Source organism: Hominisplanchenecus faecis, assembly GCF_020687205.1.
In the GTDB taxonomy this organism is placed as follows: domain Bacteria; phylum Bacillota; class Clostridia; order Lachnospirales; family Lachnospiraceae; genus Hominisplanchenecus; species Hominisplanchenecus faecis.
Map to the genome: position 1 here is coordinate 1 of NZ_JAJEQE010000024.1, position 44,587 is coordinate 44,587.

The 44,587-nt window shown below is 45.8% G+C and carries 37 protein-coding genes; 34 read left to right on the plus strand and 3 right to left on the minus strand.

Going from position 1 to position 44,587, the window contains the following annotated elements; translation table 11 throughout:
- Positions 1-154: 154 nt before the first annotated feature.
- Complete coding sequence (locus tag LKD42_RS08210) at positions 155-3,604, minus strand: GDSL-type esterase/lipase family protein (protein WP_248835390.1); 3,450 nt, start codon at positions 3,602-3,604, stop codon at positions 155-157.
- A 387-nt stretch (positions 3,605-3,991) separates the two neighbouring features.
- Here LKD42_RS08210 and rpmJ point away from each other — a divergent pair, with 387 nt between their 5' ends.
- From rpmJ to LKD42_RS08245, 7 genes are all read left to right on the plus strand, one after another.
- A complete protein-coding gene (rpmJ, locus tag LKD42_RS08215; protein WP_003497809.1) occupies positions 3,992-4,105 on the plus strand; it encodes a 50S ribosomal protein L36 in 114 nt (37 codons plus the stop codon).
- Positions 4,106-4,469: 364 nt separating this feature from the next.
- On the plus strand, positions 4,470-4,838 hold the full coding sequence (gene rpsM, locus LKD42_RS08220; protein WP_022119843.1) for a 30S ribosomal protein S13: 369 nt from the start codon (positions 4,470-4,472) through the stop codon (positions 4,836-4,838).
- 71 nt (positions 4,839-4,909) lie between these two features.
- Positions 4,910-5,305, plus strand: a complete 396-nt coding sequence (rpsK, locus tag LKD42_RS08225; RefSeq protein WP_022119844.1) for a 30S ribosomal protein S11 — start codon at positions 4,910-4,912, stop codon at positions 5,303-5,305.
- Positions 5,306-5,321: 16 nt separating this feature from the next.
- Entirely contained in the window at positions 5,322-5,915 is a 594-nt protein-coding gene (gene rpsD / locus LKD42_RS08230) for a 30S ribosomal protein S4 (protein WP_022119845.1), read from the plus strand.
- Between the two features lie 67 nt (positions 5,916-5,982).
- Positions 5,983-6,942, plus strand: a complete 960-nt coding sequence (locus tag LKD42_RS08235) for a DNA-directed RNA polymerase subunit alpha (RefSeq protein WP_022119846.1) — start codon at positions 5,983-5,985, stop codon at positions 6,940-6,942.
- 137 nt (positions 6,943-7,079) lie between these two features.
- A complete protein-coding gene (locus LKD42_RS08240) occupies positions 7,080-7,616 on the plus strand; it encodes a bL17 family ribosomal protein (protein WP_173867100.1) in 537 nt (178 codons plus the stop codon).
- Positions 7,617-7,782: 166 nt separating this feature from the next.
- Positions 7,783-8,619: a deoxyribonuclease IV gene (locus LKD42_RS08245; RefSeq protein WP_248835391.1), complete on the plus strand. Its 837-nt coding sequence runs from the start codon at positions 7,783-7,785 to the stop codon at positions 8,617-8,619.
- An 18-nt stretch (positions 8,620-8,637) separates the two neighbouring features.
- On the opposite strand, the gene LKD42_RS08250 is transcribed toward LKD42_RS08245, so the two are convergent.
- Positions 8,638-9,159 carry a peptidylprolyl isomerase gene (locus LKD42_RS08250; RefSeq protein ID WP_147632285.1) on the minus strand — a complete coding sequence of 174 codons (522 nt, stop codon included), beginning with the start codon at positions 9,157-9,159 and terminating at the stop codon, positions 8,638-8,640.
- A gap of 298 nt (positions 9,160-9,457) precedes the next feature.
- Here LKD42_RS08250 and LKD42_RS08255 point away from each other — a divergent pair, with 298 nt between their 5' ends.
- The 5 genes from LKD42_RS08255 to LKD42_RS08275 all read left to right on the plus strand — a co-directional run bounded on the left by LKD42_RS08255 (position 9,458) and on the right by LKD42_RS08275 (position 18,105).
- Positions 9,458-10,294, plus strand: coding sequence for a GNAT family N-acetyltransferase (locus LKD42_RS08255; protein ID WP_248835392.1), 837 nt, complete (start codon positions 9,458-9,460; stop codon positions 10,292-10,294).
- Positions 10,295-10,393: 99 nt separating this feature from the next.
- Positions 10,394-10,972: a phosphatase PAP2 family protein gene (locus LKD42_RS08260; RefSeq protein ID WP_248835393.1), complete on the plus strand. Its 579-nt coding sequence runs from the start codon at positions 10,394-10,396 to the stop codon at positions 10,970-10,972.
- Between the two features lie 76 nt (positions 10,973-11,048).
- Positions 11,049-13,802 (plus strand): translation factor GTPase family protein, encoded by a 2,754-nt coding sequence (locus tag LKD42_RS08265; protein WP_248835394.1) that lies wholly within the window; start codon positions 11,049-11,051, stop codon positions 13,800-13,802.
- An 80-nt stretch (positions 13,803-13,882) separates the two neighbouring features.
- On the plus strand, positions 13,883-15,595 hold the full coding sequence (locus LKD42_RS08270; protein WP_248835395.1) for an ABC-ATPase domain-containing protein: 1,713 nt from the start codon (positions 13,883-13,885) through the stop codon (positions 15,593-15,595).
- A 491-nt stretch (positions 15,596-16,086) separates the two neighbouring features.
- Positions 16,087-18,105 (plus strand): leucine-rich repeat protein, encoded by a 2,019-nt coding sequence (locus LKD42_RS08275; protein ID WP_248835396.1) that lies wholly within the window; start codon positions 16,087-16,089, stop codon positions 18,103-18,105.
- 111 nt (positions 18,106-18,216) lie between these two features.
- On the opposite strand, the gene LKD42_RS08280 is transcribed toward LKD42_RS08275, so the two are convergent.
- On the minus strand, positions 18,217-18,717 hold the full coding sequence (locus LKD42_RS08280; protein WP_248835397.1) for a QueT transporter family protein: 501 nt from the start codon (positions 18,715-18,717) through the stop codon (positions 18,217-18,219).
- A gap of 391 nt (positions 18,718-19,108) precedes the next feature.
- Here LKD42_RS08280 and LKD42_RS08285 point away from each other — a divergent pair, with 391 nt between their 5' ends.
- The 22 genes from LKD42_RS08285 to LKD42_RS08390 all read left to right on the plus strand — a co-directional run bounded on the left by LKD42_RS08285 (position 19,109) and on the right by LKD42_RS08390 (position 44,432).
- On the plus strand, positions 19,109-19,342 hold the full coding sequence (locus tag LKD42_RS08285) for an AtpZ/AtpI family protein (RefSeq protein WP_248835398.1): 234 nt from the start codon (positions 19,109-19,111) through the stop codon (positions 19,340-19,342).
- Positions 19,332-19,709, plus strand: a complete 378-nt coding sequence (locus LKD42_RS08290; protein ID WP_248835399.1) for an ATP synthase subunit I — start codon at positions 19,332-19,334, stop codon at positions 19,707-19,709. Before LKD42_RS08285 ends, LKD42_RS08290 begins: the two co-directional genes overlap by 11 nt.
- Before the next feature lie 49 nt (positions 19,710-19,758).
- Positions 19,759-20,433, plus strand: a complete 675-nt coding sequence (atpB, locus tag LKD42_RS08295) for a F0F1 ATP synthase subunit A (RefSeq protein ID WP_248835410.1) — start codon at positions 19,759-19,761, stop codon at positions 20,431-20,433.
- A gap of 130 nt (positions 20,434-20,563) precedes the next feature.
- Positions 20,564-20,830: an ATP synthase F0 subunit C gene (gene atpE / locus LKD42_RS08300; RefSeq protein ID WP_022119859.1), complete on the plus strand. Its 267-nt coding sequence runs from the start codon at positions 20,564-20,566 to the stop codon at positions 20,828-20,830.
- A 15-nt stretch (positions 20,831-20,845) separates the two neighbouring features.
- The gene (atpF, locus tag LKD42_RS08305) at positions 20,846-21,361 is read left to right on the plus strand and encodes a F0F1 ATP synthase subunit B (RefSeq protein ID WP_147632292.1); all 516 of its coding nucleotides are present in this window, start codon (positions 20,846-20,848) and stop codon (positions 21,359-21,361) included.
- Positions 21,349-21,900, plus strand: coding sequence for an ATP synthase F1 subunit delta (gene atpH / locus LKD42_RS08310; RefSeq protein WP_022119861.1), 552 nt, complete (start codon positions 21,349-21,351; stop codon positions 21,898-21,900). The genes atpF and atpH overlap by 13 nt, the downstream gene beginning before the upstream one ends.
- Positions 21,901-21,937: 37 nt before the next feature.
- Positions 21,938-23,452: a F0F1 ATP synthase subunit alpha gene (gene atpA, locus LKD42_RS08315; protein WP_147632293.1), complete on the plus strand. Its 1,515-nt coding sequence runs from the start codon at positions 21,938-21,940 to the stop codon at positions 23,450-23,452.
- A 40-nt stretch (positions 23,453-23,492) separates the two neighbouring features.
- On the plus strand, positions 23,493-24,350 hold the full coding sequence (atpG, locus tag LKD42_RS08320; protein WP_147632294.1) for an ATP synthase F1 subunit gamma: 858 nt from the start codon (positions 23,493-23,495) through the stop codon (positions 24,348-24,350).
- Positions 24,351-24,391: 41 nt separating this feature from the next.
- Positions 24,392-25,783, plus strand: coding sequence for a F0F1 ATP synthase subunit beta (gene atpD / locus LKD42_RS08325; RefSeq protein ID WP_022119864.1), 1,392 nt, complete (start codon positions 24,392-24,394; stop codon positions 25,781-25,783).
- Positions 25,784-25,794: 11 nt separating this feature from the next.
- Positions 25,795-26,214, plus strand: coding sequence for an ATP synthase F1 subunit epsilon (gene atpC / locus LKD42_RS08330; RefSeq protein WP_248835400.1), 420 nt, complete (start codon positions 25,795-25,797; stop codon positions 26,212-26,214).
- Between the two features lie 181 nt (positions 26,215-26,395).
- On the plus strand, positions 26,396-27,181 hold the full coding sequence (locus LKD42_RS08335; protein ID WP_248835401.1) for a YwmB family TATA-box binding protein: 786 nt from the start codon (positions 26,396-26,398) through the stop codon (positions 27,179-27,181).
- 141 nt (positions 27,182-27,322) lie between these two features.
- Positions 27,323-27,958, plus strand: coding sequence for an HAD family hydrolase (locus LKD42_RS08340; RefSeq protein WP_173896050.1), 636 nt, complete (start codon positions 27,323-27,325; stop codon positions 27,956-27,958).
- A 204-nt stretch (positions 27,959-28,162) separates the two neighbouring features.
- Positions 28,163-28,537 (plus strand): GntR family transcriptional regulator, encoded by a 375-nt coding sequence (locus LKD42_RS08345; protein ID WP_022119868.1) that lies wholly within the window; start codon positions 28,163-28,165, stop codon positions 28,535-28,537.
- A gap of 109 nt (positions 28,538-28,646) precedes the next feature.
- Positions 28,647-31,109 carry an ATP-dependent Clp protease ATP-binding subunit gene (locus tag LKD42_RS08350; RefSeq protein WP_248835402.1) on the plus strand — a complete coding sequence of 821 codons (2,463 nt, stop codon included), beginning with the start codon at positions 28,647-28,649 and terminating at the stop codon, positions 31,107-31,109.
- Between the two features lie 193 nt (positions 31,110-31,302).
- A complete protein-coding gene (locus tag LKD42_RS08355) occupies positions 31,303-31,716 on the plus strand; it encodes a hypothetical protein (protein ID WP_022119870.1) in 414 nt (137 codons plus the stop codon).
- A gap of 182 nt (positions 31,717-31,898) precedes the next feature.
- A complete protein-coding gene (gene radA / locus LKD42_RS08360; protein ID WP_248835403.1) occupies positions 31,899-33,275 on the plus strand; it encodes a DNA repair protein RadA in 1,377 nt (458 codons plus the stop codon).
- 25 nt (positions 33,276-33,300) lie between these two features.
- Positions 33,301-34,887, plus strand: coding sequence for a response regulator (locus LKD42_RS08365; RefSeq protein WP_248835404.1), 1,587 nt, complete (start codon positions 33,301-33,303; stop codon positions 34,885-34,887).
- Positions 34,877-36,607 carry a cache domain-containing sensor histidine kinase gene (locus LKD42_RS08370; RefSeq protein WP_248835405.1) on the plus strand — a complete coding sequence of 577 codons (1,731 nt, stop codon included), beginning with the start codon at positions 34,877-34,879 and terminating at the stop codon, positions 36,605-36,607. Before LKD42_RS08365 ends, LKD42_RS08370 begins: the two co-directional genes overlap by 11 nt.
- Positions 36,608-36,621: 14 nt before the next feature.
- Entirely contained in the window at positions 36,622-37,557 is a 936-nt protein-coding gene (locus LKD42_RS08375; protein ID WP_248835406.1) for a substrate-binding domain-containing protein, read from the plus strand.
- Between the two features lie 15 nt (positions 37,558-37,572).
- Positions 37,573-38,616: a galactose ABC transporter substrate-binding protein gene (locus LKD42_RS08380; RefSeq protein ID WP_248835407.1), complete on the plus strand. Its 1,044-nt coding sequence runs from the start codon at positions 37,573-37,575 to the stop codon at positions 38,614-38,616.
- A 161-nt stretch (positions 38,617-38,777) separates the two neighbouring features.
- Positions 38,778-43,454, plus strand: a complete 4,677-nt coding sequence (locus LKD42_RS08385; protein WP_248835408.1) for a glycoside hydrolase family 3 C-terminal domain-containing protein — start codon at positions 38,778-38,780, stop codon at positions 43,452-43,454.
- Between the two features lie 261 nt (positions 43,455-43,715).
- The gene (locus tag LKD42_RS08390; RefSeq protein WP_248835409.1) at positions 43,716-44,432 is read left to right on the plus strand and encodes a hypothetical protein; all 717 of its coding nucleotides are present in this window, start codon (positions 43,716-43,718) and stop codon (positions 44,430-44,432) included.
- Positions 44,433-44,587: the final 155 nt, after the last annotated feature.

Here is a 44,587-nt window from a genome sequence, read left to right on the forward strand (position 1 = left end):
ATGTGCAAAATGAACAATTCCCAAGAAGGCACTTTTACGTGCCCTTCGGGGAATTCGTTCATTTGCACATGCAATACGATTTATTTGCAAACAGTATTTTAAAATGTGCGGCATTTCCATTCCTTACACCTGCCAGGAAACCACCGACAACTTTTTAATTGGCACTTGAAAAGATTCCACGGAATTTTTTCTTGTAAGCTGTCTTTTTATTTCTTGGCACTTTTACTGCCGCTTTCTTATGGATTCCCTTAAATGCCTGTTTTCCGACTTTCTTTAAAGTGGTTGTTTTCACAGTGATCTTTTTCAGATTTTTGCATCCGGAGAATGCTTTTACACCGATTGTGGCAACATTTTTGCCAATCGTTACGCTGGTGATTTTCTTTTTGCCTTTCAGGGCATTTGCCTTGACGGAAGTGATGCGGTATGCAGCATTGTTGATCTTCACGGAAGCGGCGATCGATACTTTTTTCACATTCTTATCGGCAAGACCTGCAAAGGCAGCGGTTTTCTTTGCGGTATTCGTGATCTGATAAGAGTACTTGCCAACAGCAACGATGTCTCCCTTTTTCAAACCCTTTGTTGTATCGGAAGTGCCAGGGTTGGACGGTTGATTGTCTGTCGGCTTATCCGGAGTAGGAGTTGGTGTTGGATCCGGAGTAGGATCTGGTTTTGGTTCCGGATCTGGTTTTGGTTCCGGATCTGGAATCGGGTCTGGATCTGGAATCGGGTCCGGTGTGATCTCTTTTGTAAGTTCAGAAGCGAACGTTACTTGTTTGCTGTTTGTTTTATCAGTTCCGGTGACACGAAGGGTGTAATCTTTTGTTTTATCCAATGTATCCAGGGAAACGCTGCCGTTTGCATCATAAGCTGTTGTTTTGGAAATGGATGTTCCGTTCTGGGCGGTCAGTGTCAGAGTCACATCACGCAGCCCATTTGTATAAGAAGCAAACTGATTCATGGCAAGGGAAGCCTGATCATCTTTCTGCTCTGCAACGACTTTGATATTGGAGGCATCTGTCCAGTCACTCAGTGCATAAGAGAAATTTGCCAGTTCGGAATTTGCCTGATACAGGTTCAGCTCTTTGATGATCTGCTGGAACATGGCGATGTTGCCGCGTCCGTTTGGATGCAGGCCGTCCGGTGAGAACCAGCCACAGTTGAGGCTATCTGCATCTGCGTAGTTTGGATTGCTCAGGTTGTCATTGCGAACTGTATCGTGATAATTGTTCCAGTTTTCAAGATGATTGACAACAGCGATCTCCAGTCCCGGTATTTCTGTTTTCATTTCTTTTGCTACTTCCGGGATCGAAGCAAAGAACGCCTCGAAAGTCTCCTGACGCTGACCATAATTGATCATTGCACATGGAACACGCAGAACAATGCGGGTATTGGCATTGTTTTTGTGGATTTCACGAATCAGAGTTTTATAACGATTCTTGAATTCGGTAACGCTGATCGCACCGTTGCTGGTGGAGCCGGTAGCTGCGACGTTGTTTTCACCATTTTTTGCACAGTCGTTTGTGCCGAGCATAATGACAGCGACATCCGGCTGGTAGCGTTTCAGCCGCGTTTCAATCTGATCCAGAGTTGTTGCGATGGTGGCGTTGGAAACGCCGGTATTGATTACAACGTCATCTTTTCTTCCGAGTTCATCCAGATATTTGGCAAAAAGCTGCGGTACGTTGTCGTAGCCGTTTGTTACAACGCCATGAGTGATACTGTCGCCCATAAACAAGTAAGTTAACGATTTTTTGGATTTCAGCAAATCGGAGAAATCGTACTCAGAATCGGAAGTTTCAGAAATAAGTGTACCGGTAGAGCCATCCGTAATCTTGATGCTGATCGGTTTATAGGTTTCCGTTACACCATCGGAGCGGCTGTTGTCGCTGACCGTCAAAGTGTAAGTTTCTCCTGCCTTCAGACCGGATACCGTGAAATCAGAAGCAGAAGCACTGCCGGAGAAAATCTGTCCGTTACTGTCCGTCAGTGTGTAGGTAAGTTTTGCACCGGAGTCAGAAACGCCGCCTGCATGAACTTCCAGAGTGGTGTCGTTTGCTTTTGCGATAATCTGATCAGCATTTTCCTTCTTTTCTGTGCGGTAAGAGCCTGGTGCGAGGTTTTTCAGGTGAAAATTGTAGGAAGTTGTACTGCTTCCGAAGCCAAGTGCGTTTTTCAGAAGGTTTGCAGCCGCCTGATGACCTTCCAGTGTCAGAGTGCCGTCATCGTTGATATTGGAAACTGCGATAGAAGAGAAATCTACGATTTTTGCATCTTCAGAGACAACAGCATCAATGGCAGCTTTGTAAAGAGCAATGTTTGTATTCTGCACAGGGTCTTTGGATGGATAAGGGGTGATCACAACGGCAAGTTTTCTGGAAGCATTGATTTTATCCACCAGTTTTTTCAGATTTTCTTTGAAGGTATCCAGTCCTGCCTGGCCTTTGCTGTAGTCTTCGGCACCAACTGAGATGGCTACTGCCTCCGTGTGGTAAGCATCGATCTGTTTGTCGTAATCTGCAAGAATAGAAGCAACATCGGAACCGCGACGGGCTGTATTGAATACGAAACGTCCTCTTTCAATATAGCTGCCGCCGCTGCGCATGGTATCCTCAAAAAGCCCAATCCAGTTACGGATGGTAGAGGAGTTTTTAAAATCGGCAACCGCCTCTGTACCGCCGGTGAAGAGCCATGTCTTGCCGGTTCCGCTCTGACGCATGGCATTGAGTTTGGCAGTGACCGAGCTGACCTGTTCGTAGGAGATGGATTTCAGGTCATCCATTCTGTAGGCTTTGTCGATCACGGTGATAAAATCAATCTTACCGTTAAAATTGGCAGAAGCGTAGTCGTTGTTGTTGACACCGACATAAGAACCGCCGCCGATCTGAAGCAGGTTGTAGTCTGCCCCGGCTCCCTGGTTAAAGCCTGCTTTCCAGGAACTGCCCCAGGTGTTGGAAGCATAGTTCAGGTTCGTGCCGTCCACGGCGATGCGTACGTTGTCATTGACATAATTAAGAGACGGCAGGAAACTGATAGCAACGGTATGCCAGTTTCCATCGGCAAGGTTGACATTGAAAGAACCCTTCAGGCCGCCGGCAGGTGCACCATTTGCTTTTTTTGTATTACGCATCACAAGACGCAGTTTGCCGTCACGGATCGAGACCGTCATATTTTTACCGGTGGTGGTCATTGCATCGGTGCCGGCACCAAAGAGCAGACCATCGGATGAAGTCTTAAAACGAAGGATGATCGTCTGATCGTTCTGAGTCGTTTTCAGATTTTTCAATACATCCATGTACTCTGTATTTTTGGAGTAATCGATTCCGCCGGAACCGTCAAATGACTGGCCGGACAGATCAAGATCAAATGCTCTTTTGCTGCTCTGAAGCTGCCGTGCCTCGCTTCGGACAGCGGCAGAGGTTATGCTCTCTTCTGATACCGATGCCGGGATCTGTGACCGGATATAAGCATCAGAGAGCACATTTCTGGCAGAATAGTCGCTGGCAAAAACAGAAACAGATGCAGGCGAAACGACGGATGAGGTCAGTATGCCAAAAGCAAGCCCCATAGACAAGAATCCATGTTTTGTTTTTTTACTTAAAATCATATTTTTCTCCCTTATTTTTGTGATGTCATGAGCACTTCATATCAGATATGCACTTCACAGACATTGTTTTGGTGAATTATAACAAGAAACATAAGAAGAATGCCTTGGAATTGAAAAAAATAAACAATGTTCCGATTGTAGTATCGTAAAATGATGCCAGGGTCAAAAGCCTGAAACACTTACAATACCGATAATTATGCACATATAATAGCATATATTCTGTACAGATTCCACAAAAATATGTTTTACATTATATAGAAAGAAAAATAGGCTTGCAATTTAAAAAGACAGGTGCTATACTGATATTCGGACTTTGCGGAATTACGCAATTTTTATGTCCATTTGCACCTGATTTTAGGGGTAACATTGGTGAAAGGAGGCAGAACCATGAAGGTTAGATCATCTGTAAAACCGATTTGCGAAAAATGCAAAATCATCAAGAGAAAGGGAAGCATCAGAGTCATCTGTGAGAACCCGAAACATAAACAGCGTCAGGGTTAATTTATAACAAACTGAGAACTGTTTATTTGAATTAAGTGCGGCTGCAGTATGAACCGCCAGGCGGCGTTGTTTATGCTGATAACAATATATATGGGTGAGAAAGGGACGACAGTCCCGTGTGTCAGAAGATATCGGCTGACTGTCGCAGACCATGATATATTGCTTGTAATACCGGATTTGTGAGTACCGTCGCAAATACGGAAAGGCTGTACGGTTTTTGTGCGGCTGGGCGGACGGTTTTGCCGTAAGCCTCAATTAGGGACAATATAAGGAAGAATGAAAATGTACACATCATTTCAGACGTTATCATACCCGGATGGCGGGCTGTACATAACATTCTCAAAGAAAATGGAGGAATAATTACATGGCACGTATTGCTGGTGTAGACTTACCAAGAGAAAAACGTATCGAAATTGGTCTGACTTACATCTACGGTATCGGTAGAGTAAGCGCTAACAAAATCCTTGCAGATGCAAAGGTTAATCCGGATACTCGCGTAAGAGATCTGACTGACGAAGAAGTAAGCAGAATCCGTGACGTAATGGACGAGCATTATACAGTAGAAGGTGATCTGAGAAGAGAGATCGCTCTGAACATCAAGAGACTTCAGGAGATCGGATGCTACAGAGGAATCCGTCACAGAAAAGGTCTTCCGGTTCGTGGTCAGAAGACTAAGACAAACGCAAGAACAAGAAAAGGTCCTAAGAGAACTGTTGCAAACAAGAAGAAATAAGACCTGAGCAGGAAATTGCAAAGCAGATCAAGTTAACTATAGAAAGCGAAAAGAAAGTAGGTTAGTTTAAAATGGCTAAAAAAGTTACCAAAAAAGTGACAAAAAAGCGCGTTAAGAAAAACGTTGAACGCGGACAGGCACATATTCAGTCATCTTTCAATAATACAATCGTAACTCTGACAGATGCAGAAGGAAATGCTTTATCATGGGCAAGTGCCGGTGGTCTGGGATTTAGAGGTTCAAGGAAATCTACTCCGTATGCAGCACAGATGGCTGCAGAGACTGCAACAAAAGCAGCTCTGATTCATGGACTCAAGACGGTAGATGTATTTGTAAAAGGACCGGGTTCAGGTCGTGAAGCAGCAATCCGTGCTCTTCAGGCATGTGGTCTGGAAGTAACAAGCATCCGCGACGTAACACCTGTTCCACACAATGGTTGTCGTCCACCGAAACGTAGAAGAGTCTAATTAGGAGGTTAGCGAAATGGCAGTAAATAGAGTTCCTGTTCTTAAAAGATGCAGATCCCTGGGTATGGATCCGATTTACTTAGGATATGATAAAAAATCCAATAGAGAGCTGAAGAGAGCAAACCGTAAAATGAGTGAGTACGGTCTGCAGCTTCGCGAAAAACAGAAAGCAAAATTCATCTATGGTGTTCTGGAAAAACCTTTCCGTAACTACTACAAAAAAGCTGAAAAAATGCCGGGTATGACAGGTGAAAACCTGATGGTTATGCTGGAATCCAGACTGGACAGCGTAGTATTCCGTCTTGGTTTTGCAAGAACAAGAAGAGAAGCAAGACAGATCGTAGATCATAAACACGTAACAGTAAACGGTAAGCAGGTAAACATTCCATCTTATCTGGTAAAAGCTGGCGACGTTATCGAAATCAAAGAAAAATGCAAATCTATGCAGAGATATAAAGATATCGTAGAAGTAACAGGCGGCAGACTGGTACCGGAATGGCTGGATTGCGATATGGAAGCACTCAAAGGTACGGTAAAAGAGCTTCCAGCAAGAGAAGTGATTGATGTTCCTGTAAACGAGATGCTTATCGTCGAGCTGTATTCTAAGTAATAAATAGCACCGTACTACGGTGCGTAGAACCCCTCATACACCAAATAACCCAACAAGGAGGGACTATATGTTCGATTTTAATAAACCTAAAATTGAAATAGCTGAGATTTCAGAAGATAAGAAATACGGAAGATTTGTTGTTGAGCCTCTGGAGAGAGGTTATGGTACAACACTCGGCAATTCACTTAGAAGAATCATGCTCTCATCTTTACCTGGAGCAGCAGTAAGCCAGGTAAAGATCGAAGGTGTACTCCATGAATTCAGCTCAATTCCGGGAGTAAAAGAAGACGTTACAGAGATCATCATGAATATCAAGTCCCTTGCTATTCAGAACAACAGCGAAACAGATGAGCCGAAAGTTGCATACATCGAGTATGAAGGCGAAGGCGTTGTCACCGCTGCTGATATCAAGGCAGACTCCGATATCGTAATCATGAATCCGGATCAGGTTATCGCAACCCTGAACGGCGGTACAAACTGCAAACTGTATATGGAACTGACCATCACCAAGGGCAGAGGCTATATCAGTGCGGATAAAGGTAAAACAGATGATATGCCGATCGGTGTGATCGCAGTAGATTCTATCTACACACCGGTTGACCGTGTAAACTATAAAGTCGAGAATACCCGTGTAGGTCAGGTAACCGATTACGATAAACTGACCATGGATATCTGGACAAACGGAACACTGGCTCCGGATGAGGTAGTCAGCCTTGCAGCAAAGGTTCTGAGTGCTCATCTGAATCTGTTCATCGATCTGTCTGAGAATGCGAAATCAGCAGAGATCATGATTGAAAAAGAAAGCAATGAGAAAGAAAAGGTTCTGGAGATGAACATCGACGAACTGGAACTTTCCGTACGTTCTTACAACTGCCTGAAGAGAGCAGGTATCAATACAGTAGAAGAGCTTTGCAGCAAGACTCCGGAAGATATGATGAAAGTTCGTAACCTCGGACGTAAATCACTTGAAGAAGTACTTGGCAAGCTGAAAGAGCTGGGATTACAGCTCAACCCGAGCGAAGAATAAAATTCAACCCGAGTTATATACAGTGCAGGCGGATAGTAGCCTTGGCAATCCCGGCACTGGACATTATGGACAAGACAGCATCTGTCAAGTAAGCCCGAAGAGCATTGGCAGATGTTCCACAAATGGAGGAAAATAAAATGGCAGGTTATAGAAAACTTAGCAGAACAGCAGACCAGAGAAAAGCCCTGATCAGAGGACAGGTTACATCTCTGCTGTATCATGGAAAAATTGTTACTACAGAACAGAAAGCTAAAGAAATCCGCAAAGTTGCAGAAGGTCTGATCGCTCTGGCTGTTAAAGAAAAAGACAACTTCGAAACGGTTACCGTTACTGCTAAAGTAGCACGTAAAGACAAAGACGGTAAGAGAGTAAAAGAAGTCGTAGACGGCAAGAAAGTAACTGTATACGATGAAGTACAGAAAGAAATCAAAAAAGACAATCCTTCCAGACTGCACGCTCGTCGTCAGATGCTGAAAGTTCTGTACCCGGTAACAGAAGTTCCTACAGAAGCAGCAGGAAAGAAGAAAAACACAAAACAGGTAGACATGGTAGACAAACTGTTTACAGAGATCGCTCCGAAATACGAAGGACGTAACGGTGGTTACACAAGAATCGTTAAGATTGGTCTTCGTAAAGGCGATAACGCTATGAAAGTTCTGCTTGAGCTGGTATAATCCGGACATCAATTTATAAAACGATAACAGAGCCGTTTCGAATTCACAGGATTCGAGGCGGCTTTTGTGCTATCAGGATGTAAAGCTGCCAGGCATTTTGCCCTTAACATCATTTAGAACATAAAATGGAAACGAATCGTATTTAGCGGAAAGGAGACAGAAAATCATGATTTATATAGGAAGCCATATTTCATCATCCAAAGGCTATGCGGCCATGGGAAGACAGGCATTAAAGCTTGGAGCGGATACGTTTGCCTTTTTCACACGCAATCCAAGAGGCGGAAGTGCGAAGGAGATCAGGCGGGAAGATGTGGATAAATTTTTGAAAATTGCAGAAGAGAGTGGATTTGGGAAACTGGTAGCACATGCTCCTTATACTTTAAATGCCTGTGCAGCCAAAGAGGAGGTGCGGACCTTTGCCAGAGAGGCATTTGCAGATGACCTGAGGCGTATGGAATACATTCCGGGAAATTATTATAATTTTCATCCGGGAAGCCATGTCGGTCAGGGAACCGAGGAAGGAATCCGCCTGATTTCGGAAATGCTCAACGAAAATCTGAAAAAAGAACAGACAACAACCGTACTTCTGGAGACAATGGCGGGAAAAGGAACAGAAGTCGGAAGGACGTTTGAAGAGCTGCAAAGTATCATGGAAAAGGTTCAACTTTCCGACAAACTGGGCGTGTGTCTGGATACCTGCCATGTATGGGATGCCGGTTATGATATCGTAAATGATCTCGATGGAGTATTAGAAGAATTTGACCGGGTGATCGGTCTGAAGAGATTGAAAGCGATCCATATCAATGACAGCTTAAATGAGAGAGGCAGCCACAAAGACCGCCATGCAAGGATCGGAGAAGGTAAGATCGGACTTCCGGCATTTGAGAGGATCGTGCGACATCCACACCTTCAGGGGCTGCCGTTTATCCTGGAAACACCGAACGATGAGGAAGGCTGGGCAAAAGAAATTGAGATGCTCCGAAGAGCATCCCAGGATCAGTAAATATCCGGCAGTGTCAGATTAACATTTTTCTGGTTCCGGATAATCAACGCCGAATGTATCAACGGTGATTGTGCGGATTACCTGAGGATCGAGCGGAGCATCGTTCCAGTCGGTATCTGTCTCAGCAATTTTATTTACAACATCAAGACCATCGGTCACTTTACCAAAGGCAGCATATGCACCGTCGAGGTGTGGTGCTGCTTTGTGCATGATGAAGAACTGAGAGCCGGCAGAATCCGGATGCATGGCACGGGCCATGGACAGAACACCTGCTTCATGTTTCAGCGGATTATGGAAGCCATTCTGAGAAAATTCGCCGCGGATGGTGTAGCCAGGACCGCCGGTACCATTTCCCAGAGGGCAGCCGCCCTGGATCATGAAACCTTCGATGACTCTGTGGAAAGTCAGACCGTCATAAAAGCCTTTTTTCACCAGGCTGATGAAGTTGTTTACAGAAACTGGTGCGATTTCCGGATAAAGCTCAGCTTTGATCACATCGCCGTTGTCCATGGTAATTGTAATAACTGGATTTTGAGCCATAATTGTATACTTCCTTTCTAAAATGCGGTATAATGATAAAATGCTAGGGTAAAAGATCAAAATGTCGTTCTTGCTTGCAAGATAAGACATTTGAGCTTGTAACCCGCTAAAACATGAGGAAGCAGCGATTTACAACGTAAATCTGCGAATTCCGAATGTTTTATAGAATTGTGGGAGTTACATTGTAACGGAGCAATTCGTGGGCATTTTGTAGGATATACCTTCAACAGATATATCCTAGAAAGTATATCATGCAAATTTGCAGGAGACAAGGAGATTTTCAGAGGGGACGCTATCTATGAAAACAGTCGTATTTCATTTACAGGCGAAAACATGTGAAAAAGACATTTCAAAGTTAAAAGAAGAAATTTTGTCTTATAATATAAGAATCGAAGAAAAAGAACTTTCCGAGGTAAAAGAAGAAAAAGACAGTATTCTGGCGATTACGGATCAGTTTTCGGATGTTGATTATGCGAAGGAACACAACATCGCAGTTATTTTCTATGAGACACCGGGAACGAACCGTAGTGTGTCCGGTGTGGACATGGTCGTGCAGGGATTTGAAGAGCTGGATGTAGAGTATCTGCAGCTTATTTATATGCGACATCACGGATTGCCGTGGATCATTGCAAAGACGGATCGGATCTGCATCCGCGAGAGCGTGGAGGAGGATCTTACGGCTTTCCGGAAGCTCTACCAGGAAGAAGGGATGCTGGATTATCTGCCGAATCCGGAGTTTGAAGGTGAGGAAGGAAGAGAAAATTTTCGTCATTATATCCGCAGCATGTACCGTTTTTATAATTACGGGATCTGGACAGTGCTCGAGCGAAAAAGCGGTGCAATTATCGGAAGAGTTGGCATTGAAAACGGAGAATATCAGGGACAGAGCGTACTGGAACTTGGCTATCTGATCGGGAAAGACTGGCGGCGACAGGGATTTGCAAGAGAAGCCGTTTCGATGACGGAACGGTTTGCAGCGGAAGTTTTGCAGGCGGATTCACTCCATGCTTTTATTCACCCGCAAAATGAATCATCTATTGCATTTATTAAAGCAATTGGATACGAAAAACTGGAACTGCCAGGAGAGGACGGAGTTCTGGTCTGGCAAAAAAATCTGCAAAAGGGCAGAATTTAGAAAACGTTTAGAAAAATTTCTCCGGATTGTTTAGAAAGAGCGATTAATATGAAATAGCTCTCGCAGATGAATGAGCTTAAAAACAAAAGAGGTGGAAAAATGCAAATCGAATTTCAGATTTTAGATGCACTGCAAAAGATACATACGCCAGTTCTGGATGGCGTGATGTGTCTGATCACATCACTTGGAAATGCCGGGATCATCTGGATTTTACTGACCATTGCCCTGCTGATTAATCCAAAGATCAGAAGAACAAAAGACGGAATAGCGTGCAGACTTTTCGGGGAATCCGGCAGACGAAGCGGATATATTTTGCTTGCAGCACTGATTCTTGACCTGATTCTGTGCAACGGTATTTTAAAAAATCTGTTTCACAGAGTACGGCCGTATGACATCAGAACATCCATCGAACTTCTGGTAAAAAGACCGGTGGATTATTCGTTTCCGTCCGGACATACGGCAGCTTCTTTTACTGCGGTGGTGGCACTTTCTTTTGCCGGTGAGAAAAGGGCATGGAAAGCGGCATTGGTTCTTGCATGTCTGATTGCATTTTCCAGAATGTATCTGTATGTACACTATCCGACCGATGTACTCGGCGGTGTGCTGGTTGGGATTGCAGCAGGATATGGCGGATACCGGGTGGTGAAAGCACTGGAACAGTATAAAAAGGAAAAATAATACAGCATTTTACGAAAGCCCCGTTCTGTGGTATGATAACAGTCAGATTATTACACTACAGAAAGGGGCATTTTCAATGGGAGATACCTCAAAATATAAAGAAGAAAAACAGATCGCACTCGGGATCCTGGCTCATGTGGATGCCGGAAAGACGACGCTCTCCGAATCCATGCTGCACAAGGGCGGTATTGTGGACAATATAGGCAGAGTCGATAAAAAGAATGCCTTTCTCGATAATTACGAACTGGAAAAGGAGCGGGGCATCACAATCTTTTCCAAGCAGGCGGTGTTTCGGATCGGAAATATGAGAGTAACGCTTCTGGATACACCGGGACATATTGATTTTTCGGCGGAGATGGAACGGACGCTTCAGGTGCTTGACTATGCGGTGCTTGTCATCAACGGGGCGGACGGTGTGCAGGGACATACCAGGACGCTCTGGAGACTCCTGGAGCGTTATCAGATCCCGGTGTTTTTGTTTATCAACAAAATGGATCAGTTCAAAGGAAATGATGAGGAAAAGCAGGAAGAGCAGGAGCGTCTCCTTGCCAGTCTTCAGAAAGAGCTGAGTACTTCCTGCCTTGATTTTGGCGGAGAATGGGATGCGGCATTTTTGGAGAACCTGGCTTTGTGTGAGGAAGAGGTGCTGGAGCATTATCTGGAATCGGGAGAAGTAGAAGAGGCAGATATTGTAAAAATGGTCGCACAGCGGAAAGTATTTCCGTGCTATTTTGGTTCTGCATTGAAAGAGGAAGGTGTGGACAAATTTCTGAAAGGTGTGGAAACTTATACGGCAGAAAGAAAATACGGGGATAAGTTTGCAGCCAGAGTTTTCAAGATTGCAAGAGATGCACAGGGAAACCGGCTGACCTACCTCAAAGTGACCGGCGGCGTGCTGAAGGTCAAGATGCTGCTCAAAGGTGAAAATCGCAATGCAGAGGAGACGGAGATCTGGGAAGAAAAGGTCGACCAGATCCGCATTTATTCCGGGGCACGTTATGAGATGGTAAAGGAGGCAAAGGCAGGGATGGTCTGTGCGGTCACCGGACTGGATCATACGTTTGCAGGGGAAGGTCTGGGCCTAGAAGAAGAAAGCACGATTCCGCTGCTGGAGCCGGTGCTTTCCTATAAGATCAAACTGCCGCCGGAATGTGATGCCCATCAGATGCTTCGCAAACTGCGTCAGCTGGAGGAGGAAGAGCCGCAGCTGCACATCGTATGGGAAGAACAGAGTTCGGAGATTCATGCAAAGCTGATGGGAGATGTGCAGATCGAGATTCTGCAGAGCCTGATCAGAGAGCGGTTTGGCGTGGATGTCTCATTTGGAGAGGGCAGCATTGTCTATAAAGAGACGATCGCAGGACCTGTGGAAGGCATCGGACATTTTGAGCCGCTGCGTCATTATGCGGAGGTGCATTTGCTTCTGGAGCCTCTGGAGCGTGGAAGCGGCGTTCAATTTGATACGGATTGTAGCGAAGATCTGCTGGACCGGAACTGGCAGCGGCTGATCCTTACGCATCTGGAGGAAAAAGAGCATATCGGTGTGCTGACCGGTTCGGCGATCACAGATATCAAGATTACATTGATCGCAGGAAGAGCACATCAGAAACACACCGAGGGCGGTGATTTCCGTCAGGCGACGTATCGGGCTGTGCGTCAGGGACTGAAGCGTGCCAGAAGTATTCTGCTGGAGCCGTGTTATGAATTCTGTCTGGAGATTCCGATGGAGAATGTCGGAAGAGCGATGACGGATCTTCAGAATATGGGGGCAGACTTTGAGCAGCCGATGATCGAGGACAAGATGGCAGGCATCAAAGGCAGGGCTCCGGTTTCCACAATGCGTGGTTATCAGAAAGAAGTTATTTCCTACACAAGAGGATTTGGAAATCTGGTCTGCAGTTTTGGCGGTTATATCGAATGTCACAATGCAGAAGAAGTGATCGCGGCATATGATTATGATTCGGAGCATGATCTGATGAATCCGACCGGATCGGTATTCTGTGCACACGGAGCCGGATTTGTCGTTCCGTGGGATCAGGTTCCAGACTATATGCATCTGGAAGAACGCAGGATCGCAGATATGCAGTCAGTAGACGGGGAACAGGCATCTGATGATAAAAAAAGAAGCGAAAGTGGACAGGCAGACGGCAGCTGGATCAGTTCCGCAGAATACAAAAAGCGACAGGCAGATTACTGGAGGGGCGAAAAAGAGCTGGAAGAGATTTTTGCCCGCACGTACGGAGAAGTTAAAAGAAGGCTTCCGTCCGAGCAGGAATATCGCAGAGTACATGTCACAGCTTCCGAGCCGGTCTATCGTCCTGCAAAACCGAAAAAAGCGGAAAAAGAATACCTTCTGGTGGACGGTTACAACATTATTTTCGCCTGGGAAGAGTTAAAAGAGCTGTCAAAGATCAACATTGACAGTGCGAGAGACCGCCTGAAAGATATTTTGTGCAATTATCAGGGGTATCGCAAGTGTACGCTGATTCTGGTATTTGATGCTTACCGTGTGAAAGGACACCGGGAGGAGATCACAAAATACCACAATATCCATGTGGTCTATACAAAAGAGGCAGAAACAGCCGATATGTTTATCGAAAAGACCGTCCATGCGATCGGCAGGAAATATCAGGTTACAGTAGCAACTTCCGACGGACTGGAACAGGTGATCATCATGGGACAGGGCGGAAAGAGGCTGTCCGCTGCCGGCCTCAAAGAAGAAGTTGATATGGCGGCAGCTCAGATGAAAGAACATCTGGAGGCGGCGAAGCCAAAAACAAAAACCTATCTTGGGGAATATTTTCCGGAAGATTCTGGAAAAGCAGAGTAAAATTTTTTGCCGGACAGAAGCCCGGAAAAATGAATATCATATAAAACATAGTATAAATGTCATATAGTGAGGTATCGAAAATGAAAATGGCAGAAGAGCTTCAAAGAGAGCTCCGCAGTATCAACCGTAAAAGTTATCCGGCGTACAAGGGGCTGAAAGGGGCATATCAGTTCCCGGATTACCAGCTTTTTATCGAGCATGTGCAGGGTGATCCATTCGCAGCACCGTCCGCGCTGCGGATTTTTGTGCCGCACAGCAAGGCAAAATTTCCGGAAAGATATTATTGGGATAAGTGCAGCAAGGTTGCATTGCAGGATGCTTTGCTCCGACGTTTTGCGGAAATATCCGCAAAATTCTGTTACCAGGCAAAAGGCTCCGGTAAGAGCGGTGTGATCCAGGTCAGTCACTGCGGACAGGAAGTTCTGGAGCGAACTGCCTGTGAGATCACAAAGGAAGGCATCCACATCCGCTTTTTTGTCGGTTTTCCGGCAAATGGACGCACGATCAATTCCGGCGAACTGGAAAAGATTCTGTTTGTGTATCTTCCGAAGTGCGTGGAAATGTCTCTGTATCACAGAAAAGTTCTGGAAAGAGAGACCGAGCAGGTGATCTGTTTAAAAGAGGATCAGAGGGTAATAAGGGAAGAATTAAAGAAAAGAGGTCTGATCGCATTTGTGGCAAATGGTTCGATTCTGCCAAGACAGAGCGGAAATTCTGATCTGCCGATGAAGGATGCCGTCCCGTTTCAGTCCCCAAAGAGCATGGAAATCACCATACAGCTTCGACATCGTGGTTCGATCACAGGTATGGGGATCAGAAAAGGGATCACGCTGATCGCCGGCGGCGGTTATCATGGAAAATCGACGCTGCTTGAGGCACTCGAAAAAGGCGTTTACGATCACATCGCCGGAGATGGAAGAGAATTTGTGATCACGGATGATACTGCCTGGAAACTTCGGGCGGAGGATGGCAGAAAGATCAAGGATGTCGATATTTCGCTGTTTATCAATCATCTTCCAAATGGAAGAAATACCAGAAGATTTTCTACCCTGGATGCCAGCGGCAGTACCTCACAGGCGGCAAATATTATAGAAGCGATTGAGGCGAAAAGCCAGGTTCTGCTGATTGATGAAGACACTTCCGCAACGAATTTTATGGTGCGTGATGAGCTGATGCAGCGTGTGATCCAGAAGGACAAGGAGCCGATCACGCCGTTTCTGGAGCGGGCGAGAGATCTCTATGAAAAGGCAGGCATCTCTACGATCCTGGTAGTCGGAAGCTGTGGTTCGTATTTTTATATCGCAGATCAGATCATTCAGATGGACAATTACTGTCCGGTGGATATTACAGAGAAAACCAGAAAACTGCTGAAAGAATATAAAAAACCGGACTGTAAGGCAGAAGGCTTTGCACTGCCGTCTGAAAAAAGAAGTATATCCTTTGGAAGCTCTGTGGTACGAAGGAAAAATTACCGCGGAACCGGTATGGTAGAAGAACACGAAAAATTAAAAGTGATGGGAAGAGAAAGCCTGATGCTTGGCAAAGAACAGCTGGATCTTCGCTATCTGGAGCAGCTTGCGGACCGGGAGCAGACCCAGACACTGGGGTATCTTCTCAAATATGCAAAAGAGCAGTACAGCGGCAAAACAACAGATCTTACGGCACTGATGGAATCCCTGATCCGGAAACTGGAAAAAGAAGGGATCGGAAGTGTGAGCGGGCAGAAAGAAATTCCGGCCGGGATGGCAATGCCACGAAGACAGGAGATTTATGCGTGCTTTAATCGCTTCTGACCCTGGCCTTTGAAATTCAAAGATGCCATAAAACCACTCCTGTGCAAGCACATCGTGATTTTAGGCTTCTGACCCTGGTCTTTGAAATTCAAAGATGCCATACGAATTGTTCCGTACTTCGTACTCTCACAATTCTTTCCGACATTCGCATATCGTGAAGCTTACGCTCCACTTTTATGCTCATATCGGGCGGGTCATTAAGCCATAAAACCACTCCTGTGCAAGCACATCGTGATTTCAGGCTTCTGACCCTGGCATCTTTGAATCGTTACAAAAATATTACAAATATTTACAATTTTACATATTTGTATCAAAATTGTTATGTACCATGTATGTGTCGGGGGGATCGGGAAGTGCAGTACATGAAAAGATTGCCCACGACATTCTTGAAAGTATCTGTCAGGAGATGACAGGCGGAGAAAATGTGAAATGCTGAAGAGAAAGCGTGGGTGTTTTCTGTTCGGTTCGATGATAAAGGAGGTACAAAACGTATGAAACGCAGAAAATATTTACTTGCTTGCCTGCTTGCAGGTGTTACCATTGCCATGCCGACAGGGCAGCTCAGTTTTGCAGCAGGGGCACAGAACGATATCAGCCTGATGGCAGAGTCCGAAAGCCAGAGCGAGACACAGTCTGAAAGCCAGAGTGAATCGGAAACACAGAGCGAGTCACAGTCCGAAAGTCAGAGTGAGTCGGAAAGTCAGTCTGAGTCCGAGAGTGAAAAGGAATCTGAGACGGAGACACAGGACCCGAATGTTCCGGAAGGATACAAAGGCATTTACAAGGTCAGTGACCTGAGTCTGTTATCTTCCAAGCCGGACGGAAAGTATATGCTGATGGCGGATCTGGATCTGAACAGTGCAGAACAGGCAAGTATTTCTGTATTTCGCGGTACACTGGATGGAAACAACCATACGATCAAAGGGCTGAAACATGCACTGTTCCAGGTGCTTGAAGAGGGAACGGTGAGCAACCTGAATTTATCGAGTGTGCAGATCAGCGGCAGCGGCGATGCCGGTGCACTTGCAAATGTCATCGGAACCGGCAAAAAAAGTGCAGTTACGATCCAGAATATCACGATCACCGGAAGTGTTACAGGTACCGGGAATACCGGATCACTGGCGGGTGTTTTGAAGGGGACAGATATCGTGATCTCGAGGATCGCTAACAGTGCGACTGTAGCCGGAACGGCAAATGCCGGTGGCCTGATCGGACTTGTACAGGCAACAGATGACCAGGAAGGGGCGGCATCTGTGAAGCTGACAGAGAGCTATAACATCGGAGAGGTCAGTGCGGTAACAGCAGGAGGACTGATCGGTGCAGCAGAGATCCCAAATCTGGCAGCGGCAAGAAACATTGAGATCGCAAACTGCTACAACGCAGGCGTATTGGAAAAAGGGGCCAATATCGTAGCGAAGATCACAGCAGGGAACGGTCAGGTCGTGATCAACAAATGTGTCGGTATTCAGTTTTATTATTCTGTGGCATCCGGCATGGTCGGCACGTCCACAATGGCAGCAGGCAGCACACAGACATCCGGCTGCAGCATTTCAAACAGCTACTATTACAGCATGAATCCGGTCTATGCATTTGAAACAGGAAACTGCATTACCGGAACAGCAACGGCACTCAATGATGTGCAGATCAAGACACAGAGCTATTTCAAAGATTTTGATTTCGATGGCATCTGGGCTTTGAATGCAGCAGAAAACGGCGGTTATCCGTATCTGAAACAGACCACCATGCTGCCGGTCAGCTATGTGGCACCGACTGCCGGAACGGTTCTGATGGACAGCAAAACGGGCGGCAAGTATCTTGTAAGCACCAGAAGCAAAGCAGTTTCCTACGCGGGCGTGCTGGATGAGGAGATCACTTCCGTGAGCATCCCATCTCAGGTGGAGATCAACGGCATAACGTATAATGTAACGGCGATCGCAGAAGGGGCACTGAGAGGAAACACAAAGATCACCTATGTATCCGTTCCGTACAGTGTGACGGAAGTTGGAAAATATGCATTTAAGGGATGTGCATCTCTTACAAAAGTAAGCACCCTCAAATATGTAAAGAATATTTATCAGGAAGCATTTGAAGGCTGCACAAGCCTGACAACGATCGGTGCGACCAATTATCGGATCACACTTCCGTCTGTTGAAATGATCGGTGTGCGGGCATTCCGCAGAGTATCACAGGTGCACAGAGTCTATATTTCTTCGAAAAATCTGACTACGATCAAAAGGGGGGCGTTCAGCGAATGCAGCGGTATAACGAAGTTTAATGTGGTTTCGACAAAACTGAACAGTATGGGAAAATATGCACTGTACAGAACCGGCAAGCTGAAGACGGTCATTTTCAAGACCGGGTATCTGACGAAGAGCAACGTGGGAAGCAAGGCATTTAGCGGAATCAAATCAACGGCAACCTTTACGGTTCCGGCAGGTTCCGTTCAGAATTATAAAGATTTATTTAAGAGCAAGGGAGCGGGGAGCAAATTTAAGGTTAAAAGTTTGTAAAAAAGATTGAGAAGCGTTAAGGGTATTTACAAAAAACTCATATAAAATAAAAAAACTTCTGAGATCCGGTATGGATTTCAGAAGTTTTTTTATACTTATCTTATAACCTTTTCAGGCTTTTACTGTGTCGCGGAAGATCACATGGCTGTAATTTTTCAGGGCACTTTGCAGAACCAGTCCGATCACACCGCAGGAAAGTACTTCACCGATGCCGACTGTCAGCATCATAAACGGGATCGGCAGATTGACACCGTATCCGTAGTAAAGGACGAACGGTACGATCAGGGTGTTGGCAATGATCGGCGGCAGCGGAGCTAAGAATCTGCTCTTTTTACGCAGGGCATAAGTTCCGAGGGCTCCAAGCAGTGTGGCAATGCTGCCGAAAACAATATCAGCAGGGATTGCACCGCCGAACAGGTTGGCAATAATACATCCGACAAACAGTCCCGGAATCGCAGCCGGTGTGAAGAATGGCAGGACGGTCAGTGCTTCAGAAATACGAACCTGTACTTCACCGAAACTGAACGGTGCAAAGATGATCGTCAGCACGACATAGATCGCTGCGATCACAGCAGCCTGGGTTAAAAAGGTTACTTTGTTAGACTTTTTCATGATATTTTTCTCCTTTAGTTTTGTTTTATGAGTGGAAGGTCACGAACACTCAGCACATTTTACGGCGGTGACCGCCGGCAAGCCCGATAAGACCTTGTTTTTAAGGGCTTTGCAACGGCTCAAAGTATAACACAGTGCCGGAAAGATTGCAACAGAAAGCTGGAAAATCTATGCTGTGTCTGCTGTGTCAGAATCTGGAAGCGTATTTCGACACTTCCCTGAAAGTGTATAAAAATTTGGCATTTTTGGGGGAATGTATACCAGATTTGGTAGACAAAAAGGGAAAAGTAAGATAAACTAAAATTTGTGGTAAATGCTCTTTTGCATTTACAAAGAAGTAAAAAAGAAATCATGTATCAGAAAAGGCGAAGATGGAGTATGAGGAGGAAAAATGAAGTTTGAAAAAGAAGTGATGCAGAATCTTGCTATGGTCACACAGCTTGGGATTTCTATGCTGGCTCCGATCATTCTCTGCGTATTCGCAGGCCACTGGCTGGATGAGCGCTTCGGGTTTCACAGCGTGATCGTGCTGCTTCTCTTTGGTATCGCAGCAGGTGTACGCAACTGTTATCTGATCTTAAAACAGCTTATTCCGAAAAAAGGAGAAAAGAAACATGGAAGATAAGGTATTGAAAAGTCTGATTTCCGGTATCCTATTATGTGGAATACTGTTTCAGGCAGTCTTTGTGTGGTTTTCTGATGCAAAGGTCTTTTTTTCACTGGGGCTGTGGATCGGAGTCGGCGTTGCCGTTTTTATGGCATGGCACATCAGGTACAGTTTAGAAGATGCACTTGATATGTCAGAGGGCGATGCTTCGAAACATATGTACCGTATGTATGGCATCCGTATGGCAGTCGTGCTGGTTGTATTTTTTATTACTGCCTATTTTGAAATTGGCAGTATGATCGGCGTTCTGCTTGGAGTGATGACTCTGAAAGTCGGAGCATATATGCAGCCTTTGCTTCAGAAAATAAAAAAGAAAAGAAGGTGAATGAGTGAGAGCAGGTTTTTTGCTGGCGGCAAGTGGTGACGTGGATTTTATGATCCATGGACTGTTCAAGTACAGGTTATTCGGACAGGAATTCTGGATCACGACCACGCATGTCAGCATACTCGTGGTGATGCTGGTACTGTTTGTGTTTGCACTTGCGGCAAACCGGACGATGCATCACGCACAGGAAGTGCCGGGATTTTTCCAGAACATCGTTGAGATGATCGTGGAAATGCTGGACGATATGGTAGAGAAAAGCATGGGAAGCTATGCGAAGAAATATCGCAACTACATCGGATCGATCTTTATCTTTATTTTTGTCAGCAATATCTCAGGTCTGTTTGGACTTCGTCCTCCGACAGCGGACTATGGCGTAACACTTCCACTGGGAATTATCACATTTTGTATCATACAGTACAACAATGTGAAGTACAACAAGTTCGGTGCATTTACCGATCTGTTTAAGCCGATCCCGATTCTCTTCCCGATCAACCTGATCGGAGAGATCGCAGTGCCGTTTTCTCTGTCACTGCGTCTGTTCGGAAATGTGCTTTCCGGAACGGTTATGATGTCACTGATCTACTCACTGCTTTCGAAATTTGCAGTGGGCTGGCCGGGATTTCTTCATATTTACTTTGATCTTTTCTCCGGCGCAATACAGACCTATGTGTTCTGTATGCTGACAATGGTATTTACTTCACAGAAAATGCCGCAGGAAAGCTAAAGATGTCAGAGCACTGGAAGCGGATCCGTTCGCAGCAGGTGTGCGGCATCATCTGGCAACATCAAGAAATCGTAACTGTGAAGGTAGTGAACAGTTACAAATCATACTTTAATATTAGGAGGTACATCTCATGGATGGAATTACAGGTAAGGCACTGGTATTAGCATGCTCTGCAATTGGTGCAGGTCTTGCAATGATCGCAGGTATTGGTCCTGGTGTAGGTCAGGGTATCGCAGCCGGATATGGTGCAAGTGCAGTAGGAAGAAACCCGGGAGCAAAAGGTGATATTATGTCAACCATGCTTTTAGGTCAGGCAGTTGCCGAGACAACAGGTCTTTATGGTCTTGCTATCGCATTTATCCTGCTGTTCGCAAACCCGCTGATCGGCAAGCTGTAAAAAGGGGGCAAAACGTTGGAACGACTGTTTAATCTGGATCCTCAGCTGATTCACGACGCCGTTCTGCTGGCACTTGCAGTATTTGTCATGTTTACGTTTCTGTCCTATCTGCTGTTTAATCCGGCAAGAGATTTCCTGAAAAAGAGACAGGATAAGATCAAAAACGATCTGGATACCGCCGCAGCAGATAAAGCAGATGCACGTAAACTCAAAGAAGATTACAATGCGAAAATTCAGAATATCAATGCAGAGGCAGAAGAAATCCTTTCACAGGCAAGACAGAAAGCTCTGGATAACGAAGCGAAGATCATTGCCGAAGCAAAAGAAGAAGCTGCAAGAATTCTTTCAAGAGCAAATGCCCAGGTTGAACTGGAGCGTAAAGCTGCTGCAGATGATATGAAGAAAGAAATGATCGCACTTGCATCTTTGATGGCAGAAAAGGCAGTAGCCGGTGCGGTTGATGCAAAAGTTCAGGATACGATGGTAGAGAGTACACTGAAAGAAATAGGGGAGGACACATGGCGAAAGTAGCGGCGAAGGTATATGGTGACGCGCTGTTCGAGCTGGCGGTGGAAGAGAACCGCTGTGACCAGTTTCTGGAAGAGATTTGTGCCGTAGAGAACGCACTTGACCAGAATCCCCAGGCAGAGACGCTGCTCTGCCATCCGGGTATCGGCAGCGAGGAAAAGCAGGATTTTATCGAAAAATGTTTCAAGGGAAACGTCTCAGACGATATGACAGGATTTTTACAGATTCTTGTGAAGAAGGGACGCTTTTCCGAGAGAAATGCCATATTTGCATATTTTACAGCTAAAGTGAAAGAATACAAAAAAATTGGTGTGGCTCTGGTGACATCTCCATTTGAGCTTACCGCAGAACAGAAGACTAAGATCGAAAAGAGACTTCTGGATACTACGGACTACAAAAAGATGGAGATCACATACCGCGAGGATAAGACGCTGATCGGCGGTCTGGTGATCCGGATCGGAGACCGTGTCATTGACACCAGTATAAAGAGCAGGCTGGAAGAGCTGAGGCTGCAGCTCATGGGAATTTCCCTCGAAGCCTGAGAGAAGAAAACAGCATGAAAGAAGGTGCAAAGACCTTATGAATTTGAAACCTGAGGAAATAAGCTCAGTGATAAAAGAAGAGATCAAAAGATATTCTTCCCATATGTCCGTTGCAGAAGTGGGCACGGTTATTCAGGTTGCAGATGGTATCGCACGTATCCACGGCCTTGAGAAGGCGATGCAGGGTGAGCTTCTGGAGTTTCCGCATGGTGTGCGGGGCATGGTGCTCAACCTGGAGGAGGATAACGTAGGTGCCGTACTGCTCGGTGATGCAACGAATATCGAAGAGGGCGATATCGTAAAGACTACCGGCACCGTTGTGGAAGTTCCGGTAGGCGATGAGATGATCGGCAGGGTTGTCAATGCCCTTGGACAGCCGATCGATGGCAAAGGTCCGATCTCAAGCAGGAAATTCCGTAAGATCGAAAGAGTAGCTTCCGGAGTTATCGACCGAAAGAGCGTAGATACCCCGCTTCAGACAGGTATCAAGGCAATTGACTCCATGGTGCCGATCGGAAGAGGACAGCGTGAGCTGATCATCGGAGACCGTCAGACCGGTAAGACAGCGATCGCGATTGACACGATCATCAACCAGAAGGGTCAGAATGTAAAATGTATTTATGTAGCGATCGGTCAGAAAGCATCGACCGTTGCCAATATCGTAAAGACACTGGAAGAAAACGGAGCCATGGATTATACAACCGTTGTAGCATCCACTTCCAGTGAACTTGCTCCGCTGCAGTATATCGCACCGTATTCCGGATGTGCGATCGGAGAAGAATGGATGGAGAATGGAGAGGACGTACTGATCATTTACGATGATCTGTCCAAACATGCGACAGCTTACCGTACACTTTCCTTACTTCTGCGTCGTCCACCAGGCCGTGAAGCTTATCCGGGAGACGTTTTCTATCTGCATTCCAGACTTCTGGAGCGTGCGGCGAGACTTTCCGATGAACTTGGCGGAGGATCTCTGACGGCACTGCCGATCATCGAGACACAGGCAGGTGACGTTTCCGCTTATATTCCGACGAACGTTATTTCCATCACAGACGGTCAGATCTATCTGGAGACAGAGATGTTCAATGCTGGATTCCGCCCGGCGGTAAATGCCGGACTTTCTGTATCACGAGTTGGAGGTTCCGCTCAGATCAAGGCAATGAAAAAGATCGCTGCCCCGATCCGAGTAGAGCTGGCACAGTTCCGTGAGCTGGCATCTTTTGCACAGTTTGGTTCCGAACTGGATGCCGATACCAAAGAAAAGCTGGCACAGGGCGAGCGTATCCGTGAAGTCCTCAAACAGCCGCAGTATGCACCGGTTCCGGTAGAATATCAGGTTATCATCCTGTATGCGGCTACCAGAAAACATCTGCTGGATATTCCGACAGAAAAAGTTCTGGAGTTTGAAGAAGCACTGTTTGAATATATCAAGACCAAATATCCGGAAATTCCGGAGAGCATCAAAGAGACCAGGGTACTTTCCGACGAAGCAGAGCAGAAACTGATCCAGGCGATCGGTGAGTGCAAAGCAAAATTTTCTGCAGCTGAATAAAGCAGCATGATGACGGAAAAGAAAGCAGGAGGATGATACCATGGCTTCAATGAGAGATATTCAGAGGCGCAGAAACAGTATCGCCAGCACACAGCAGATCACAAAAGCCATGAAGCTGGTTTCCACCGTAAAGCTTCAGAGGACGAGGGAAAAAGCGGAAGAATGCAAACCGTATTTTAACCATATGTATGCCACGGTGACCAGTATGCTTGCACGTACCGGCATTGTGGAACACCCGTATCTGAAAAGCGGAAAATCGGGGAAAAAGGGTGTGATCGTCATCTCATCCAACAGAGGACTGGCAGGCGGTTACAACTCCAACATCGTGAAAATGCTCACGCAGGGCGAACTGGAAGGAAAAGAGCTTCTGATCTATAACATCGGCCGAAAAGGGCATGAAGCACTGGAACGAAAAGGCTATGAGATCGCAGAAGATTACAGCGAGGTGATCAATGCCCCTCTGTATTCGGATGCGGTGGAGATCAGCCAGAGAGTCCTGAAAGATTTCGAGGAAGAGAAGATCGGAGAGATTTATCTTGTCTATACCAGCTTCAAAAACACGGTGGTACATGAGCCGAAACTTTTAAAGCTGCTTCCGGTGGAATTCAGTGACAAAGAGCTGTCCGATGCAGAGCGGAATACGCCGATGAACTACAAGCCGGGCGAGGAAGAAGCCCTGGATATGATTATACCAAAATATATCGCAAGTCTTCTGTACGGAGCGTTAAACGAGGCGGCAGCCAGCGAAAACGGTGCACGTATGCAGGCAATGGATGCAGCTACGAGCAATGCAGAGGACATGATGGAAAGCCTGGAACTGCAGTACAACCGTGCAAGACAGGGCTCGATCACGCAGGAGCTGACCGAGATTATTGCAGGAGCCGAGGCTGTTGAATAGAAACGTCTGCCGCAGCATATGCGGCATTACTAGGAGGAAACATGGCAGAACAAATTCAAGGAAAGATCACGCAGATCATTGGTGCGGTCCTGGATATTAAATTTCCGGAAGGCAAGCTGCCAAAGATCTACGACGCGATCCATATCGCAGCTCCGGACGGCGGTGTGCTGACGGCAGAAGTTGCACAGCACTTAGGTGACGATACGGTGCGATGCATTGCGATGGGACCGACCGATGGGCTGGTTCGTGGTGCCGAAGCGATCGCAACCGGTGCACCGATCACCGTTCCGGTCGGAGAAAAGACACTTGGACGTATCTTCAATGTAACCGGAGATGCGATTGATAAAAAGCCGGCACCGGAAGGCGTCGAGTATTTACCGATCCACAGAAAAGCACCTTCTTTTGAAGAACAGTCCACATCTACCGAGATCCTGGAGACCGGTATCAAGGTAGTCGATCTGCTTTGCCCGTATCAGAAAGGCGGTAAGACCGGTCTGTTCGGAGGAGCAGGTGTAGGAAAGACCGTTCTGATTCAGGAGCTGATCCACAATATCGCAACCGAGCACGGTGGATATTCCGTATTTACCGGAGTTGGTGAGCGTACACGAGAAGGAAATGACCTCTATCACGAGATGGAGGAATCCGGAGTTATCAATAAGACCACCATGGTGTTCGGTCAGATGAACGAGCCGCCTGGAGCACGTATGCGTGTCGGTCTTACCGGACTTACGATGGCAGAATATTTCCGTGACCAGGCAGGAAAAGATGTCCTGCTGTTCATCGACAATATTTTCCGTTTTACGCAGGCAGGTTCCGAGGTTTCCGCCCTGCTTGGACGTATGCCGTCCGCAGTAGGATACCAGCCGACACTGCAGACCGAGATGGGTGCTCTTCAGGAGCGTATCACTTCCACAAAGAGCGGTTCCATCACATCCGTACAGGCCGTTTATGTGCCGGCGGATGACCTGACAGACCCGGCACCGGCTACGACATTCGCACATCTGGATGCTACGACTGTACTTTCACGTTCGATCGTAGAACTTGGAATCTATCCGGCAGTTGACCCGCTGGAGTCCACATCCCGTATTCTGGACCCACGTATCGTAGGCGAGGAACACTATAAAACGGCACGAGGCGTGCAGGAGATCCTGCAGAAATACAAAGAACTTCAGGATATCATCGCCATCCTTGGTATGGACGAGCTTTCCGAGGACGACAAGCTGGTCGTGAGCCGTGCGAGAAAAGTACAGAGATTCCTGTCACAGCCGTTCTTTGTGGCAACACAGTTTACCGGTTTGGACGGACGTTATGTGCCGCTCTCTGAGACCATCCGCGGATTCCGCGAGATTCTCGAAGGCAAGCACGATGACGTTCCGGAAAGCTACTTCCTGAACGCAGGCTCGATCGATGATGTCACAGCCCGCATGAAATAGGGAGGTGTAAAATGGCAGCAGACAATCTTTTTGATCTGAAGATCATTACACCGGATCGTGTATTTTACAGTGGAAAAGCCAGTTTTCTGGAGCTGAATACCGTAGAAGGCGGGATTGGTATCTATAAGAACCATATTCCGATGACAACCGTTCTGGAGCCGGGGATCGCCACGATCACCGAAGAAGGCGGAAATAAAAAGGAAGCAGCACTGCACACCGGATTTATGGAAATCTTAGGTGACAGGATCACGATCCTTGCAGAGATTGCCGAGTGGCCGGATGAGATTGACCGCAACCGGGCACAGGAAGCAAAGATCCGTGCAGAACGCAGACTGCAGAATGATAAGTCCAACGTCAATATCACGCGGGCAGAGCTGGCACTGCACAAGGCACTGGTCCGTATCGAACTGGCAGACCATGTAACAAAATAACAATAATAATAAGAAAACCGGCAGGATATGTTTATATCCGGGCCGGTTTTCTGCTGCCTGAAGTTTTCAGTACTTAACTTGAGATGAAAATGTTCTGCAAAAGCAAACGAAAAGAGTTTTTTTGTATATTCTTCCAGAGACGGGAAATAATGAAAACAGACGAAACTAAATTCGGGAAACAATGGAGGGATATAGGATGCAAAGATGGCTGAAACGGGCAGGACTGATTCTGTTTTTTGGCCTGTGGGCAGCGGCAGGACTGCAGATCTGGGCAAAGAAACAGGAAAGCAGAGAGATGGAGGCAGTGGCAGCGTTCTCGAATATTGGAACAGACAACCGCAGCGGTATCGTGCAGTACTATGGAAAGCTGAAAAAAGAGAAGCAGGTGCAGATGCTGGAACGCCGGGAAGAATACCTGCGGCAGATCGCAGCCTCACTTGGTATTTCCAGTCAGATTCTGGTCTATCGTACCTACGGAGAGGACAGTCAGAGTGTCGTACTGCAAAAAGAAGGGGCAAACGCCGATACTGTGCTGCGTCTTGTCACCTGGAGAGAAAAAGGGGCGATCACCGGACAGAGCCTGTATGCAAACGTGACTATTCCCGGCGGCGGATTTGAAGAGGCACAGACCTTAAGAACGAAAATGCAGAACGTTCTGGATGAAACGATGGAAAGCAAACGAAGCAGTGTGGCAGTGCAAGGGTTTTATCTCGGAAATCTGTCAGAAGAGAAAAAAGAAGCGATCGCAGAACAGCTGCTGGAAGATATGCATGCCAGAACCGTGATCAAAAACCAGGATGGGAATCTGTATACGGTTTATGCCTACAGTCCCTGTTTTTCGGAGAGTGTAAGGCAGGGGACAACCCGGGTAAATCTGACACTGACCATGTATTACAACAGCAGGACGCAGCAGACAGAAATATGTGCGGCAGTTCCGGCAATCGGGGTGAGCGGGGAAAGTGCTTGATTATTTGCAGAAGATTGCGTATGATAAAGCGTATAGTATCTTCTGACAACTGCAGCATGCATTGTCAGGCAAATAAAAATGCAGGAATCATGCGTGATCTTTGTGCTTTGCAGGCCGGGGATTACGAAGACAGGAGAGATTATGTATACAGACGGAATCATATTTGATGTGGACGGAACACTCTGGGACAGCACGCCGATCGTGGCTGAGGCCTGGACACAGGCAGTTCTGGAATGTGGTATCAAAGACCGCATCGTAACAGCGGGAGAATTAAAACAGTTATTTGGAAAGACCATGTCCGTGATCGCAGCATCCCTTTTTCCGGAGGCTTCAAAAGAAGTGCAGGAAACCATTCTGGAAAAATGCTGCGTTTATGAAGAAGAGGCACTGGAAGAAAATCAACAGGATATCTGCTATCCGGATGTCCGGGAAGTCATAAAACAGCTTGCAAAAACATATGATCTTTATATTGTCAGCAACTGTCAGTGCGGCTACATTGAACAGTTCTTAAGAAAGACACAGCTGGAGGCGTACATAAAAGATATCGAGTGTTTCGGAAATACCGGAAAGAACAAAGGTGAAAATATCCGCCTTCTGGTGAAAAGAAATAGCCTGAAAGCACCAGTTTATATCGGAGATACCAAAGGGGACTGCGACGCCTCCAAAGAAGCAGGCGTGCCGTTTATCTTTGCTTCTTATGGATTTGGAAACGTTACAGAATATGCAGCAAAGATCGGGGAAATGAAAGATCTGCTGCCGCTGTTTTCAGGGCAGTAACACCGCATGGATCGCATGTGCGTTCGACTGAAAGCCATAACTTGACTATATGAGCTATATATGCTACCATATGTATAACAAATGTGCTGCAAAGAGAACAAGTGCTTTGCAGCATTTGTCTTAGTCGGAATATACGCTCCGACTCGAATTTTACTGTATATCGAAGGATATTCCTTTGGTAAGACAACAAAAGAGGGTGGCTTTATGGTTATAAAAATTGATTTTCAGAGCGAAGAAGCGTTGTATATGCAGCTGCGGAATCAGATCATTCTCGGGATCGCAACTTCTGTGATCCAGGAGGGAGATTCCCTGCCGTCCGTCCGGCAGCTGGCGGGCGATATCGGCATCAACATGCACACGGTTAACAAGGCATATTCTCTGCTGCGTCAGGAAGGATTTCTGACAATAGACCGGAGAAAGGGAGCCGTGATCGCACTGGATGTTGATAAAATGGAAGCAATAAATGAAATTAAGAAAAATCTCAGAGTTATTCTGGCAAAAGCACACTGCAAAAATATTTCAGCAGACGAAGTGCATGAGCTGGTTGATGAGATTTTCTCAGAATACGAGCCGTTATGATCAAATGATGTTGAGGTCCTAAGTTCAAATGTCTTATCTTGCAAGCAAGAACGACCTTTTGACCCTGACATCATCAAGTCTGTAAAAAGAAAGACAGGAGGCGATAAGATTGCGTGAGCGTTTTACAGAAAATGCAGAAAAAGTATTAAAGCTGGCAAAAAAGGCAGCCAAAAATAATGGAAATGGATACATAGGATCCGAGCATCTGCTGCTTGGACTTTTAGAAGAAGGCGAAGGCACGGCGGCGATCCTTTTAAAAGAGTCCGGTGCAGACACCGTCAAGATTCGCACTTTAGTTGCAAATCTGATCACATCAGAGGGAGATACCCTGACAGAAGAGACCGACTATACGCCAAGGACCGAAATCATTCTTGAGAATGCCGTGCATGAGGCGGATTTCTTCCATATGGAAAAAGTGGGGACGGAGCATCTGCTTCTGGCACTTTTAAAAGATACGGAATGCGTGGCAACCAGACTGCTGCACACGATGGAGATCGATATCCGCAAACTTTACCTCAGCGTTCTTAGTGCGATGGGGATTGAGGAGTCCATGTACAAAGAGCTGGCACAGAAAGAAAAGGCAAGAAGGGACGGCGGTGCGACTCCGGTGCTGGATCAGTACAGCCGTGATCTGACAGAGATGGCAGCAGAGGGCGAGCTGGACCCGATCGTCGGCCGTGACGCAGAGATCGAGCGTATTTTGCAGATTTTAAGCCGCAGGACGAAGAACAATCCGTGCCTGATCGGTGAGCCGGGTGTCGGCAAGACGGCGATCGCAGAAGGGCTGGCACAGCGGATAGTGCTCGGAGCCGTTCCACCGATGCTTCAGAACAAACGCGTGGTCACACTGGATATGGCGAGCATGGTTGCTGGTTCCAAATACCGCGGCGAGTTTGAGGAACGCATCAAAAAAGTGATCCAGGAAGTGACGGACAGCCGCGATGTGCTGCTGTTTATCGATGAGCTGCACACGATCATCGGGGCAGGCGGAGCAGAAGGAGCCATGGATGCCTCCAATATTTTAAAACCGTCCCTTTCCAGAGGAGAGATCCAGCTGATCGGTGCCACCACGATCGAGGAGTACCGAAAATACATCGAAAAAGATCCGGCACTGGAGCGACGTTTCCAGCCGGTTATGGTAGAAGAGCCGAGCGAGGAGGAGACGCTTGAAATCTTAAAAGGAATCCGTCCATACTATGAGGAACACCATGGTGTTCGGATCTCCGACGAAGCCCTGGATGCAGCAGTGAAACTTTCCAAACGTTATGTCAACGACCGTTTCCTTCCGGATAAGGCGATCGATTTGATGGATGAAGCAGCATCAAGAAAGCAGCTCAAAGGATATCAGGTACCGAAGCAGCTTGAAAAGCTTCAGCAGAGACTGGAGCAGATTTTAAAAGAAAAAGAAGAGAGCATCGTTCTCGGAGATTTTGAAGAGGCTTCTAATCTTGGACAAGAACAGATCAGAGTAGAAGAAGAGCTGAAAAAAGAACAGAAAAAGATGGATCGCAAACGTTCCGGCAAGAAACTGACAGTTGGCGAGGAAGATGTAGCAGATGTGGTAGCCGTATGGACGAAAATACCGGTCAGCCGCCTGACAGAAAAAGAATCCGGTCGCCTCTTAAAGCTTGAATCTACACTGCATAAACGAGTTGTAGGTCAGGATGAGGCCGTAACTGCTGTTGCCAAAGCCATCAAACGAGGCCGTGTCGGACTGAAAGATCCGAAACGTCCAATCGGTTCTTTCCTGTTCCTTGGTCCGACCGGTGTCGGTAAGACCGAGCTTTCCAAAGCACTGGCAGAGACCGTTTTCGGAAGTGAAGACGCCATGATCCGCGTTGATATGTCCGAATACATGGAAAAACACAGTGTTTCAAAACTGGTAGGTTCCCCTCCTGGATATGTGGGATATGAAGAAGGTGGACAGCTTTCTGAGAAAGTCCGCAGAAATCCATATTCCGTGATCCTGTTTGACGAGATTGAAAAAGCACACCCGGATGTATTTAACATTTTGCTTCAGGTGCTGGACGACGGACACATCACCGATTCTCAGGGCAGACAGGTGGATTTCAAGAATACGATCCTCATCATGACCTCCAATGCCGGAGCACAGTCGATCATTTCCCCGAAAAAGCTGGGATTTGCATCGGTGGACGATGAGAAGCACAACTATGAATATATGAAAGGCAGTGTGATGGAAGAGGTACGCCGGATGTTCAAACCGGAGTTCTTAAACCGTATCGATGAGACGATCGTCTTCCATGCACTGAACCGTGAGAATATCACCAGGATCGCAGAGATCCTGCTGGAGCAGTTCGCAAAACGCTGCAAAGAGCAGATGGATATCACACTGAAGATATCAAGTGCTGCAAAAGAACTGATCGCAAAAGCAGGCTTTGATGAAAAATACGGTGCAAGACCGCTGAAACGTGCGATCCAGACGAAAGTAGAAGATGCACTGGCACAAGAGATCCTGGAGGGCAAGGTAAAAGCAGGGGATAAAGTACTGCTTGGCGTTTCTAAAGAAGAAATTAAATTTTCTGTGAAAAGTGAAAAAGCTCTGGATAAGTAAGTTCGATTATGGTAAAATAAGACAAAAGTCGAGGAGAAATCCCATAACTGTTGAACACTTTCACATGCGTTTGATTTGAATATCAGCAAATCCAGTCAAAATCATACACTGAGTTTTCGTGCATTGGACTTGAAAGAAAGCTGGTTTGACAGTGGGATAAAGCGACAAAAGAGAATACCAGGAGGGCATAGATATGTCAGTAGTAAGTGAATTGATACGCACAGAAGCAGATGGAACGATCAGTTTTGGTAATTATGAGCTGCCGGCCAAATCCAAAAAATCCGATTTTGAGCATGACGGCGATCTGTATAAAGTAAAAACTTTCAAGGAGATCACAAAGCTTGAGAGAAATGGCATGTTTGTTTACGAATCCGTACCGGGAACCGCAGTCAGCCATTTGAAAGCGACCGAGAATGGTATGAGCTTTACCGTAGAGTGCCCGACCGATGCACAGATTACCGTAGAGCTGGAAGAGGAGACAAGCTATCAGGTATTTGTCGATGATAAGGAAGTTGGCGAGATGAAGACAAACCTCGGCGGAAAACTGGTACTGAGCGTAGAGCTTGACAGCACAGAAAGTGCGGCAGTTCGCATCGAAAAAATGTAATAATCTGATTCTGACAGCAAGTGTTTTGAATTATGAAGAATCATTATAAAAATTGAGAATCTTCTCAGCATAAGAAAAAGGGGAGCGTCGGGACGGACGTTCCCTTTTTGCTGTGATGACGAGAAAAACAAAACAGAAATATCTGCCGGAAAGAATCGGCAGTGTTCTTTGAAGGAGGGAACATGGCAAAAAAATCAACAATTTTTTTCTGTCAGAACTGCGGTTATGAGTCTGCAAAATGGCTGGGACAGTGTCCGGCGTGCAAAGAGTGGAATACACTGGTCGAGGAGACCGTCGTGACCGGGAAGACGGGAAAAAGCAGTAAAAAAACAGAGAGCCTGGCGGCCAGGATACATGAGGCACAGCCGGTGAAATTATCCGGGATCAAGACAGAGAGCGAGATACGCACAGCGACCGGATTTGAAGAGCTGGATCGTGTGCTTGGCGGAGGCATTGTTGCCGGATCGCTGGTTCTGGTCGGCGGTGATCCGGGTATCGGAAAATCAACCATTCTTTTGCAGGTCTGCAAAAATCTTACAGAAAAAGGCAAAAAAGTATTGTATATATCGGGTGAAGAATCGCTTCAGCAGATTAAACTGCGAGCGTCCAGAATCGGAAGTTTCGGAGAGGAAATGCTGTTGCTCTGTGAGACCAGCCTTGAGACGATCCAGGGGGTGATCGAGCGTGTGCAGCCGGAAATTGTAGTGATCGATTCGATCCAGACGATGTATCAGGAAGACGTTTCCTCCGCACCGGGAAGTGTATCGCAGGTAAGAGAAGCTACTTCTGTATTTATGCAGATCGCAAAACGTATGGGAATCTCCATTTTTATTGTCGGACATGTGACAAAAGAAGGAGTTGTCGCAGGACCGAGAGTTCTGGAGCATATGGTTGATACCGTGCTGTATTTCGAGGGTGACCGCCATGCAGCCTACCGCATCCTTCGCGGCGTCAAGAACCGATTTGGCTCTACCAACGAGATCGGTGTTTTTGAAATGTGCCAGAGCGGATTAAAAGAAGTCAAAAATCCATCGGAATATATGTTAAGCGGCAAGCCGCAGGGAGCATCCGGATCAATCGTGTCCTGTTCCATGGAAGGAACAAGGCCGATTCTTGTAGAAGTTCAGGCACTTGTGTGCCGCAGCAATCTTGCGATGCCAAGAAGGACGGCAGCCGGCACCGACTACAACCGAGTCGGGCTTCTGATGGCTGTGATCGAAAAACGCATCGGTATGCATTTATCAACCTGTGATGCCTATGTCAACATTGCGGGAGGGATCCGCATGAACGAGCCGGCGATCGACTTGGCGATCGTGCTTGCACTGATCTCTAGCTACAAAGACATTGCGATTGACGAAAAAACACTGGCATTCGGAGAAGTTGGTTTGAGCGGCGAGATCCGTGCCGTCAGCATGGCACAACAGAGAGTGGCAGAGGCAAAAAAACTGGGCTTTGAGACGATCATTCTGCCGGCAGTTTCCATGCCTTCAATTGGGAAAGTGGAAGGAATCCGCCTGCTTCCGGCGGCAAATTTAAGGGAAGCATTGAAATATCTGTAAAAGTTACAGCGGGGGTGAAAGTATTTTGTATAAAATTATGCTGGTAGATGATGAGGCGGAAGTACGCGAGAGTATTTTACTTCAGATTCCATGGGAAGATCTGGGGTTTGAAGTCGTGGCAGATGCCGAGAATGGAGAAGATGCACTGGAAAAAATGGCGATTTATGAGCCAGATGTGATCATCACGGATATCCAGATGCCATTTATGACAGGACTTGAGTTTATTGAGAAAGTAAGAGAAGAATATCCGGGAAAAGAAATCGTTATTTTTTCCGGATTTGGAGAATTTGAATATGCAAGACAGGCAATTCGCCTCGGTGTAAAAGAATATATATTAAAACCGGTAGACAAAGAAGAAATGATGACAATCCTGAAAAAAATCAAAAGAACGCTGGATCAGAGTTTTGACCGGTTGCGAGATATTCGCCAGATACAGGAAAATTATCAGGAAAAAGAAGCACTCCAGAAAAAGAAGTTTTATCAGGAATGGATGCAGAGAACCAAGATGGGAAAAGAAACGCTGGCGGCATCCGAAAAGCGGGGTATTCTGATTTTGAAGGCGGACCGGTGGGTCGGGGCATTCTTAAGCATCCGCACAAAAGAAAAAATAAGCGAGAGTGCAGTCTATCTCTGCGTGGAAAAGCTGTTCCAGAATGTTTTCACGGAAAATTATGCCTACGATCTCTTTCCGATGGAAAAAGAAATCGGTGTGTGTTTTGCACTGAAAAAAGAGCATAACCTCAAAGTTTTGCTGAAAACTCTGGACTGCCTTGTAAAAGATGGTGAAAAATTATTTTCCTTTGTGATCACAGTCGGAGTCGGAACAGAGAAAAAGAACGTGGAACAACTCCCGATGTCACTTTACGAGGCGAGAGAAGCTCTTGGCTACCGTATGATCATGGGAAGAGGAAGAAGCATTTATATACAGGATGTGGAGCCGGAAGGACAGGATATTCTACTATTCGGCAGTGAAGAAGAAAATGAACTGATCCGGGCAGTAAAATTCGGAACAAAAGAAAAAATTGCTGAAGAAGTGGGACGTCTCCTTGGAAAGATGGATGGTGTCCGCATCAGCTGGCGGCAGTATCAGAATTATATTGCAGAACTTTACAACTGTCTGTCACAGCTGATCTGGCAGTATCATCTGGATGAACGCCGTTTCTTTGGTTATGAAGAAAACGGGCATGAAATGCTCATGCATATGAAGAGCAGGGAAGAAATCCAGGAATTTTTTATACAATTGTGTCAGAAAATCCGCATCTGTCTCGAAGAAAAACGTGCCCAGAATTCTGGAAAAATCATTCAGACAGCCAAGACTTATGTGGAAAAAAATTACATGAATCCGGAGCTTTCCGTGGAGATTGTCTGCGAGCAGCTGAATCTGAGCCAGTCGTATTTTTCGACCATATTCAAAAAAGAAACCGGAGAAAATTATGTGGCTTATGTCAGAAGTATCCGCATGAAAAAAGCGGCGGAGCTTCTGAACCGGACCGAAGAAAAGACATATGTGATCGCACAGCAGGTCGGTTATACAGATCCTTATTATTTCAGCAGTGTATTTAAAAAGACATATGGCGTATCGCCGAGCAGGTTCCGTAAGAATGGACATTAAGAGAAAAAAGAGAAAAGAATTTCGCTTAAGTTATGTTGTGACGGTTGCCTGCATGTGTGCATCGTTGATCATTGCACTGCTGATCGGGATTTTTGCACTGCAGATGTTCGAACGTCGGACGGACAGTCAGATGATGGAGGAAGTGGAAGCAGACAGTTATCGTTTTAATACAGGGATCAGTTCGTGGCTCAGAAGTATAATGCAGCTGTCGGATGCTGTTTATTATGATGTTATTATGAATGTGGATTATCAGGTCCACGACATGACAAAAGCATTTGAACTGCTCTATGACAGCAGTAAATCTGCCGTGGAAAACATCACACTTTTTGATGCAGACGGCGAAGTTGTCTTTACCGTTCCGGCAGCAGTGAAGAAAAAAGAAGCAGATGTCACCTCGAAAGAATGGTTTCAGGATGCCATGCAAAGGAGTGAAAATATTGCTTTTTATGCACCGCATGTGCAGAATTTATTTGAAAGTGGGACCGAAAATTATAAATGGACACTTGCCATGTGCAGACCGGTACTGCTGACGAAAGGAAGCAGTCAGGAAAAAGGAGTTTTGCTGGTCAGTCTGAAATACAGCGGGCTTGAACAGGTAATGGAAGATACGGCAAGTGGTGAAAGCGTATATCTGACAGACCGTGATGGAAACATCGTCTATCATCCTCAGAAGTGGCTGTTGACAGAAGAAGAAAAAGCAGCCTGCAGCCGCAGAGCACTTTCGGGAAATGGAAGACGCAAAGAGGATGGAACGTATTTTTCCGTGCAGAATATCGGCTATACCGGATGGATGCTTGTGACAGAAAAAGAAAGTTCGGCATGGAAACAGACCGGAGGGCGTGCCATTTCGTTTTATCTTCTGATGGCGATGAGTTTTGTGACAATCCTGATACTGCTGAATATGCTGGTATCGTATTTTGTGACCAGCCCGTTTCGAAGTCTGCAAAAAGCAGTACAGCAGATTCAGAGCAACAATATGGATATTTCCGTGGAAAAATCCGGTATCTATGAGATTAACCGGCTCGGTGAAGCACTGATGCAGATGACGGCCAGAATTCGGGAATTGATACGCAATATTAATGAAGAACATGAACAGAAGCGGAAACTGGAAATGGATACACTGCAGTCGCAGATCAATCCACATTTTCTTTATAATACACTGGATGTGATCGTATGGATGATTGAAAACCAGAAACCGAAAGAAGCGGCAAGAGCAGTCGTGATGCTGGCAAAATTCTTCCGAATCAGTCTGAGCAAAGGAAAAAATGTGATTACCGTCAAAGAAGAATTTGAACATGTGAAGAGTTATCTTTACATCCAGAATCTGAAATACAAAAATCAGTTCACTTATCATATAGAGATGGAAGAAGGAACCGAAACACTGACCACACTGAAACTGGTGCTGCAGCCGCTGGTTGAGAACAGCATCGCACACGGCATCATTCATATGGAAGATGAAGGCGAAATCTGGATCACGAGCCATCTGGAAGGAGAGGATCTTCTAATGTGCGTCAGGGACAATGGATGGGGCATGACAGAAGATAAAGTGCAGAGCCTGCTTGCCGGAGAGGCAAAGGCAGAAGGCGGTCATTCCGGTATCGGAGTCAAAAATGTAAATCAGAGAATCAGACTGTATTATGGCGAAAATTACGGACTTTTCATTGAATCAGAACCGGATGAAGGAACGAGTGTGACCGTTCGGATCCCGGTAGTGCGATGAGGAAAGGAAGAGATATGAAAAAAAGAAATGTGATGCTGGTCTGTATCTGGTTTTTAGTACTTGCTTTTCTGATGCTTGCTGTCTTTACCAATCTGATTTTCAATGAAGATCAGGAAAAAGTGTACAATATCACAGTTGCCCTGGATGATGATCAGAAAGTGGAATACGAAAACTTTAAAGCAGGAATCAAAGAAGCCCTGAAAGGAAAGAGTGCAAAGGTTTATTATCTTAATCTGTTTGGAACCGATGCTGACACCATAAAAGAAAAACTGGAAGAACAGTGCAAAACAAAAGATATGGTGATCGTTCGCTGTGATTCCAATGTGATTCTGGCTTCCGTAGTCGAAAAAGCAGATACTCAGGGAAAATTGTTTTGTCTCAATGCAAAAGAAAATCCAAAAGGAAGTCTGTGCAATCTCTCTTCCGATGAAAAGCAAAGAGGCATACTGCTCGGCAGACGGATTCTGGAAGAGCAAAAAGACAATTCCCATATCTATGTGTTTGGCAGTGCCTATGAAAAGCTGGAACAGGATGAAGGAATGATCGGTCTTGATGAAGAGGCAAAGGTGACAAATTGTATGGAGCGTTCGGAAGAAGAAATTCGAAACCGTATTTCTGAAATCAAAGATTCCGGAGAAAATGCCGTACTGATATCCATGAACGAATCTATTTTAAAAGAAATGGTAGAAATTCAGGTAAAAGAAAATACAAAATTTCCTCTGTATGGATTTGGATACGACCGTGAGATTTTGAAATTCATGGAAGAGGGAAAAATCCAGGCGGTAAATATTGTACCGGAATATTATCTCGGATATCAGGCGATTATGCAGGCAATGGAAATCGTTGAGAATAACAAGAGACCAAAAGAGCAGACACTCGAAAGTTATACCATTGGAAACCAGGAGATTTTTTCAGAAAAGTATGAAGATATGCTGTTTCCGCGAAAATAAGGGGGAGAGGGCAGAATGAAAAAAATAAAAAAGATGGTCGTACTGCTGCTTCCGGTGATGCTGTGTCTTTCTGGATGCCAGAAAACGCAGGAAACCGAAAAGACAAAGACAGAAGTAGGGATTGCTCTGTATAATGAAAAAGATGCCTTTCTCGGCTCTATTATCAAAAATGTCTTTACGGTTGTCCGGGATCCGGAAGAGGCATTTGACAACCTGGAGCTGGAAATGCAGGATGCAGCGGCAGATCAACTTTTGCAGAACAGTCAGATCCGACGCTTTATCGATATAAAATGCGATGTGCTCTGTGCGAATCTGGTTGACCGCACCAGTGCCGGAAGTATCGTCAGTGCAGCGAAAGATGCAGATATTCCGGTAATCTTTTTTGAACGCCAGCCGGTAGAACAGGATATCGAATGGTATGAAAAAGCTTACTATCTTGGCTCAGATGCAAAAGAATCCGCAAGACTACAGGCACAGATCGTGCTGGATGCCTGGAAAAAAGATCCATCTTCCATCGATATCAACGGAGATGGTGTAGTTTCTTATGTGATTCTGGAAGGGGAGCGTGGCCATCAGGATGCGGCGATCCGGACAGAATACGTCGTCAAAGCCCTGGAAGAAGGCGGCATGAAACTGCAGAAAGTTGAAGGCGGAAGTGCAAACTTTGACCGGACACAGGCAGAAGCACTGATGGAGCGATGGCTTGGTCAGGAGGATTTTTATACAGAACTGGTGCTGGCCAATAACGATGAGATGGCACTCGGTGCAGTGGAGGCTGTTGAAAAAAAACAGACAGAGGTGAAAAAGAAAAAACAGAAACAGTATCTGAAAAATATAAAGATCGCAGGAATAGATGGTACCGATGAAGCGAAAAAAGCGGTGGATGATGGAAAAATGTTGGGAAACGTCTGCTCAGACCAGAAACTGTATGCGAAAACACTGCTAGAAATGGTCGAAGCAGTAAAAAATGGAGAAAAGCTGGAAGACTGCATTGAAGATGCAGATACAGACGGAAACTATGTCTGGATTCCATGGGAAATTTATGTGAAAAAAGAATAAGCCCGAAGAAAATTCAAATAAGACCAAAGAAAATTCTATCTGCGTCAAAGAAAAACACATGGAATCACCCCTTTCTTTTTCCTATAATGGAGACATCTTAAAGAGGCACAAAAAAAGATGTCCGGACTGCGAAGGCAGCCGGGGAAAGAAAGGAGCATAAAATGAAGTATAAGAAAGTCAGAAAAATGCTTGCCCTTACACTGGCAGGAAGTATGGTATTTTCCAACGGTGCACTGGTAACCATGGCAAAACAGAACGATGAGTACACAGAAGCCAATCTGAAAAACGATGGTGGAGTCGGAGGAACTGTTTTTGGTGAAAATGGAACGGTAAAGAATGAAGATGGTTCTGCTGTGAAATTCAACACGCAGACAGACTACGTGGATGACACATTCAAACAGTCCGCAGACGTACAGCTGGAAGACACAACCTACGAAGATTCCTATGACAAAGGTGATATGGAATCCATGACAGGTGACAAACTGGAAGAAACACTGGATGCCCTGATCGCTTCCATGACCTATGACGAGAAGATCCACATGGTATCCATGAACAAAGACCCGGAATCACGAGACGGTGTAGGTTATATGACCGGTATTCCAAGACTTGGCGTTCCTGAGACGCGTATGCATGATGGTCCTTCCGGTGTAAGTACAAGCACAAGTGACGCAGATACTTATGTAGAGACAACAAACTTCCCACTGCAGCTGGTAGCTTCCCAGACCTGGAGCGAAGATGCCGTTCAGAAATACGGTGAAGCACTTGGACGTGAGCAGGTTTCCATCGGTTCCGGATGGCAGCTTGGTATGCAGATGGATTTGAGCAGAACAACACACTGGGCAAGATCCAAAGATACGTTCGGTGAAGATTATCTGCTGACTGCAATGCTGGCAACGGCACAGACAAAAGGAATCCAATCAACAGGCGGTATCCCGATGGCAAAACACATCGGTGCATATTCAACAGACGGTGATACTTCTCTGTGGGTAAGAGTCGGAGAACAGACGTTACATACCGCTTACCTGTATCCGTTTGAAAAAGCAGCAAAAGATGCAAACCTGGCATCGATCATGGGAACTTACAACCGTATGAATGGTTATTATGTATCTTCCAACTACCATCTGCAGGTTGAAATCCTTCGAGACATGTGGAACTGGGAAGGCTCCATGGTTCCGGACTGGGGTGCTGATAAAGAAGAATTATCTATGATCCTTGGAACCGATATTTCACAGAGCGGTGCAGGAAGCATCGACAAAGCATTCCGTTCCGCAGTAGCTCAGGGCTATCTGACGATGGACGATCTGGATACTGCAGCAAGACATGCACTGTATTCTCTTGGTGTAGCCGGATACCTCAATCAGGTAGAACTGGACGGCAAAGGATATGTAAAACAGGATACTTCCCGTGCAGTCAAAGACGAATTCGGACAGTGGTCCTCTGATTATGATAACATCGCAGATAGCAGAATCAAATTTGAGCGTACTTATGACCAGGATAAAGCAGACGGTCTGTACGAAGAAGACAATGAAGTAGCAAAAGAAATCGCAGAGAAAGGTATTGTACTTCTGAAGAATGAAAACGATGCACTTCCTCTGACAGAAGACGATTACACAGGTGACAACAGCGTTGCTTACATCGGATACGGTGCAACCAACCTGATCGGCGGTACCGGCGGTGAGCGTTCCTTTGGTGTTCTGCAGTATATGACAACACCTCTGGAGTCTACAAAAGAAATTGCCGGCGAAGATGCAAACATCAACGGTTACATTCTGGATGATATCCATGGTGTCAGCATTCCGAATGTATATACCGATGAAGAAATGACAGAAAAAGGCTGGAAGATGACCGACAAGATCGTAGAAGGCGACCTCTCAAGCGGAGGCGGCGGTGGATTCCCAGGAGGTCCGGGAGGTCCAGGAGGTCCAGGAGGTCCAGGAGGTCCAGGTGCTCCGCAGAGTGCAGATAACACAGATACCGCAGTTGTTCTGAGCGATGAAGATTCAGAAACACCGGAAACAGGTTCCGCAGTAAATACGACTGTAGTGGATGATGTACATCTGGTAACCACTACAAACGGAAGATCCTTCCAGAACGATGAGACAGGAAATGCCCTGGAAGATGGCGAAGAAGCAGAATGGATCGGTTATATCGAAGCACCTTCAGATGGAACATATAAGTTTGTTATTCAGACAAACGGCGGTTCTGCAAAAGTGAAAGTAGAAGGTCTCGATGATGAAGTATCCTCCAGTGCAAAAGCAAGCGATGGCGTATCATGGGATTACTATACAACAGAAGGTTTGAATTATCAGACAGCATCTGTAAAACTGACAGCAGGAAACAAATATAAGATTACCGTTTCAGCACAGCAGTCTTCCAGTTACCGTGATCAGGGTGTCAAACTTGGATGGATCACACCGACCAAAGCAGAAGAAGACATGAATGCAGCAATCGAAGCAGCTTCCAAACCAAATACAAAAGTTGTTATGTTCACAAGAACAGGTGCAACAGGACATGGTCCGGTATTCCAGACAGATTACGATCTTTCTCTTGATGAACTGGATGAGATCAAACAGGTACAGGCAGCAGCAAAAGCTGCAGGAAATAAATTCGTACTGGTAACCTTCGGACGAAGCGGATATTCTTTCGAGGGAGACTGGCTTGATGACACAGACGCACTGGTTTGCCCGTTCTATGCAGGACAGGCCGCAGGAACGGCTCTGGCAGAAATCCTGACCGGTAAAGTAAACCCAAGTGGTAAACTGACCGTATCTCTGCCAAAGACAAACAACGATACACTGTTAACTTATGGCTATTATGATAAAGATTCCTCATCCGGAAACAACTACAACAAGTACCGTGCAGGTGATCAGAGCCAGAAGAGCTACACTGCTCATTATGACGAAGGTCTGAACATCGGTTACAAGTGGTATGATTCCGAAGACGGAGCAGAATATCAGTATCCGTTTGGTTATGGATTATCTTACACCGATTTCGACTACTCCAATATGAATGTTGTAGATAACGGTGACTTTACTTACACCGTAACCGTAGATGTAACCAATAACGGTGAAGTGGAAGGTGACGATGTTGTACAGCTCTATATCGATGACGGTGCAGAAGTACCAAGCAACGTACAGGTAGCAGAGAAACAGCTGGTAGCATTTGACCGTGTAGAAGATATCGAACCGGGTGAAACCAAGACAGCAACCATGACCGTAGAAAAACATATGCTCTCTTACTGGGATGATTCCATTGAACTGACCGAGAGAGAAGACGGCACAAAAGATAAATGGATCGTTGCAGACGGCACACGTACTCTGATGGCAGGCGGAGCATCCGATGATCTGACACTGAAACAGTCTATCACGATCGCAGAAGAAGATGTAGATCTGACAGGTATCGACAATGCACTGGCAAAAGTTCCGGCAGATCTGAGCAAATACGAAAACACAGATACTCTGGAAGCAATCGTAAAAGCAGCAGAAGCAATCCGCGACTATGCAAAACTGACCAACGCAACCGAAGAAAAACAGGGCGTTGTTAACAGCATCGCAGCATCTCTGAATGATGCCATTGACGCACTGACCAACGATTCAGAAGCAAAAGATCCGGCAGATGTAAGCAAACTGAAAGCCATTCTGGAAGCAGTACCGGAAGACCTGAGCATTTACACAGATGTAACAGCAGAAACCGTGAAGAATCTTGCAGAAGCAGCAGAAGCACTCCTGGCAAGAACAGACCTCACAAAAGACGATCAGAGCAGCATCGACAGTCTGACAGATGCTCTGACAGATGCAATCGCAGCTCTGGAAAAGAAAAATCCGAGTGCAGAAGATATCACAGGAGAAGGTCTTGACCGTCTGATCAGCCTGATCGAAAAACAGGATTCCAGCCTGTATACCAAAGACAGCTGGAGCAAAGTAGAAGAAGCTCTGAATGCAGCAAAAGAAGTAAGAGCAAACGAAAATGCAACTTCAGCAGATTTGGATAAAGCAACAACCAACCTTCTTGCAGCATTCAAGAATTTGGAAAGTGCAGTACAGAAACTGCATCTGCAGACAGCAATCGAGGCAGCAGCAGACCTTCTGGCTCAGGCAGACAACTATAAAGACGATGCCAAAGCTCTGAGTGAAGCAGTAAAAGCAGCACAGGAAGTTCTGGAAAACAAAGATGCAACACAGGAAGAAGTAAACGAAGCAGCAAGCAAAGTTCTTGCAGAAATCGCAGCTCTGGCAAAGAGAGCCGATGTAAGTTCTCTTGAAAATCTGGTAAAAGCAGCAGAAGATCTGCTGGATGGCAACTATACAAAAGACAGCCTGGATGCACTGGAAAAAGCAATTGAGGCAGCAAAAGAAGTCATCAGCAATGCAGACAAAGAAAGCACCGATATCAAGAATGCATACAGCGATATCATCACAGCAATCGAAGGACTGGAACTGAAAGGCAACAAAGCAGCTCTGAAAGCAATGATCGCAAAAGCAGAAGAGATTCTTGCAGCAGAATCCAGCTACACAGCATCTACCATTGCAGGTCTGGACGAAGTGCTCGCAGCAGCAAAAGAAGTTTATAATAACGACGATGCAGTACAGAGTGCAGTAGACGAAGCAGTTAAGACATTGACCCTGAAAGTTGCAGATGCAAGACTGAAAGGTGATGTAAATGGCGACGGCGAAGTTACTACAAGCGATAGTGCAGAACTCCTGAAATATGCAGCAGAGCTGAGTGAACTGGATGATGCAGCATCCGAAAGTGCCGATGTAAACGGAGACGGGAGTGTAGACACAAACGATGCAGCACAGATCATGCAGTATGCAGCAGAGAAAATCGCATTTTTCTAAAAGTTATAAACTTTGAGACTCAGATTCATATCTCTGAGACTGAAAGGTTAAAAAGGAATTTGAACGGGATATCATTTGATAAAGATAATGGAAAAACAGTAAGATTATAAACAATATAAAATGTTCGGAAGAAACGGGGGGGAGGCTTCCCGTTTCTTTGTTGCCTGTTCGACAGCAAAATAAGCTGCTCCACATTTTGAAAAGCAGCCGCACTGACAGATTATTAAGAAAAAACGTAAAAAATAAGGAGAAAATTAATATATGAAAAGAAAACTTGTTGCAGTTTTAACAATTACAGCACTTGTGTGCAGTATGTCTACCGGATGCGGAGCAGTAGGAAACAAAGCATCTGAAAAACAAAATACGGAAACAGAGACAGAGAACAGCCGGATGCAAGAAAAAGAAATTCTCGGATATAAAGTAAAAGCAGGAACGGTTTCCCAGACAGAAGGCATTTTTTATCAGAATCTTGTATTTGAAGATTACTCCTTTTCCGTAAATCTGCCGACCGCCCTCTGGAATCCGGATAATTTTGCAAACAAACAAGAAGATGAGATTGGAGAAGACAGCCTCTATCTGCCGCTCACCGACTGGACGACCGACGATCGCTTTTGCGTTGTTGTGCCAAGCACCGCCTACTTTTCCATTACCGATACCGAGACAGATCAGGATGCCGATTCCCTGAAACAGATGAGTGATGCCGATTTTCTTGCCAAAAAACTGGAAGGTTACAGTAATATCACTGCACTTTCAGATACCGTAGAACGCAAAGAAACCGAAGCAGGATATCAGTTTGCCATCAAAGTAGAAATTACACTCAATCTGTATGACAGAGATTTTACCTATGAAGGTTACTGGATATCGGTATACCATGACGGAAAAGTACTGGATTTTTCCTATGGAGAAGCACCGAAAGAAGAGGGAGAAAGCTATCATACCGCAGAAATGGTGAAAGAGAGCTTTGAGTATCAAAAATAAAAAGTTGTCGGTGGTTTCCTGGCAGGTGTAAGGAATGGAAATGCCGCACATTTTAAAATACTGTTTGCAAAAGAATAATATTGCATGTGCAAATGAACGAATTCCCCGAAGGGCACGTAAAAGTGCCTTCCCTGGAATTGTTCATTTTGCACATT

Bases quoted from the DNA above. Each gene is read 5' to 3' on its own strand.
- radA (WP_248835403.1), top strand. From the start codon at position 31,899: ATGGCAAAAAAATCAACAATTTTTTTCTGTCAGAACTGCGGTTATGAG.
- LKD42_RS08250 (WP_147632285.1), bottom strand. From the start codon at position 9,159: ATGGCTCAAAATCCAGTTATTACAATTACCATGGACAACGGCGATGTG.
- LKD42_RS08355 (WP_022119870.1), top strand. From the start codon at position 31,303: ATGTCAGTAGTAAGTGAATTGATACGCACAGAAGCAGATGGAACGATC.
- LKD42_RS08290 (WP_248835399.1), top strand. From the start codon at position 19,332: ATGGAAGATAAGGTATTGAAAAGTCTGATTTCCGGTATCCTATTATGT.
- atpC (WP_248835400.1), top strand. From the start codon at position 25,795: ATGGCAGCAGACAATCTTTTTGATCTGAAGATCATTACACCGGATCGT.
- LKD42_RS08260 (WP_248835393.1), top strand. From the start codon at position 10,394: ATGCAAATCGAATTTCAGATTTTAGATGCACTGCAAAAGATACATACG.
- atpD (WP_022119864.1), top strand. From the start codon at position 24,392: ATGGCAGAACAAATTCAAGGAAAGATCACGCAGATCATTGGTGCGGTC.
- LKD42_RS08210 (WP_248835390.1), bottom strand. From the start codon at position 3,604: ATGATTTTAAGTAAAAAAACAAAACATGGATTCTTGTCTATGGGGCTT.
- LKD42_RS08335 (WP_248835401.1), top strand. From the start codon at position 26,396: ATGGAGGGATATAGGATGCAAAGATGGCTGAAACGGGCAGGACTGATT.
- LKD42_RS08370 (WP_248835405.1), top strand. From the start codon at position 34,877: ATGGACATTAAGAGAAAAAAGAGAAAAGAATTTCGCTTAAGTTATGTT.
- rpsM (WP_022119843.1), top strand. From the start codon at position 4,470: ATGGCACGTATTGCTGGTGTAGACTTACCAAGAGAAAAACGTATCGAA.
- rpmJ (WP_003497809.1), top strand. From the start codon at position 3,992: ATGAAGGTTAGATCATCTGTAAAACCGATTTGCGAAAAATGCAAAATC.
- LKD42_RS08385 (WP_248835408.1), top strand. From the start codon at position 38,778: ATGAAGTATAAGAAAGTCAGAAAAATGCTTGCCCTTACACTGGCAGGA.
- rpsD (WP_022119845.1), top strand. From the start codon at position 5,322: ATGGCAGTAAATAGAGTTCCTGTTCTTAAAAGATGCAGATCCCTGGGT.
- LKD42_RS08380 (WP_248835407.1), top strand. From the start codon at position 37,573: ATGAAAAAAATAAAAAAGATGGTCGTACTGCTGCTTCCGGTGATGCTG.
- LKD42_RS08275 (WP_248835396.1), top strand. From the start codon at position 16,087: ATGAAACGCAGAAAATATTTACTTGCTTGCCTGCTTGCAGGTGTTACC.
- LKD42_RS08285 (WP_248835398.1), top strand. From the start codon at position 19,109: ATGAAGTTTGAAAAAGAAGTGATGCAGAATCTTGCTATGGTCACACAG.
- LKD42_RS08265 (WP_248835394.1), top strand. From the start codon at position 11,049: ATGGGAGATACCTCAAAATATAAAGAAGAAAAACAGATCGCACTCGGG.
- LKD42_RS08240 (WP_173867100.1), top strand. From the start codon at position 7,080: ATGGCAGGTTATAGAAAACTTAGCAGAACAGCAGACCAGAGAAAAGCC.
- LKD42_RS08235 (WP_022119846.1), top strand. From the start codon at position 5,983: ATGTTCGATTTTAATAAACCTAAAATTGAAATAGCTGAGATTTCAGAA.
- LKD42_RS08255 (WP_248835392.1), top strand. From the start codon at position 9,458: ATGAAAACAGTCGTATTTCATTTACAGGCGAAAACATGTGAAAAAGAC.
- LKD42_RS08340 (WP_173896050.1), top strand. From the start codon at position 27,323: ATGTATACAGACGGAATCATATTTGATGTGGACGGAACACTCTGGGAC.
- LKD42_RS08345 (WP_022119868.1), top strand. From the start codon at position 28,163: ATGGTTATAAAAATTGATTTTCAGAGCGAAGAAGCGTTGTATATGCAG.
- LKD42_RS08280 (WP_248835397.1), bottom strand. From the start codon at position 18,717: ATGAAAAAGTCTAACAAAGTAACCTTTTTAACCCAGGCTGCTGTGATC.
- atpG (WP_147632294.1), top strand. From the start codon at position 23,493: ATGGCTTCAATGAGAGATATTCAGAGGCGCAGAAACAGTATCGCCAGC.
- LKD42_RS08375 (WP_248835406.1), top strand. From the start codon at position 36,622: ATGAAAAAAAGAAATGTGATGCTGGTCTGTATCTGGTTTTTAGTACTT.
- atpE (WP_022119859.1), top strand. From the start codon at position 20,564: ATGGATGGAATTACAGGTAAGGCACTGGTATTAGCATGCTCTGCAATT.
- rpsK (WP_022119844.1), top strand. From the start codon at position 4,910: ATGGCTAAAAAAGTTACCAAAAAAGTGACAAAAAAGCGCGTTAAGAAA.
- atpH (WP_022119861.1), top strand. From the start codon at position 21,349: ATGGCGAAAGTAGCGGCGAAGGTATATGGTGACGCGCTGTTCGAGCTG.
- atpA (WP_147632293.1), top strand. From the start codon at position 21,938: ATGAATTTGAAACCTGAGGAAATAAGCTCAGTGATAAAAGAAGAGATC.
- LKD42_RS08390 (WP_248835409.1), top strand. From the start codon at position 43,716: ATGAAAAGAAAACTTGTTGCAGTTTTAACAATTACAGCACTTGTGTGC.
- LKD42_RS08270 (WP_248835395.1), top strand. From the start codon at position 13,883: ATGAAAATGGCAGAAGAGCTTCAAAGAGAGCTCCGCAGTATCAACCGT.
- atpB (WP_248835410.1), top strand. From the start codon at position 19,759: ATGATCCATGGACTGTTCAAGTACAGGTTATTCGGACAGGAATTCTGG.
- LKD42_RS08245 (WP_248835391.1), top strand. From the start codon at position 7,783: ATGATTTATATAGGAAGCCATATTTCATCATCCAAAGGCTATGCGGCC.